Below are 57,671 nucleotides of genomic sequence, written 5' to 3'. Positions count from 1 at the left end.
TACTTGAGGGAATCTTATGAGCAGTGGCATAGCAAACCACCTGAAAGTTTTGCCATGCTTTACGTCTCTGGTTGGCCTCTACGTCTGGTGAATGAGAATAGATAAATGATTGTGTTGGAAGCCTTTTGTTGATTGATATTGTCATAGAGACAAAACCATTCGAGGCTTTGAACATGGTATACTGGTTGGTAGGTGCTTTCTGGTTGATTTTACTTACAATCATCCTCGTGCTTGCCATTGGTCAGCGCAGGCAGCGTTGGTAAGCACGTTTGCGAGATGGTTAATTTGTGTTAAATTAAGAGAAGAGCACAAAAGGTATAACAGCCATTCGGCGGGTGTTTACGTGCTGGAACTTACCACGCCAGATGGCCCTGTACGGCAAAAGCTAATTGTGCGGTAAGTGAAAAACTGAACACTATCAGGTAGTTAAAAAGCCTCCTTTCTGTCTCGGCAAGGAGGCTTTTTTAATGAGTGGTTTTTCATGGATTTTTTACCGTATATATATAGCATAATTGTGGCAAACGCTGGCAAAAACGCAGAAAAATCGGTACTTTTGTAGGATAGCACAACCGCTAAACTTACGCCCGAAACATGAGCGAAACGAAAGAGAAAAGAGCCGACGATCAGTACTCTGCCGATAGCATTCAGGTACTGGAAGGGTTGGAGGCCGTGCGCAAGCGCCCCTCTATGTACATCGGCGACACCGGTATCAAAGGCCTGCACCACTTGGTATGGGAAGTAGTCGATAACTCCATCGACGAAGCCCTTGCCGGCCACTGTGACCAGATCGAAGTAACCATCAACGAAAACAATTCCGTCACAGTCCGTGACAACGGCCGGGGTATCCCCGTCGACTTTCACGCCAAAGAAGGCCGGTCTGCTTTGGAAGTAGTGCTTACCGTGCTGCACGCCGGTGGCAAGTTCGATAAAGACTCCTACAAAGTATCCGGCGGCTTGCACGGCGTGGGCGTGAGCTGCGTAAACGCACTCAGCCAGGATCTGAAAGTAACCGTGCGCCGCAACGGCCACATTTACGAGCAGGAGTACAAGATTGGGGTGCCACAATATGCCGTAAAGCAGATTGGCGACACCGAGGAGCATGGTACGGAGGTAGAGTTTCTGCCCGACAACAGCATCTTCACGGAAACCGTCTACAAGTACGAAACGGTAGCCAACCGCCTGCGCGAGCTGTCCTACCTCAACAAAGGCATCCGCATCACGCTCACCGACCGGCGCGATAAAAACGACGATGGTAGCTTCCTCGGCGAGGAGTTCTACTCGCAAGGTGGCCTCAGCGAGTTCGTGCAATACCTCGACGCGGGCCGCATGGTGCTCATGCCCAACCCGATTCACGTTATCAGTGAGAAAGGCGGCACACCCGTGGAAGTGGCTTTGCAGTACAACGACTCGTACCAGGAACACATCTTCAGCTACGTCAACAACATCAACACCATCGAGGGCGGCACGCACGTAGCGGGCTTCCGTTCGGCCCTCACCCGTACCCTGAAGGCTTACGCCGATAAGTCAGGGATGCTGGAGAAGGCCAAGGTGGAGATTCAGGGCGACGACTTCCGCGAAGGCCTTACCGCCGTTATTTCGGTGAAGGTGCAGGAGCCGCAGTTTGAGGGTCAGACCAAAACCAAGCTCGGTAACTCCGACGTGAGTGGTGCCGTGAATACGGTGGTGGGCGAGATTCTCAACCAGTATCTCGAAGAGAACCCCAAGGAAGCCCGCATCATCATTGAGAAGGTGATTCTGGCGGCTCGGGCGCGTATTGCGGCCCGCAAAGCCCGCGAGATGGTGCAGCGCAAAACCGTGCTTGGCTCCAACTCCCTGCCGGGTAAGCTCGCCGACTGCTCGGAATCCGACCCCGAAATCTGCGAATTGTATCTGGTGGAAGGTGACTCGGCTGGTGGTACGGCTAAGCAAGGCCGCAACCGCGCGTTCCAGGCTATTCTGCCGCTGCGTGGTAAGATCCTGAACGTGGAGAAGGCGCAGGAGCACCGCATCTACGAAAACGAGGAAATCCGGAACATGATTACGGCCCTCGGCGTGAGCTTCGAGAAGAAAACCGACGAGGACGACGGCAGCACCACCCGCTCGCTGAACCTCGACAAGCTCCGCTACCACAAGGTCATCATCATGACTGACGCCGACATCGACGGCTCGCACATCCGGACCTTGATCTTGACGTTCTTCTTCCGCTACATGCGCGAGCTAGTCGACAAAGGCTACATCTTCATTGCCCTGCCACCACTTTACCTGGTGAAGCGCGGCAAGGAAGAACGGTATTGCTGGACTGAAGACGAGCGCATGGCTGCCCAAGACGAAATGGGCCGCGGCAAACCCGAAACGGTGAACGTGCAGCGCTACAAAGGTCTTGGCGAGATGAACGCCGAGCAGCTCTGGACCACCACCATGCAGCCGGCTACCCGCTCCCTGAAGCGTGTGGACGTGGAATCGGCCGCCGAAGCCGACCACCTGTTCGCCATGCTGATGGGCGATGAGGTACCGCCCCGCCGCGACTTCATCGAGAAAAACGCCAAATACGCCAAGCTAGACGTATAAGCAATTGGACAAGGCCCGCTGCAAAGCGGGCCTTTTTTGTTATCACGCACGTTGAGAAAGTTTAGCTTCTTAGTCCGGCAACCGCTAGCGCACAAGTGCAGGTAAACTTGGTAAAGCTCATCATCAGAAGTAGATCATAGATTTTATGCGTCAGAATATCAGTTCCGGGGCGCCGTGGGAGCCAATAGTGGGTTACTCGCGGGCCGTGCGGGTGGGCAACGTGGTAGAGGTGGCTGGCACCACGACACAAGACGGCGACGTGGTAACGGGCGCCGATGTCTACACGCAAACCAAGCGGATTCTGGAAAAGATAGCGGCAGCCTTACAGGAAGCTGGCGCGGCACTGACCGATGTCGTGCGGACTCGGATTTACGTAACGGATATTTCGCAGTGGGAAAGTGTTGGGCGCGCGCACGGAGAGGTATTCGGGGCTACCCGGCCGGCGTCGAGCATGGTGGAAGTCCGGGCCTTGATTGATGCGCGGCTGCTGGTGGAAATAGAAGCTACCGCCATTATTTCTTAACCTGTGAAATGCCCTTTCCGGGCTGGAAACCCGTATCTTACCCCGTTTTTCTGTCCTGCCTTAGTATTATGAAGCTATTCAAATCTGCCGACCTCATCCGTAAAAGCAAATACATCAGCCGCGACCTAAGCTGGCTGCGCTTCAACTACCGGGTGCTTGACCAAGCCAAAGACCCGGGTCGGACGCTGTTTGACCGGCTGCGGTTTCTGAGCATCACGTCGTCTAACCTCGACGAATTTTTCATGATTCGGGTGGGGTCGTTGTATAATTACCTCGACTACGGCAAAGAGCGGGTAGACTACTCGGGGCTGCGCGAGCTGCCGTTTCGGCGCAAGCTGCTCGACTTCGCGCACCGCTTCGTAAACGACCAGTCGCTCACGTATAGCAACGAGTTGAAGCCGCAGTTCGAGAAGAATGGCTTCAATGTGCTCAAGATGGAGGAGCTAACCGAGGTGGAGTTGAAGAAGGTTGATGGGTATTTCAAAAACACCATCTTCCCGCTGCTCACGCCCATGGTGTACGACTCGTACCACGGTTTCCCGCTGATGATGAACCAGATGCTGATTCTCGGGGTGGTAACGCGCACCGGCACCGGCGACCTGGAAACCGAGAAAGGGCAGGAACGCCTCACGTTCGTGCAGATTCCGCAGAACCTGTCGCGCTTCTTCGAGCTGAGCCGCAAAGACAAAGTCATCTTTGTGCCCATCGAGGAGATAGTGCGGGCTAATTTGCCGAAGCTGTTCCGCAACGTGAGCATTGAATCGGCCGACTTGTTCCGCATCACCCGCAACGGCGACTTCACGCTGGAAGAATCAGAAGATATTGATACCGATTTCATTAAAGAGCTTCAGCAGGGGCTGAAAACCCGCAAGCGGGGGCGGGTAGTGCGGCTGGAAGTGGAGCCGAATGCCTCGGCTTTGCTGATGGCAGTGCTGAAAGAGCGCTGGAGAATTGATAACGGCAACGTGTTCGTTATCAATTCGCTGGTTGATTTGAAAGGGCTTCTGCAAATTCTAAAGCACCCCAACTTCCGCAGCCGGGGCTCACGGCTGCCCGCACCGGTAGCGCCATTGAGTTTACCCGAGGGAGCCGACGAGAATTTGTTTGAGTACCTCAAGCACCACGATGTGCTGCTGCACCACCCTTATAACAGCATCGAGCCGATGGTGCGGCTTTTGGAGCAGGCGGCTGAGGACCCGCAAGTGCTTGGTATAAAGCAAACTATATATCGGCTGGCCGAAGATTCCAGGGTGTCGGCGGCGCTGCTGAAGGCGGCCGAGAACGGCAAGCACGTGTCGGTGCTGTTTGAAATTAAGGCTCGGTTTGACGAGGAGCGCAACATTCGGGAGGGGGCGCGCCTGGAAAAGGCCGGTTGCTTCGTCATCTATGGCGTGTCGAAGTACAAGACGCACACCAAGATGCTGATGATTATCCGCAAGGAAGGCGAAAAGGTGACGCGCTACATGCACATCGGGTCGGGCAACTACAACGAGCAAACCAGCAAGCTGTACACCGACGTGAGCTTGCTCACCACCAACGACGTGTACGGCCACGACGTGTCGGAATTCTTCAACGTCATCACCGGCCATTCCCAACCCGACGATTACGAATACCTCATTACGGCGCCCAAAGACATGCGCCAGCAGCTCATCCACTTGGTTCGGGAGGAAGTGAAGCACGCCAAAAAGGGGTTGCCGAGCGGTATCGTGATGAAGATGAACTCCTTGGAAGACAAAGAGCTGATCGACGAGTTCTACAAGGCCTCGAAGGCGGGCGTCCCCATTCGCTTTATCGTGCGCGGTATCTGCTGCCTGCGGCCCGGTCGTCCGGGCCTGAGCGAGAATATCGAGGTGCGCAGCATCGTCGGCGACTTGCTGGAGCACTCGCGCCTGTTCTACTTCCATCAGGCCGGCAATCCGAAAGTGTACGCCGGCTCGGCCGACGTGATGGTGCGGTCTTTCGACCGGCGCATCGAGGCACTATTCCTGATTGCGAATCCGCAACTCAAGCGCGAAGCCATCAGCATTCTGATGCTCAACCTGCTTGACAACCAGAATTCCTACACCATGCGGGAAGACGGCGCCTATATCCGCCGTCAGCCCGCGCCCGGCGAGCCCAACGTCAACGTGCACCGCGACTTCTACCGCCGCGACGAGGAACGCTTAGCCGCCGCGACCCCTGAAGGCCTGCTAGTCTTGCTTAACCAGCAAACCGTGCGGACCAAGGAAGAGGAAGAAAGCGCCGTTGTGGTGGGCAGTGAGCCTACGGCAGTGGAAATTGAGTGCGAAGTAGAAGGAATTGAAGCCGACTTCGCAGGCGAAGAAGCAACCGAGCAAGAGCCGGTTGCTTATCCCGTCGCCGTTGGTGATGGGGAAGACAGCGGCCTCAACGTACCGAATGTGTAAGCCAGTGGTGAAGTTGTGAGATGGTGAGTTTGACGTTCTAGCGGCGCAATTTGCGCAAGTGGCGTGAACAGAACGTCAAACTCACCATCTCACAACTTCACAAACTCATCCCTTACTCCACCTCTGTAGGGCGGGTTTCGGGAGTTGGGAAGGGGATGGTCCGGGAGTGGTCCTGGCGGGAGCGAATTTCGTCGAAGTGCTCTTCGAAGAGCGTTTGGAGCATGCCGTCTTTCAAGCCGATGTCGGGCACGATCATCTGATGCACGTTGGCCCACTCCATGGCGGAGAGGTAGATGTGGCCGGCGGGTACAATGACGTCGGCGCGGTCGGGGTTGAGCATGGCCACGTTCACCCGTTCGTCCATGGTCATGCTGGTGAGGTTGTGCAGCACGGTGGCAATGCGGCGGCGCGTAACGGGCTTGTCGAGCTGCGTTTGGGCGATACTGTAGAGCTTGTTGATGTTGCCGCCCGTGCCAATGGCCCGCGTGACGTGGTAGCGGCGGGCGTTTTCCTTCACCCACTCTTCCATACGCTGCCAAAGGTCGTTTTGGGCGCCGGTTGAGGCCAGGCCACTTTCCTCTTGTTGCATCCGCCGGATAGAGCCGATTTCAAACGACTGCGAGGCTACTTTGCGCCGGTCGTGGTAGATGTTGAATTCGGTGCTGCCCCCGCCCACGTCGATGTGCAGGTAGTGCTTTTTGTCTTCGAGCAGGTGTTCGATGACGCGGTTGATGTAGGCGGCTTCGGCTTGGCCATCAATTACTTGCACCGTCATGCCGAGTTCCTGCTGGATGCGGGCGGCTACTTCGGCGCCGTTGGTGGCGGTGCGCATAGCCGAGGTGGCGCACACGAGGTAGTGGTTGGGGGCCACGTCGTGGACCTCCATTAGCAACTTAAGAGCGTGCAGAAACTTGATGAACTTGTCTTGTTTCTTATCAGAGATGGTGCCAGTGGCAAACACATCTTCGCCGAGCCGCAGCGGGTAGCGCACATACTCCACGCGCTTGAGGCGGTACCGGTCGCCGTAGTGGAGGACTGCTGAAATCTGGCAACGGACGGCGTTAGAGCCTATATCAATTGCGGCCAGTTTCAGTAGCGGATACTCCATTAGTGGTGCGGGTGAGGTGAAAAATCGGGTCAAAGATAGCCGTTTGCGGAAGGCAGACCATCTTTTCTTGAAATTTTCCCATCTGCGGCGCTTCCTCAAGACGCGTTGCGTACTGCTTTGCCCACGGGAGCCTCGCCTTCCAGCCATGCTTTAAACGCACCAGCTTTGTCGCGGCTGATTAAGGTTTCTTGCTGTGGCTCAGGATGTAAGTCCAACTTTAGCTTGCCGTTGAAGTACGGGTGCAGGCGACGTACGGCGCTCAGGTGCGTGAGTAGTTGCCGGCTGGCCCGGAAGAACTGCTGCGGGTCGAGGAGGCGCTCTAGCTGCTCTAAGGTGTAGTCTACCACGAAGCGACGGCCGTCGCGGCCAACGAGGTACACCAGCTCGTTGCGCATCTGGAAATAGGCACGACTTCCAGGGGTAAGGGCTGTTCGCCGCTGGCCACCAAGAAACGGGTTTTGTAGGGTCGGCCGGTCAGGGGTAGGCTGTCGAGCAGGCGTTCGAGGCGCTGGCTGTTTTCTACGGCAGAGAAGGCCGCGCGCAGGTCGTGGTACTTGGCTAGTGCAGCTTGCAAATCAACGAGCTTGATGGGCTTGAGTAGGTAATCGACGCTGCGCACCCGAAAGGCTTTGATAGCGTACTCGTCGTAGCTGGTAGTGAAGATGATGGGGCTGGTGAGGCCAACTTGGTCGAAAATCTCGAAGCTCAGGCCATCGGCCAGTTGAATATCGCTCAAAATAAGGTCGGGGGCGGGGTTTTGCCGAAACCACTGGCGGCCCGTAGCCACACTGCGCACTACATCGAGCACCACGGCCCTGGGGTCGGCCTGCCGTAGCAACCGTTGCAGCCGCTCTACCGCAGGGTACTCGTCTTCGATAAGCAGAATTTTCATGTATCAAGAAGCTAGGAGAAAGAAGCTAGCAGCTAGTAGGACTGATAAATACGAGGATTTAACTCCTAGTTCCTCACTTCTAGCTCCTGAAGAAGCGGTACTCGGACGGTGAACAGGCCGTTTTCGCGGAGCACTTCTACGGGGCGCTCGGAGAGGAGGCGGTAGCGGCTGATGATGTTGCGTAGGCCAACTTTGGTGGATTGCTCGAGGCTGGTTTTGGGCTGCACGTTGTTCATCACGCTGAAATAGCCTTCGGTGCTGCCGCCGGCGCGCAGCATCACGCGGAGCGGGTTTTCCGGAGAAATAACGTTGTGCTTGATGGCGTTTTCGACTAGCATTTGCAGGCTCAGAGGGGCCACGTTGGCGGCGTAAGCGGCCGGGGCTATGTCGCGCTCCACTTGCAGGTCGTCGCGGAAGCGGGTCAGAGGTTTTGAGAGGACAGCAGTTAAGGAAAGGGCGTGGAGCTTGTGGAGAGCGAGGACCTGCTAAGGCGTGTAATGCAGCATTGGGCTTGCGTGGCACGGTCCTGCTTGCTCTGACGTCCGCAGGTGGCGCCTCAAGCCAGGGACCGGCGGCGCAGGCGAAGCCTTTGGCGGGCTGACGTTGCCCACGCCGTTGCAGCAACTGGCCTTCGAGCAGCCCAATGTGGCGGTGATGCAGTTTCCGTTCGTGTGGCTGCCGATTTTTGTGGTGCCGGTGGTGGCCTTTACGCACGTGGTGGCTCTGCGCCGGTTGCTGACCTCGGTGCCGGCCCTGAAGGTGCCGGCGTAGGAGTTGCGTTACCGTTCACGTGGTTAACCTCACCCCCTAGCCCCCTCTTCTCCTTGGGGAGAGGGGAAATAGTTTTCTAGCTCTAGCTGCCCCATCCCCCCGGCCCCCTTCTTCTCTTGGAGAAGGGGGAGCCAGACGGCTTACTGCCTAGATTAGAGCTACTCCTAGTACTAGTTCCCCTCTTCCCCTGGAGAGGGGCTAGGGGTGAGGTCCCGTTGCTACTGGTCGATGCGGAAACCGAGGCCGAACTGGACCAAGCCGCTTTCCTCGGGCGACACCTAGTAGGACACCGACAATGTCAGCTGTCCGGTGACGGGGCCAGATGGCTGCACACGCAGGTGATTATAGCGGATACCATGTGGATGGAAACTGAGTTTGCTATTCTGCGTCCATACTGCTTGGAAGCACGCGGGCCGTCCAGCCATAACGAGCCTCAATGGTATCGTGGTCGAACAAAAAGACCGAGAACCGAAAAGGTTGCTTCAAGCGGACTTTTAACTTCTGCAACAGGTCTCCGCGCCACTTTAGCTCGGCGTCCAGACGCTTTTGCTCATTAGGTGGCAGCTGTTTGTAAAGATTACGTTTCTGAGTAGGAAGTGGATCGGCGGCAATTAGCAGCGTAGCATATATCTCTACGTCGGGATTACGGAAAGCATCAGCTAACCCCTCCAACTCTTGTTGTCGCCCATGTAAGCCCACATACAGTCCCGCCAGAGTATCTAGGAAATTGCTCATGACCTCTACGCCCAACTCACCCGAAGTTACCCGCTTACGGTTCTCGACCTCGTGGCCGCGAAATTCTTTAACCTCGATCAGCCACAGCCGCCGCTGGTCTGGCGTAGCAGCTACGAAGTCTACCGCCGTCAGGTCGGCGCCGATGGGTTTGATAAATTTTTGATAGAAACTGCCCGGCTTATCATACTTAATAACGGCCCAGCCGTCTGGAAAAGATAATTGCAGGTTTCCCTCCTCAAAAAGCTGCGCCATCTTATTCCGACTGATTCAGCACGTCTAGGAACTCTCCGGACTGAATAATTTCCTCCTCCAGCGCCACGATATCCGGTAGTTTCTCGAAGTCGTCCACGGCTACTACTTCCGTGGGTCCATCTGGCTTGGTGTTCAGGCCGAAGTAGCGAATAGGGAGTGCTGACTGGTCTTTGGCGCGGCTAAGAATATGAAATTGCTTAAGCAAAAATAGGCTGTGTGTGGCCAGAATAATCCGGAAGCCGGCCCTAGCCAAATTTGCTAGCAATTCAGCTAATTGGCGCAGCAAAGCAGGGTTAAGATTGGATTCAGGTTCGTCCCAGAACAGCGTGGTACGCGGGGTAAGGCTACCGTTGCTGAGCAGCTTTTGCAGCGTGCCAAACTTGCGCAACCCCTCGGCCACCATATTCATTTCTAGGCGGGCCGACTGGTTGGCGGAGTTCAGATAGTAGCGTCCGCTCTCTTCTTCCACTTCGCCGCCGAGTATATTTGTTAGAGTCTCAAGGGCAGCGGCGGCGGCAGGTTCCGGCTGCCGCAGTGGCAGACCGCGCAACTGTCGCAGAAGGTCGATATATGTTTCATCGATAGGAAGCTTCAGTTGGTCAGAAGCAGGCAGCATCCAGCTCAACGTTACAACTTCTTTGGCAGGAATAAAGACAGATGGAAATAACAGGCCCTTTTGTGCCGCATTTATAGCAGAAAAAGGAGGTGATGATTCCATGCTACTCCCATGCGAGTAGATTAGAAAGGTCCCATGTGAATCTTCGTCTTCGTTTATTTCAAAAAGTATTTCCGTCTCGAGAATATTACTTCCCCCACGCATAAGTCCGGTGATTTTCTCAGGTGCTGGACGAAATACATTAATAAGCTTGCGTCGCAAACCGTTGTCGTCCGCTTCAGCAATTTCGTTGTCTACAGATTGAGGGCCATTGATAGGCGGAGCAATACTTCTTAACCGTCTTTCAAGTTGTCGTAACACAGCATACCCTACTTTCAATACATGACTTTTGCCCGCGCCGTTAGTCCCGATAATCACATTGAGTCCGGGACTAAAGCGAAAATCAGCCTCGGCAAATACAGTGAAGTCTTTGAGTTGTAGACGCGAAAGCATGACAGTAGTGCAAGAGTGGTGAGGAGGGCGTAGCGTTCCTAATATGATACTACCCGTAGCTATTTATCCACAAGATATCTGAACGGGCGTAGCGGACTATAAACGTAAGCAGCCTTACAAGTGTAGCACGCAAAACCTTTGAAGTTGTGCAATGAAACAGAGTAAAGGCTCTAGAAGCCCTGCTACTGATCAATCCGGAAGCCGAGGCCGAATTGGATCAGGCCGCTTTCTTCGGGTGATACCTGGTAGGACACTGATAACGCCAGCTGGTCGGTGACAGGGGCCAGGTAGAAGCCGGCGCCGTAGCCGTCGTGCCAGCCGCCGGGCGAGTTGCCTTTGTAGTACACCCGGCCTTTGTCGTAAAACCCGAATATCCCGTAGGAAAAGGGCAGGAAGTTGTTTTTCACCTGGCCAAGCGCTAAGCGCAGCTCGGAGTTAAAAAACACGCTGGCGTCGCCGGTGAAACGGTTGCGGACGTAGCCGCGCAGGTTTTCGCGCTGCCCTAAGTAGGCGAGCTTGTAGAACGGAATTTCCTCGGTGTCGCCATAGGTTTTGGCGCCGCCGCCTTTGAGCACCAGCGTCACCGGAATCAGCAGGCGGGCGGTGCCGTAGTATTCGGCGAAGCCTTGGGTGAGGCCGTAGGTGCTTTTGTCGTTGTTGAGCTGGAAGTAGGTGTCGTGCTGGGCCCGCAGCCGAACGCCCCGGCGGGCAAATTGCTGCCGGTCGCGCAAGTCCAGGTCCACCAGCGCATTCAGCCCCGCCAGCCGTTGCACGGAGGTGTTCGGCACGGGCACATCGGGTTGCGTTGGATTATCGATTAGCTGACCCAAGTAGGTGTTGCGGGCGAAGTTGGTTTCGTACTGCTCGTAGCCGGCGCCCAAGCGTAGCAGGCTACGCTGAAAGAACACCCGCTCGGTGAACACATTGCCCCGGTAGCCGCTGTAGCGGGCTTTGTAGTAGTTGTTGTCGTAGAGGTTGTCGTCTTTGGTGGTGTTGTTGCCGAGGCCAAAGAAGTTGTAGAACTGAAAGAAGTTGCCGTATTCAGCGCGGGCCCCAATGTCGAACAGCCCAATAGCGTGGCGGTGGCGCATATTCAGGGCCACCTCGAAGTTGCCGTTGGTGGAACCCTGCACATCGAAGCCATACAGGTTTTTGAAGCCCGGCTTGCGGAAGCCCTGGCGTACAATATCGAAGCCGATACCAGCGCCAAACCCGTCGCTTTGGTTGTAAATGAGCGTGGCGCGGGGCTTGTAGCCGTCGTAGTTGAACGCTTCCTGGTCGTAGTCGTTTACGGTGGGCTTGGCGGAAGTCCGGTTGTCGCTTTCCGAGCCTAGCTTGAGGTCGGTGTCGGGCACGTCGTACACTTTAGTGAGCGTCCGCAGCCCACTTACCTGCGAGTTGTCGGTAATCTGGTCTTTGCCCTCGCCGCCGATGATGCGTACCAGCACGCTGTTTTTGGCGGCGCCGGTTACCGTGAAAATGTCTTTGCCATCGAGCCCGTACAAGCTTACTTCGGCGGTTTCCTTGGGTTTGAAGGTGCGCTCGAACAGCGGTGCGCCGTCGGGCTGGTCGCCTTCTTTGGCTTTGTCGAACATGCGCACCCGCACATTGCCATCGGCTTGGCGGTCCACCTGGAATACTTCGGCTTTGTTGGAGCCCACCACATCCACACGCTTGGCCAGCAGTAGATAGTAGTCGTCCAGCGCTTTAGGTAGCTCCTGAATGCGGGCTTTCAGCTTGCGGTTCAGGTCGTTGCCCGACAGCGGCATCATTTCTTTAGGCAGCTGCGCCGTGGCCTGGTCGATGGCCGCGGGCGTAATCTTCGTCTGCATGTACTTCCCGATTTCCTGCCATTGCTCCCGCGTCAGGCTTTGGAGCAGAAACCGGTCGAGGTTGCGGGCGGGCCAGTTCAAACTTTCCAGGTCATTGAATTCGCTCTGGAAATCTTCGATGCTCGGCACGGCCCATTCGCGGTTGGCGAGGTAGGTCAGCAGGCCGTTCCAGAGGGTAAAAGCCTGGTCCCGGTCGCGCGGAATAGGCTTGTACACGGTGTTCTTGCCTTGCTTGTAGCCGGCCCATTTCCAGTTGTCTTCGTGCTTGCCGAAGTCGGCCACCAGCATATCGAAGGCGCGGGCCTTGCCGAAGGCTACGGCATCAATACGGTTGTCGTGGTCTTTGTAGAGCTGACGGAAAAAGCTGAACGAGCGGCGCACCTCGTCGGCCCCACCGAAGCCGGGCAGGTTGGGCTTGGGGTCAACGGGCCGGTCTTCGAGCGTGCCAAACAAGCCGGCGTATTCCTGCCGGTATGGCCCAAGCTGCTGGTTATCGGGCAGCACGAACAAGCGCGGCCGGGCGTGCAGAATATCAGTCTGATCGAGCAGAGAACCTGCCACCAACGCTGAATAGGGGTGGGCCGTGGGCGTGATGCCGCGCAGCACGTTGGCCGCCACCGAATTGCGCAGCTCGGGCGGCAGAATCTTGGTTACATCCTTATCAACCGACCGAAACACGTACTCCGACGAGTCGGCGGCAATCAGCTTAAGCGAGGTGGTCTGGCGTCCGCCGCCGCGCCCGAAAGGCCGTAAACCACCTTTTTCGGTGTTTAAATCCAGCGTAGACACCGAAACCGGCTGCGTCCAGGACGAGCGGTAGAGCGGACCCAGGAAAAACCGTGCTCCACCCGTGCCGGCATACTGCTTGCCCGCCGCCAGCGTTTGCACGGGCGGGGTGGCCGCGTCGGGCTTCACTTCGACCACGCCTTTGGGTGCCGTGGGGCACTCCGGAATAAAGCTGTTCACGGGCACGTTGGGCAGCCGGGGCTGCTGGCAGGCCGACTGAAACAGGGTGGCCGCATACGCTTCTCTGGCAGCCGTGTCCGCACCATCGAAGGCGTAGAAAAAGGCCTTTACCGTGCCATCGGCGTAGTATTCCAGCTTCGAAAAGCCTTCTTCCGATTTATTGAACTGCGAGCTGGCGTTGGCTCCTACGTGCTGCTTCTCGCTGAAAGAACCGGATACCAAGTGGTAGTTTTCTTCGACGCGGGTGAGCTGCAAGCTGTAATCGTGCGCTGCCGCGTACACCGCGCCGGGGTTGTCGCGCAGGGTGTTCAGCATCTCTTTGCGAAACCCCTGATACGCCGGATTGGCCATGTCGCGCGGGGTGCCCACATTCTGCCGGTATGCCGCGTAGATGCTGCCCACCACCGGCGGCAACAAGTGGCGGCTCAGCGGCTGGCTGCCGCCGTACACGCCGTTGCTGACCACCGGCTGGTGGCCGACCAGCAGCACGTTCTTGCCTTTGGTATCGTCGAGTACATCCTGTAGCTGCTCCCGAAACTCTTCCTGCGTGAGGGTTTTACAATCGGTATCGGGGGCTTCGGGCCGGTCGAAAGGGTGCGTAAACCAAGGCGTGTTCAAGGCTACCAGCCGCACGTTGGGAGCCACATCGATTACTTCCGGGCCGGGGCAGCCGCCGGTGGGGGCGAAGGCATTCTGGTCGGGCAGATGCTTTTCAATATACTCTTCGAGGCGACGCACTCGCTTCAACCCATCGGGGCCGGAGTTGGCCCAATCCCGGTCGCCGGGCACAAAGTAAATCTTGCCGTTTGGTAGGCCTTGTACCAAGGCCAAAAGGGCATCAATACGAGCCGTTTCAGTTACTCGGCTGGAATCCTGCTTGCTGCCTAGTCCTTTCGGCCCCACTATATCACCAAGATGAACTACCGTGAATGTACCTGTTTGCTGCTCCAGCGTTTTGCGGAGGACTTGGAGGTGGGCGGTGGGCAAGTCGGCGGTGGCAGTGTTGCCAAGCAGGTAAACCGTATGGGTTGCCGGGGCGGAAGTCTGGCCCAGAACGGGGGAGGTTGCGGCCAGGCTAAAAGCTGCCAGCAACAGACAGCGCAGATGTGAATGCATAAGAAGTAGGCTAGAGGCCTGCAAAAGCAGGAGTCAGCAAGAATTTAACCCAGATTTAATTTGAGTTTTTTTCATTTAACCTGCTCTATCCTCTAAAGGTTGGCTTTTGCGCTTGACCACCTTGGTGAGCAGCAGGAATAGCAGGCAGGGCAGCCCCACCCAAACCACCTCGCTGGCAAGTACCCGCAGGGCACATTGCCCCGCAAAATTTCGGATGCCAATAGGAGACACTTGAATGGGCCGAAACGGAAAAAAATACCGCTGTGGGTCGAAGGGGCTGAAAAAAGCCACTCCCAAACCGCCCGTCGTCATGGCATCAAGCACGCCGTGCGAAGCCGTAGCCAGGAACAGCAGCAGCCATAGCCGCGCCAGTCCTGGTGCTTGAGTCACACGGCGCCAGCTATGTAAGCCAACTAATACCGAGGCAACTATGGCCGCCGCCAGTAGGGAATGCGTCAGGCCCCGGTGGCCCCACAGCCCGGCATAAGGCACCTGAAACTTGAAGCCCACCACGTCGGCATCGGGTAAAAACGCGCAGGCGGCCGCCAACACCCACCACCGCCAGTGCCGTCGCTCTGGCAGCAGCAGTACACCTAGGGTCGCACCTAGCGCAGTATGTCCGAAAACTGAAGCCATGAAACTACAATAAGGATACAGTGGCTGTAGCGTGAAGCCTGTGCTTTGCGCATCGACGAACTGCTGAAGTAGCAATGATGCCGTGCAACGACGCGCGAAGCGCAGGCTTTGCGCTATAGCCTACAAGCTACCCTGCAATTCTGCCGCCACCCGCGGGACGCCGGTACTGGCAGGTTCCGTGATGAAATGCAGGTTGGGCCGGCCCACCAGTGGCGGCTGATGCGGATCGATAACGTAGATAGGGCAGGAGCTGGGCGCGTAGTGCACCAAGTTGGCTGCCGGGTACACTTGCAACGAGGTGCCCACCACCAGAAAAATATCGGCGGTAGCTGCTTCGTCCATGGCCAGTTCCATCAGCGGTACCTGCTCACCAAACCACACAATATTCGGCCGGAGCTGGTGCCCTTTTTCGCACAGTTCCCCCAACTCAATCCGATCCGACTCCATCGGGTACACCAGTTCTTCATGCAAGGAGCTGCGCGACTCGAACAGCTTGCCGTGCAAGTGAATCACGCGCGACGAACCAGCCCGCTCGTGCAAGTCGTCCACATTCTGCGTTAGGATCACCACTTCAAATTGCTGCTCCAGTTCTACCAGGGCCCGGTGGCCCGCATTAGGCTGTGCGGCCCGCGCCGCCGCCCGCCGCTGGTTATAAAAGTCAAGCACCAGTTCCGTATTCCGGGCCCATCCTTCCGGCGAGGCCACATCTTCCACCCGATGCCCTTCCCAAAGTCCATCCGAACCTCGAAAAGTAGCCAGTCCGCTTTCCGCACTTATGCCCGCGCCCGTAAGGGCCACCAGTTTTTTTCTCATAGTATAATGTAGCAAGATCTTCAGCTTGTGCCGAGAGTTGAATCATACAAAACTGCCTTTATGAAGGCATATTTGCAATGGCGTGGAACTGTCGATAGAGTAGAGGGTTAGATAGTTCTGAATTTTCAGAACCGCCGCAATTCTTCGCGCCTAAATACCCATTCTGGCGTAGTAAATCGGGCATTTTCAGGATCTACGGCAAACCATGCACCCCTCGATATATCGGTGTTGCGGAGCACGTGTATCTGCTGCGCGGGCATGTAGCTTTGGGCTAGCAGCACGTAGCGTCGACCGGTACTGAGGTGCTCGGCTACATCCAGCACGAGCACGGCGTGGCCCGGCGAGCCACCCCGGATAAATACGTCGCCGGGCTGCACATCGGTGAGGGGCATAGGCGTTAGCTCCCGCGCCAAGGACAACGTGCCAGCGTAGGTGAAAATTTGGTCGAGGTAGCGGCGAAATACTGCATGCGTAGGTTGCTCTACGGCTTTGGAAGCAGCCACTACTTCGCCACTGTTCACGCGGAATCCCTGGCCGCCGTACCAATCTGCAAACCGGATGTCGTCGCCGCTGGTGAGGTGGAAATGCACTTGATCGGGCTTTCTGGAAAACTCGTATTCACCTCGTAGGCGGATAACAGCATCCGCGCATTGCTGCAAATCACGGGTGCCTACATCGATATTCAGCACTGCCGCATGTACAGTCTGTGGGTCTTTCAGTTTGCCATCATAGAGATGCACCGCCGTGCCGGCTGGCAGTAGCGGCAAATAGCGTAGCCAATGGCCGAAGGAGCCCGTCCTCACCGTCATGCGTTGGCAGCCCGGCGGTACTGCGAACCGAGCGGCTAAGCTTCGCTTCACGTTATAGGTGCCTATTGGTAGCCACGGGTACCGGTTTGGAGCGGCATCAGGCAGCGCGAGGGCGGCTATTGGGCTGTTTTCTGGTTCGGTTGTGGGCATTGCTTGGCCACAGGCTAGCGCAACAGCCGCTAAAGCAGTTAAAAATATTAAACGCGCTATCATAAAGCTATACGCTAAAATTACTTTGGGTCGGCTCCAGCAACCTGAACCTGAAGCAACAACGGCCGGACCCGCGCTTTTAGCACTTCGCAACCAGTAGTTAAGTAAAGCTGACAGAACGCGGCGAATTATCCGCGCCTGAATCTCAGGTATGCATTAGTATTAAAACAAACCAGCCTGCCAAATGGGTGGCAGGCTGGTTGTTATCCAACAAGTAACAGCTCTACTTGGCCTTGGCCGTAGCTTTTTTGGCGGTAGTACTAGGTGCTTTCTTGGCTGCTGGCTTTTTAGCCGCAGGCTTCTTGGCGGCAGCCGTTGGCTTTTTCTTGGCTGGCTTATCAGCGGCATCGGCTGCATCAGCTTCGGGGGCGGCTTTCTTGGCGAAGCGGCCCCCTTTGGCGGGCTTGTCAGGAGTGGCGGCGGCCAGTTCCAAACAACGCTCCAGCGTGAGGCCAGCGGGTTCTTCGCCTTTCGGAATTTTTACGTTCTTTTTGCCCGCCACGATGTAAGGGCCGAAACGACCATTCAAAACCTGCACATCCGGATTTTCGGGGAAGGCCTTGATGAGGCGTTCCGCATCGGTTTTGCGCTTGTTTTCAATCAACTCGATGGCCTCGGTAGCCGTGATGGTGTGCGGGTCCTGCTCCTTGGTGAGCGAGTAGAACTTGCTGTCGTGGCGGATGTAGGGGCCGAATCGACCCAAGGCTGCGGTCATATCCTTGTCCTCGAACTGCCCGACGATGCGCGGCAGCTTAAACAGGTCCAGCGCCTCTTCCAGGGTGATGTTCTCGATGAACTGGCCTTTGCGTAAGCTGGCATACACAGCCTTTTCGTCTTCCGGAGCGCCTTCCTTCGGCTCGATCTGCACGTACGGGCCATAGCGACCCAAGCGAGCCGTAAGCTTCTGGCCGGTTTCGGGGTGAATGCCAATAACGCGGGTGCTGCCTAAGGTGCTGCGCTCGATGTCCTGGCCGCGCTCCACGGTGGCGTGGAAAGTGCCGTAGAAGCCAGCCAGCATATCGGTCCACAACTCGTGGCCGTTGGCTATCTGGTCGAATTCATCTTCTACTTTCGCCGTAAACTGGAAGTCGACAATGACGGGAAAGTGCTCCACGAGGAAGTCGTTGACCACCATGGCCGTATCAGTGGGGAAAAGCTTGGCTTTATCTGCCCCGAAGGTTTCGGTTTTCACTTCCGTCTTCACCGTGTCGCCGTCCAGGGAAAGCACGTTGAACTTGCGCTCCTTGCCTTCGCGGGAATCCTTCTCTACGTAGCCGCGCTTTTGAATGGTGCTGATGGTGGGCGCATACGTGGAAGGCCGGCCAATGCCCATTTCCTCTAGTTTCTTCACCAGCGAAGCCTCGGTGTAGCGAGCCGGCGGCGACGTAAAGCGCTCCAATGCCCGCAGCAGTTGCAAAGGCAACTGCTGGCCCACGCTCAGCGGCGGCAAGCCACGCGAAAACGACGAGTCGGTACTAGTAGTTTCGTCTAGTTCTTCCTCGTCCTTGCTCTCTGCGTAGGCTTTCAGGAAGCCCTCGAAGGTGATAACCTCGCCCGTCGCAGTCAGTAAAACGCCTGGCTGCGTGCTAATAGCAATGGTAGCTACCGTCCGCTCAATCACGGCATCGGCCATCTGCGAGCCCATAGCTCGCTTGCGAATCAGGTCGTAGAGGCGCTGCTCCTGCGAGTCGGCGCCGGCTTTTACCAGCGAGAAGTCGGTGGGGCGAATAGCTTCGTGGGCTTCCTGCGCTGAGGCCGATTTGGTTTTGTACACCCGAGTTTGGGCGTACTCTGGACCGTAAGCACTGCTGATTTCCACGCGGGCGGCGTCTAGGGCGTCCTGTGAGAGGTTCACCGAGTCGGTCCGCATGTAGCTGATCTTGCCGGCTTCATAGAGCTTCTGCGCCACGCTCATGGTCTGCGCTACCGAGAAGCCCAACTTGCGCGAGGCTTCTTGTTGCAAGGTGGACGTAGTGAATGGCGGGGCCGGGCTGCGCTTGCCGGGCTTCTTCTCTAGATTTTCAATCCGATAATCGGCTCCTACGCAGCGCGCTAAGAAGGTTTCTGCTTCTTCGCGAGTTTTGAAGCGTGTGGGCAGTTCGGCTTCCAGCACTGCTCCGCGGCCTGCGTCGAAGCGAGCCGTAATGCGGTAGGCTGATGATATTTTGAACTGGTTGATTTCCCGCTCGCGCTCTACCACAATGCGGACGGCCACGCTCTGCACGCGGCCCGCCGAGAGGCCAGCTTTCACCTTTTTCCAGAGCACCGGGCTTAGCTCAAAGCCCACCAACCGGTCGAGGACGCGGCGGGCTTGCTGCGCATTTACTAGGTTCAGGTCGATTTCCCGCGGGCTAGCAATGGCGTTGAGGATGGCGTTCTTGGTGATTTCGCGGAACACGATGCGGCGCGTTTTGTCGGTGCCGCTTAGGTTCAGCGTTTCGGCCAGGTGCCAGGAAATGGCTTCTCCCTCTCGGTCGTCGTCACTCGCTAGCCATACCGTTTCCGCTTCCTTCGCCAGCTTCTTGAGCTGCGCGATTATCTCGCGCTTGTCGGCCGACACCACGTAGGTGGGCTTAAAGCCGTTGGCAATGTCAATGGCGTTATTATCCTTGGGCAAATCGCGGACGTGGCCGAAGGAACTCTTAACGATATAGTCCTTACCCAAGTACCCTTCTATGGTCTTGGCTTTGGCAGGTGACTCGACGATGACTAGGTTTTTGACCATTGGGTGGGTAAAAATGCTGCGGTAGAGAACCAGCTAAATAGTAAGAATTAGATAGAAAACGCGGCGACGAGCAAGAATGTTGAATTTTGCCGCAAAGATGATGGAATAATCTGGTGTGCCAGTGCTTGTCGCACAATAACTCTGCCACACCCCTTTCAGTTACGGCATGAAGCCAACAGCAGATTTAACCTAACTGGTTCACGAAATCTTTTCAAACTATAGTTGCTATACGTAAATGCTGTGCGGCGGAATGGGTGTATTCGTTACCTTTGCCAAGTAGAACAAAAGCCATTTTAGGCGTGTTCTTGTTTGCTTCGCCCACTTTTCACGGGCCTCGCTACTCCTACTTTATGGCATCAGGTAAGACTACTACCCCCTCCACCCGCCGCACCACTCCCGCGGCTACCCCCGACTCCGCTATTGAGCCCGGCCAACTCGCCGAGGTTGCATCGAACGGGGAAAGCACGCGCAAACGCGGCACCAGCCGCACCAGCCGTAGCAACGAGGCCGTCCAAAACCCCAACTACGTCAACGACCAGCTCACCCGGGTGCTTTTTGCCCTCGATGCCTTTAAGAAAGGTGACGTATCGGTGCGGCTGACCAAACAAACCGACGATATCTTCGCGGAAATAGCCGAAGCCTACAACTCCATGGTAGAGATGATAGGCGGGGTAGGTGGAGAAGTTTCGCGCATCTCGAAAGTGGCCGGCGTAGAAGGCAACCTGAAGGCCCGCGCCTCCGCCGACAATGCCGCCGGCTTCTGGCGCGACATGATCAACAACATCAACGGCCTCGTCGATAGTATTGCCGTGCCGGTGCTGGAAGTGGGCAAGGTGCTCAAGAATATCAGCAAAGGCAACCTCGACGAAACCTTTCAGATTCCGGTATCCGGCGACTTCAAGGTGATGGCCGAAACCATCAACAAGACCATCGACAACCTCAACCTGTTTGCTGGCGAAGTAACCCGCGTGGCGCAGGAAGTAGGTACGGAAGGGAAGCTCGGCGGCCAAGCCTCGGTGCCGAACGTAGGCGGCGTGTGGAAAGACCTCACCGACAACGTGAACACCATGGCCTCGAACCTGACCTCTCAGGTTCGCGACATCGCCAATGTGGCCAGCGCCGTAGCCAAAGGCGACCTGACGCAGAAGATGACGGTGGATGTAAAAGGCGAAATTCTGGAGCTGAAGAACATCCTCAACCAGATGGTGGACTCGCTCAACATCTTCGGCGACGAAGTAACCCGCGTGGCCTTGGAAGTAGGCACCGAAGGCAAGCTCGGCGGCCAGGCCTCCGTACCAAACGTAGCCGGCGTGTGGAAAGACCTCACCGACAACGTAAACTATATGGCTTCCAACCTGACGAGTCAGGTGCGGGATATTGCCAACGTAGCCAGCGCGGTAGCCAAAGGTGACCTAAGCCAGAAGATGACGGTAGATGTGAAAGGCGAGTTGCTCGATTTGAAGCAGAACCTCAACCAGATGGTGGATTCGTTGAATCTGTTTGCCGGCGAAGTAACCCGCGTAGCCCTGGAAGTAGGCACCGAAGGTAAGCTTGGGGGCCAAGCCTCGGTGCCGAACGTGGCGGGCGTGTGGAAGGAGCTGACTGATAATGTAAACTTCATGGCCTCCAACCTGACTCTGCAGGTACGAGACATTGCCAACGTCGCTACGGCGGTTGCCAAAGGCGACCTGACGCAGAAAATCACCGTGGAGTTGAAAGGTGAACTGCTCGATTTGAAGCAGAACCTGAACCAAATGGTGGACTCGCTGAATCTGTTTGCCGGCGAAGTAACCCGCGTGGCGCTGGAGGTGGGCACTGAGGGTAAGCTTGGGGGCCAGGCGTCGGTGCCCAACGTGGCGGGCGTGTGGAAAGAGCTAACCGACAACGTAAACTTCATGGCTTCGAACCTGACGAGTCAGGTGCGTGACATTGCCAACGTAGCTACTGCCGTAGCGCGTGGTGACTTGAGCCAGAAGATGACGGTGGACGTGAAGGGCGAAATTCTGGAGCTGAAGAACATCCTCAACCAGATGGTGGATTCGCTCAACATCTTCGGCGACGAAGTAACCCGCGTGGCCCGCGAAGTAGGTACGGAAGGGAAGCTCGGCGGCCAAGCCGCCGTGCCTCGTGTAAGTGGCACCTGGAAAGACCTGACCGACAACGTAAACTTCATGGCCTCGAACCTGACCTCTCAGGTTCGCGACATCGCCAACGTCGCCAGCGCCGTAGCCAAAGGCGACCTGACGCAGAAGATGACGGTGGATGTGAAAGGCGAAATTTTCGACCTGAAGAACATCCTTAATCAGATGGTAGATTCGCTCAACATCTTCGCTGGTGAGGTAACCCGCGTGGCCCGCGAAGTGGGTACCGAAGGTATCCTCGGTGGCCAGGCGTCGGTGCCCAACGTTATGGGAACCTGGAAAGACCTGACCGATAACGTAAACACCATGGCTTCGAACCTGACCTCTCAGGTACGAGATATTGCCAACGTAGCTACCGCCGTTGCCAAAGGCGACTTGAGTCAGAAAGTAACTGTAAATGTGAAAGGTGAGTTGCTGCAGTTAAAGGAAAACCTTAACCAGATGGTGGACTCGCTGAACACGTTCGGCGACGAAGTAACCCGGGTAGCCCGCGAAGTAGGCACCGAGGGTAAGCTCGGCGGCCAGGCCGATGTACCAAACGTGCGCGGTACTTGGAAAGACCTCACCGACAACGTAAACTTCATGGCCGCCTCGCTCACCAGCCAGGTGCGCGACATTGCCAACGTAACCACCGCCGTAGCCCGCGGCGACCTAAGCCAGAAGGTGTCGGTAGATGTAAAAGGCGAGCTGCTCGACCTCAAAGACAACATCAACCGGATGGTGGACTCGCTCAACATCTTCGCCGGCGAAGTAACCCGCGTGGCGCAGGAAGTAGGCACCGAAGGTCGCCTTGGCGGCCAGGCGCAGGTGCCCAACGTGAGCGGCGTGTGGAAAGACCTGACCGACAACGTAAATACCATGGCTGCCAACCTCACCACGCAGGTGCGGGGCATCGGCAAGGTAGTAACCGGCGTATCGCAGGGCGATTTGACGCAGAAACTGACCTTGGAAGCCAAAGGCGAAGTAGCCGAGCTGGCCGACACCATCAACCGCATGGTGGACGACCTGAACCGCTTGGCGCAGGAAGTAAGCCGCGTGGCCAAAGTGGCCGGGGTGGAAGGCAAACTAACCGAACGCGCTACGGTAGGTGGCGTGAGCGGCTCGTGGAAGGAAATCGTGGATACGCTCAACGACCTGCTTGAATCCATTGCCTCGCCGGTACTGGAAGTGAGCCGCGTAGTACGGGCTATATCAGAAGGTGACCTTACGCAACAGGTTGAAATCCAGACGGCCGGCGACATCCAAGCCATGGCCGACGCCCTCAACCTGGCTGTCGACAACCTCAACGACCTGCTGGCAGAAATCAACGAGTCGTCGCAGGTAGTGGGGACGTCGTCGGAGGAAATGGCGGCGAAAGGCGAGGAGATGAGCCGGGTAACCGTTGACGTGGCCCTGGCCATGCAGCAAATGGCCGAAGGTGCTCAAAACCAAGCCCTCAAGACCGACCAGGCTTTCAAGCTGATTGAAGAAATCATGCAGGCTACCAAGGAAACGGCCGGCAAGGCCGACGTGGGTATCAAAGCCGCTATTCTTGGGGAGCAAACCTCGCAGCTCGGTTTGAAAACGGTAGCCGAGGTGGTAAAGAATATGGAAGAAATTTCGGCGGCAGCAGCTCAAACGGCCCGTACCATCGAAGTGCTTTCCAACCGCTCACAGGACATCAGCAAGACGCTGGCCGTCATCACCGACATTGCCTCGCAAACCAACCTGCTGGCCCTCAACGCCGCCATCGAAGCGGCCCGCGCTGGTGAAGCCGGCCGCGGTTTTGCGGTGGTAGCCGAGGAAATCCGGAAACTGGCCGAAGGCTCACGCCGCTCGGCTTCGGAAATCGGGACGCTGGTCGACGACGTGAAAAAGGATACTACCAGCGCAGCTACGGCTATTTCCACCATGGAAGGCCGGGTATTGAAAGGGAAAAACGCTACGTTCGAGGCCAGCTCGGCCTTCAAGAACATTGCCACCAGCTCCGGCGAAACCCTCCGTACCTCCCGCGACATTCTCACGGCCACCGAGATTCAAAAAACCTCGATTGGCGACGTGGTGAAGTACGTGGAAGAAGTGGTAGCCATTGCCGAGCAAACCGCCACCGGTACCCAACAAGTGGCCGGCACGGCCAAAGGGTTGTCCAGTTCGATGTACGAGCTAACGGTATCGAGCCAGCGCCTGACCGACATTGCCGACGACTTGCAGTTAGGTCTCTCCAACTTCCAGCTGCTGGAGGAAATAGAGCCGGAGCCCGAACCGGAGCCTATTCGTGTGCGCCGCACTACGCGCCGCCCAGCGCCACCGCAGGCGGTTTCTGCCACTCCCGAGCGCGACCGGGCTCACACGCGCCGCGCCAATGCGGCCACGGATGCCGCCCACGCGCAAGCTGTGGCCGCCCGGCCATTGGTTGCCACTCGCCGCGGCGACGTGCGTGCCACCGCCGAAGCTCCGGCTCCGGTGCGGAAGTCAACCAACGCGGAGCAGGCGGAAGCTCAGCGGAGCCGCAAAGCCCGCCGCCGGACTGCAACCGAAGAAAAAGCTCCTGCGGCCGGCGTTAACGGTACGGCTAAGAAGCCAACAACAGCCCCCGCCCCCACAGATAAGCCCACTGCCAAAACTCGGTCGAAAGAGAAGGAAAAGGAGCAATAGCACGATGCCACGCGGCAAATAAATACAAAGCGTGGCATTGCTGCTAGTCTGACTTCTTGATTCTCACTTTTAGGTTTCCAGCTAAATGCCTGACGCAGCACAAACCAACGATAAGAAAACGGCCAAGCCTGACCCCATTATTCAACTAATCGTGTTCCGGCTTGGCGACGAGGAATACGGCCTGCGTATCGAGCAGGTGAAAGAGGTAACGATAACCCCCGAAGTGGCCCGTATGCCCAAAACACCGCCGTTCATCAAAGGCATAGCCAACCTGCGCGGCGACATTATTGCCATTGTTGACCTGGAAGAGCGTTTTGGGCTGCGGCCGGGGGGGCAGGAACTGCCTGCTACGTCGTACACGCTAGCTATCGAAGCCAAGGATTACACCATTGGCATTGTGGTGCGGGAAGTGCCGCAGCCATTGTCGATTCCGGTTTCCATCATTGAAAAAGCGCCGGAATTCATCCAAGACATCAACATCAACGACAAGTACATCGAAGGCATCGCCAAGGTAGACGGCCGCATCATCATCGTGCTCGACATGCTGAAGCTGCTCACGCCCTCCGAAATCATGCAGTTGCAGTCTTCTTAAACATCTTTGCCTGCTGGTCGCCGTACAACGTCCAGTTTCCATACCTTCTGCTCTCCCCTGGATTTTTGAAATACGTCTTATGAAAAACCGCATCCTCATCGTCGACGACTCTTTTTACATGCGCACGATGCTCAAGAATGTGCTTACTGATGCTGGCTATGAGGTAGTAGGCGAGGCCGCCAACGGCCAACAAGCCATCGAGATGGCCGCCGCCACCAAGCCCGACCTCATTACCCTCGACGTAATTCTGCCCGATAACACCGGCCTCGACGTGCTCAAAGGCATACGCGAAAACGACCCCGACGTGAAGGTGGTGATGTGCAGCGCCGTGGGTCAGGAGGTGATTGTGAATGAAGCCCTGGAAAGTGGGGCTTCCGCATATATCGTGAAGCCTTTTTCCGAGGAGAAGGTGTTGGAGATAGTGGGAGGAGCCCTAAGCGCTGAGTAGCACTTTGCTACAGAGTTGCTTACTACACAGCCGGCCGGTTTTCTGGTCGGTTGCGAGCCTGCTTGTATTGTTTCTTTCTCGTGCCTGATATTCTCGCTCCACAAACTGTTTTGCTTGGCAATCTGCCCACTGCCGGGCGGCTTGCACTAACGCGGCTGCTGCTGCAGCTAGGGCTACGCGTAACCAGTATCAGCGAAAAGCCGGCTGAGTTGATCACCCAAATCCGTCGTCTCCGGCCCGCTTTCCTGATTGCCGGCGAGTTGCAACTGCGTGGCATCGAAGTGGTTAGCCGCCATGTGGTGTTGCCCGTATTGCTTTACTGCGAAAGCCAGCCGCTGCCCGGTATGTTGCGGGAAGCTGGCCGGTGGGGCGTTTTCGACTTCATCTTAGCTGATGCTCCCGTAGCAGATTGGACCCGCGCCATTCTGCGCAAAGTCCAGGTAACAGTGCCGCGGCTTGCTGTCCCGCTCCGGCAAGTACGTAGCGCCGCTGCCGTGCCGGGGGTGCCAGGAGGCGTGGTGGTAATTGGGGGCTCGACGGGTAGTCCGGCCGCTGTCGAGCAATTAGTACGGGCGCTGCCAGCTACGTTAGCTTGTACGGTGCTGGTGGCAGTGCATCTGCCGGCTTCTTTTCACGGGTCATTCGTAAAGCGCTTGGCGCGAGCTACTTCACTGCCGGTTATGGCCGCTGGCGCGGGTACTCCGCTGGTGCCCGGCCACATTCTGGTGGCGCCAGGCGGGCGTAACCTTGTGGTAAGTAAGGCCTTGCATACCCCCTGGCAGTGCTGGCAAACTGATTTCTCTATGGAAGCCAGCCTTTCCGGTGATGAGCCCTCTATTGATATTCTCATGCGTTCGGTTGCCCATACGGTGGGTAGCAACGTGCTTGGGGTAGTGCTTACCGGCATGGGCCGCGACGGAGCCCTAGGAGCGCAGGCCATCCGGCAGCACGGCGGCACGGTGCTGGTACAGGACGAAGCCTCCTCGGTGGTTTTCTCGATGCCGAAATCAGTTATCGAGGCGGGGGCGGCCAATGCGGTGCTGCCGTTGGTGGAATTGCCCGCCGCCATTGTGTTGTACGCGGGAAAATTCCGGCGGGTGGTGGCCGGGGCGCGTCCTGCAAGTTTGTCTGTTCCTTCGTCGCGTTGGTTGATTGAGCTATGAAATCACGCGAGCAGGAATACCGGGAAATATTCATGGCCGAGGCGCTCGAGTACTACGACGCCATGAGCCAGCATATAAGTGAGTTAGAGCGCAACCCGCAAGACCAGCCCGCCCTCAACGAGCTGTTCCGGCTCATGCACAACCTGAAGTCCAATTCCCGGGCCATGGGCTTCACCGAAATCGGGGAGGTGGCGCACCACATGGAAACCATTTTCGGCTTGATTCGGGACAAGCAGCGCAACTTTGCCGGCAGCTTGAGCAAGGTGCTTTTCTCGGGGGTCGATACGCTTGGTAGCATGATTCGGGCCGTGGGCGAGGAAGCTGCCTTGCCCGACGTGACCCTGCTGCTCGACAACCTCAACCGTTTGGTGGAAGGCGAAGAGCCCGAACTGCCGGAAGAAGACCTCAGCGACGAAGAAGCTAACCGCAAGCTGGAGCTTTCCGACTTGGTGTACATCCAGATCAAGAAGCTCGACCACCTGCTCAATTTGGTAGGCGAGCTGATTATCGACCGGGACCGTATTCTCACGCTGAGCCAGGAAATTGGCAATCCGGCCCTCCAGAATACGGCCGCCCATCTGTTTCGCATCACCGATGAGCTGCAGTATTCGGTGATGGATGCGCGCCTGGTAAATGTCGGCTCCCTGCTCAACAAGTTTCCGCGGGTGGTGCGCGACGTAGCCACCGCCGAGCGCAAACAAGTGGAGCTAACCCTGAGCGGCCAGGACATTCAGATCGACCGCAACATCCTCCAGATCATTACCGACGCGCTGTTGCACTTGGTTCGCAACGCGGTGGGCCACGGCATCGAAACGCCCGAAGAGCGCATCAAAGCTGGCAAGTTGGCGGAAGGGCACTTGCAGCTTTCCGCCCAAACCGAGCGCGACGACGTGCTGATTCAGGTAATCGACGACGGCAAAGGCATCAATATCGAGCAGGTGCGCCGCAAAGCCGTGGAGCGGGGTTTGGTACCCAAACAGATTGCCAAAACCCTCGACGACGATGCAGTGCGGGCCTTCCTCTTTGAGCCCGGCTTCTCAATGGCCAAGGAAGTAACCGAGATTTCCGGTCGGGGCGTGGGGCTCGACGTGGTTAAGCTGGCTATCGACTCGTTAGGGGGGCAGCTGCGCGTCGATTCCAAGCTGGGGGAGGGTACCACATTCACGCTGGTATTGCCGACCTCTATCGCAGTGAAGGGCGCTTTGCTTTTCGAAATGGAGAAACGCAGCTACGCCATTCCCCTCATGCACACCGACTCGGTGGTGTCGTTGCTGCCGGAGCAGCTGCACATAGTGGGCGGCTTGCTGATGGCCCGCGTGCAGGGCGAAAACGTGCCCGTAGTTAGCCTGCAGCGGCTGCTGAACGGGGACGGACCCATGGCCGCTGTTTCCCGTGCCGATGTGCAGGGCCGGCAGGATATTATCATCATCGCTTACAACAATCGCAAACTCGGGCTTGTCGTTGATCGTTTTTTGCGTCAGCAAGATATTGTCATCAAACCGATGAGTAAACCGTTGGATACCATCGAATTGTTTGGGGGCGTTACGCTGCTCGGCAGCGGGCAGGTGTGCCTGGTGCTCGACGTACCCGCCTTAACTCGACTATTTCTTGCCCGGCGACCTTAAATTTACGTAATGCTGATTCCGCTGTAGTCACGCTACCGCAGCGACAGGCCAATTGAATGAATAATATGGACTTGCACATGACGGAACTGGAGCGCGACGTGGTCCGCGAAATTCTGAACATAGGACTGGCCCGCGCCGCCGATTCGTTTGCGGTGATTGCCCAAGAAAAGGTGCTTCTGGAAGTGCCTAGCCTCGATTTGGTGCCTGGTACCGGTATTTTGGACCTGGTACGTACCATCCAGGAAAACCATGTGCCAGTGCAGTCCGACATTCGTGGTGATTTCAACGGCACGACGCTGATGTTTTTCTCCGGGCTGCATATTCAGCGCCTGTCCAAGGTGTGTTTGCGCATGAATACGCCGGCCACTACCCGCATCGATGAGATGCAGGAGTCGCTGTTGTTGGAAATTAGCAACATAATCACCGGGGCCCTGGTAACGCAGCTAGCCAATATTCTGAAAGCCAGAATCTACGGAGCCCCGCCCGTTGCGCCCCGCGGCGACATTTCCGCCTCCCTGCACAACCTGCTACTAGCTCAGCCCTTGGTGCAGCCTCTGATATTCTCGGTTATTACGCAGTTTTCCGACAAAGACAACTCGGTGGAGCTGCCGCTGATGCTGTTCTTCGACCGGCCCACTTTCGAGAAGATTCTCGATATCATCCGCACCTACGACTTCCTAAACGGCCAACCCTCTTAGTGGTGAAATGGTGAATTTGTGAAATGGTGAGTTTGACGTTCTAACCGTGCCAGTGGGGCCGGAGAAACGTCAAACTCACCATTTCACAAATTCACCATTTCACACTCTCACCACTTCACTGTATTGCCTTATGGCTTCATCTAAGTCCTCTGCACTCGACCATAAACTAGCCAGCTTTGATCCTAATGCCTTAGGCGACTCGCAGGGCGGCGTGTACGGCTTGCCATTCACCGTGGAGGAAGCGCAGGTAGTTATAGTGCCCGTGCCGTGGGAAGTAACCGTTTCGTACCGGGCCGGCACCGCCGAAGGCCCCGATGCCATCCGGGAGGCCTCCCTGCAAGTGGATCTGTACGACCCGGATATGCCGGACGCCTGGCGCATGGGTCTGGCCATGGAAGATGCCGACGAAAAAGTGGCGCAGCAAAGTCAGCAACTGCGCAAGCAGGCGGCCGCCTACATCAAGTGGCTGGAAGCAGGCGAGCCCGCCGCTGAAGCTGCCACACACGCCGACGTGCCGGCTGCCATTACCAAGCAGGGGTTAAGCCTGTTGAACTACCTCAAGCAAAAAACCGGCGCCTACCTCGACGCCGGCAAGGGCGTAGTGCTGCTCGGCGGCGACCATAGCACCCCTCTCGGCTATCTGCACGCGCTGGCCGAGCGCCACGAGGAGTTTGGCATCCTGCAAATCGACGCGCACTGCGACTTGCGGCCCGCCTACGAAGGCTTCGAATACTCACACGCTTCCATCATGTACAATGCGCTGAAGCTGCCGCAGGTGAAGAAGCTGGTGCAAGTCGGCATTCGGGACCTGAGCCAGCAGGAAGCCGAAACCGTCGAGCAAAGCCAGGGCCGCATCGTGATGTTTCATAACCGCTTCCTGAGCGACGAGCGGTTTGCCAAGAAATCGTGGAAGAAGGTGTGCGGCAAAATCATTGCGCAGCTGCCAGCGAAGGTGTACCTGAGCTTTGATATCGACGGCCTCGACCCCAAGCTCTGCCCCGGTACCGGCACACCCGTGCCCGGCGGCTTGGAGTTCGAAGAAGCCCTCTACTTGATTCGAGAAGTAGTACGCTCGGGCCGTACCATCATCGGCTGCGACCTAAACGAAGTAGCCCCCGGCGACACCGAGTGGAATGCTATTGTGGGGGCGCGCCTGCTCTACAGCATGGCCAACTGGATGGGCGTCTCGCAAGGCCGCCTCACCGACAGAACCGCTGAAAAGTAGAATAACTTAGTGCCTAGTGCTTAGGTCGTTCATTTATCAGTAGTTGAACGGCCTAAGCACCAGGCACCAAGCAAACTATCCTTTTTACCTCATCCGCGTACATTCCCCAACTTTCTCCCTCACTTATTTCTCTCTACGCGCATGGGATTCATTCTCAAGTTTCTGCTCACCGCAGTTATCACCTATCTGCTGGCTGCTTTCCTACCTGGCTCCCACATCGGCGGCTTTGGTGACGCTATTCTGCTGGTTATCGTGTTAGCCGTCCTGAACGCCGTGCTAAAGCCAATTTTGAAGCTGCTTGGGCTGCCTATTACAGTGCTGACGCTCGGCCTGTTTCTGCTGGTCATCAACGCGGCCATCATCATGATTGCCGACGCGTTGCTGTCCGGCTTTTCGGTTGATGGCTTCCTGTCGGCTTTGCTGTTTAGCGTCGTGCTGTCAGTCGTAACGTCCGTTGTGGATGCGGTAGTAGATTAGAACAATCGTTTCTACACCAAAACGCCCCGGCTGCCTTGGCAGTCGGGGCGTTTTGGTGTTATGCGTAGAAGTTATTAAACTGAAGCAGCAGCCCGCTGTCGGCGGCGCTGCCGCCATGCGCGCAGACCCCACACGCCGAGCGCACCACCGAGCAGGAGTGGCCACGCCGTAACCAGTGCCAGCACCAGGCCCGTGAGCAATTCCCACCCGTCATAAAAAGACTGCACCAGCCGACTGCTAAACGAGATGACCGGCGCGTCGGGGGCGTTCAGAGTGATTTCCTGGAAGTAGTTTAGCGTGATGGTCGAGTAAGCCACTTGGTCGTTGAGGGTTTTGAGGCGGCCTTCCGTGGATTCTATATCGCCCCGCACTTGTGCTAGTTTCTCTTCTATCTCCAGAATATCAGACACTTTCTTGGCCTGCCCCAACAAGGCTATATACCGCTGCTCTAAGGCCCGTTTGGTGCCTAGCCGCGCCGATACGTCGGCGTGTTCGGCCGTCACGTCGTCGGTGCTGAGCGTTTTAGTTACCAAGGTGCCCAAGCCATTGAGGCTGCCTAGCATAGCCTGAAAGCGGCTCGGCACCACCCTGATTTTCATTTGGTGCTGTCGCTCGCCATCCTGCCGCGTTTCCGAAGCATCCGATACGTAGGCGCCGTACGTGCGGGTGAGGCTGTCCATACGGGCATTAGCTTGGTCCAGGTCGTCCACTTTCACCCGCACTTCGGCGTGGTAAATGAGCTTGCGCGTGGCAGCCGGCGCGGCCGTGGCAGTGATTGTTTGGGCGGGGCTGTCCTGACTGACTTCTTCCGAGACTATAGCTTGAGGCGCCCCTGCCGATTCCGCTTCCTGCAATGGCGGGGCATTCATCAACACATTCTGCTTTAGTATCTTATCCTCGGATGTGGCCTCCCGCTTCTGACTACAGGCTGCCAGCAAACACAACCACAACAAGAGCAACCACGGGGCTTTGCGCATGATACAGGACCTTAAAGTGTAGTTCGTTTCGCTCAAACCCCCTTCACCTGCACTCAACGGTTGGTTGAGGATATCTAGTATCTATCGCGGCTCTCCACCCGAATCGTCCCGAATTGCCCGAAAACAACCTTGCAAGCCGCTATCCGGGGTAAAATTTACTTGAAGGCTATGATCAATACCGATGGCTGGCGGGGCTATTATCAACGGCTTAATGGACGTGTGGGGTATAACTGTTGTTTCCGGGGCCATCATGGTCAGACAAGTTCATCCAAGGCGCATCCCAGAGCAACGGCATTGAGTCGTTGCCGAGCTTCAGCTTTGCCAAAGCCCAGTTGCACCAGTTTGTGGCGTGCCGAAAAACAACCTTCCTGTTGCGTTTAAACGTGTGTGCATTTCACTCTGATCAATATCAGGAAGACCTGTGCAAAGACCTCCTTAAATTGTTCCAACATAACCTGCTTCAGCACAGTTTGCTTCCTAAACCCCGATTTTTTACTCTGCTCTAACTATTCGCTACTGGGCTCGTTTGAGTTGGAGCACATTGCCCGCTCAAGTTTAATATGAATTCACCTGCTCATCCTTCTCTGCTGCTCCACGTGCCCGCCGACGAAGCGCCTACTGCCACCATCAACCGGGTACTAGAGCAAGTCGGAAAGTATCTGGATGCCGACCGTTGCTTTCTCTACGTCCGCGACCCGGCCATTGGGAAAGGCCGCATTGCTTTCTGCTGGCGCAAAAACGACGCGGTGCCTAATCCCATCCACGACTGGCAGGAGGATACAACTGACTTGCCGAAAGAAGACCCACTGTTTCGGGCCGCGTTAGCCACTCAACCTTCGGTGTTTGTGGAAGATGTGGAAGTGGCGACGCACGATGTGCTCAACCGCGAATTCGAGCATAAAACTTTCGGCCATCGTGCTCTGATCCACGCGCACATCACCGATAACAACCAACTATGGGGCATATTGCAGCCCTGCTTGTTCGGGCAGCCACGGCATTGGACTTCAAAGGAACGTGCCGCCATGGAAGCTATTCTGCCAGCTTTGGTGCCAGTTGTTAAGGCGTATATCGGCAGCGTAAAAATCCCCGCTAAAGCAAAAAAATAGGTGCTGCTTTTGCGGCAGCACCTATTTGAAATCTGAGGGAAAACTCGCTTACAAACGACGGATCTGCGCCCCCAAGACGTTCAAGCGTTTATCGATGTTTTGATAACCCCGGTCAATCTGCTCGACGTTTTCAATCACGCTACGGCCATCAGCCGACATAGCAGCAATCAATAGGGCAACCCCAGCCCGGATATCCGGCGAGGTCATGGTGATGCCGTGCAGCTGGGTGCGCTTGTTGAGGCCGATTACCGTGGCGCGGTGCGGGTCGCAGAGAATGATTTGCGCGCCCATGTCGATGAGCTTGTCCACGAAGAACAGGCGGCTCTCAAACATCTTTTGATGAATGAGCACCGTTCCCTTGGCCTGCGTGGCTACCACCAGCACAATGCTGAGCAAATCGGGGGTGAGGCCCGGCCAAGTATGGTCGGAAATGGTCAGAATACTGCCATCGAGGTAGGTGGTAATCTCGTAGCGGTCCTGTGCCGGAATGTAGATATCGTCGCCGCGGAATTCCAACTGGATACCCAACTTGCGGAAAGTGTCCGGGATAACTCCCAACTCCGAGATCTGACAATCTTTGATGGTGATTTCCGAACCCGTCATGGCTGCGAGGCCGATGAAAGAGCCAATTTCAATCATGTCGGGGAGCATGCGGTGGTCGGTGCCACCGAGACTTTCCACGCCCTCAATAGTGAGCAGGTTGGAGCCGATGCCGTTGATACGAGCGCCCATGCGTACCAGCATCTTGCAGAGCTGCTGCACGTAGGGCTCACAGGCCGCATTGTAAATGGTGGTAGTGCCTTCGGCCAGCACAGCCGCCATCAGAATGTTGGCCGTACCCGTTACCGAGGCCTCTTCCAGCAGCATGTGGGCACCGCGGAGCTTGCCTTCAGAATTGATGCGGTAGAAATCCAGGCCTTCGAGCGTGAGCTTGCCACCGAGCTTCTCCAATCCCACAAAGTGCGTATCCAGGGGCCGCCGGCCGATTTTGTCGCCGCCGGGCTTGGGCAGCTGGCACTTGCCGAAACGAGCCAACATAGGCCCAAGTATCATCACCGAACCACGCAATGCTCGGCCCTGCGCCACAAACTCGGGCGTATCCAGGTAGTCGAGGTGCACATCGTCGGCTTGAAAACGGTAGGTATCCGTAGCGAGCTTGCCCACTTTCACACCCATGTCGCGCAGCAGCTCAATCAGCTTGTTGACGTCGCGGATATCGGGAATATTGGAGATGGTGACGGGCTCTGAGGTGAGCAGCACCGCGCAGAGAATCTGTAGCGCTTCGTTTTTGGCGCCCTGCGGCACAATTTCTCCTTTAAGCGGATTCCCGCCAATTACTTCAAATGAGGCCATATAGATAGAAGTTAGGAGCTAGGAGGTAGGAGTCAGGAATTGAAGGCAGGGTGAGAATACTGTTTATGAGATTCTAACCTCTGCTTTTTGCTCCTGGCTCCTACCTCCTAGCTCCTTCAAAAAATTACTGCGGGGGTTGTTGGGGCTCCTGGCGGCCTTTCTTGCCGCCACGGCGCTGCTTGTCGCGCCGGTTGCCACTGCTGCTGTTGTTGCCACGGCGCTCCTGGCGCTCCTGGCGGGGCTGCGGCACAATGAAGGCTGCCCGGCCCGTACTGCTCGTAGCAGCAGCGGGAGCGGAGCCAACCGCAAACTCAAATAAGCCTTGGGCTTCCACCTGCGCCGGATCTAGGGTCAGCTGCCCGCCCGATAGATCTTTGAGATGCTTGAGGATAGTGACATCCTTGGCGTTTTCCTTGTTGTGCGAGCGGTACAAGAACTTCATCGTCCGCCCGATGGTGATGGTAGCCTGCTCGCGCTCCGAGGGGTCTTCCAGCGCTAGCGCCTTTTCCACCATCAACTCCACGCTGCGGCCGTAAGCTTTCAGCTTCGGACTTAGCTTGGGGTAGGGAATGGGCTTGGGGTGCTGGTTGAGCTGGCTCAGGCCTTGCAACTCGAACGGCGCGTCAATGTCGAGGTCTTCGTCGGCCATCTCGTAGAGGTGGTTCCAGACGCGCTGCTGCGCATCGGGCTGGTCGCGCAGGGCGGGTTGCAGCCGGAAGACAAGCTGCACAATTTGGGTGGCGCGGCGCGTACGCTCGGCCTTGTCTTCCACTTCGCGCAGGCCCTGAATGAGCTGGTAGGTTTGCTGACCGTATTCGCGTTGGAGCAGCTCGTGTTTATGTAAGGAAGGTAAGGGCATTGGAAATTAATGTAAGTCGGTAAATGTACGAAACCTCACCCCCCGGCCTCCTCTCCTTGGGGAGAGGGGGAGCCTAATGACCTTGCAAGGTTGAATTTGATGGTTTCGAGAGTCTGGTTGATATTAGTAAGGATTTGGTCGTTAGTGAAACGCAAAATGCGGAACCCCAACTCTTCAAGTACGTGGGTGCGGCCGGCATCGTACTCTGCTTGTCCGGTTTCAGTATGGATTTCCCCATCTGCTTCCACAATAAGCCACGCCCGCAAGCAAACGAAATCGACAATATAGCGGTCAAGAGCGTGTTGCCGCCGAAATTTATAACCAAGTTTGATTCCTCGTAAGGCTTGCCACAGCGCGTTTTCAGCCTCAGTCGGCTGCTTGCGGTTAGCGCGACTAAAGGCTTTCAACTGTTTCGCCCAGCGTTCGGCATCCGTGGTAAAAGCATGACGCTGTCCAATAGTCGACGATTCCTCACTCATGCTCGAAAATCTAGTATAGTACCACGTTAGGCTCCCCTCTCCCCAAGGAGAGGGGGTCGGGGGGTGAGGTTCACAGCACCCGCAATTTCGCAAAACTCAGCAATAACGTCTTCTCGCCAACTTCTTCGAACTCGATAATGGCTTTGGTGGAGCCCGAAACGGTTTCCAGCTTCGTTACGTGGCCGTAGCCAAACTTGGGGTGCTCCACGCGCTGCCCGGTTTGCAGGTTGCTGGTATCGGAAGGCTGGAAGTCGGCCGGGGGCGTATAGCCTTTGGCTACGGTCTTACGCGGCGGGGTGGGTATGAGGTTACTGCGTCGCTCAAATACGTGCCCAAACGGTGACTCGCCCGGCCCGGCAGGCGGGGTAGCCGCGAACTTGAAGTCCACAAATTGTGGGTCGATTTCGTCTAGGAACCGGCTTTTCTCGCAGCTGCGCAAGTTGCCCCACTGGTAGCGGGAGGTGGCGTAGCTTAGCGTCAGCTTCTTCTCGGCCCGCGTGATGGCCACGTAAAACAGCCGGCGCTCTTCCTCGAGGTCAGCCCGCGAGGTAATCATCATTTGGCTCGGAAACAGGTTTTCCTCCATGCCTACGATGTAGACGTTGCGGAACTCTAGGCCCTTGGCCGAGTGAATCGTCATCATCGTCACGGCTTCGCCTTCCTGCTGCGCGTCTTTGGTGTCGGCATCCGTCACGAGGGCAATGTCTTGCAGAAACGCGCCGAGTGTTTTATCTTCGCGCTCCGGATCCTCGGTGTAGGCCTTTACCCCGTTCAGCAATTCCTGGATGTTCTCGTAGCGAGACAGACCTTCGATACTCTTATCGGCGTACAGTTCCTCGATCATGCCCGAGTTCTTGGCAATGAACTTGGCGGCCTCAAATGCGTCTTCTTTGGCCGCTACGGCCGTGTACGCCTTGATCTTCTCGGCAAAGTCGACAATAGGATTGGCGGCGCGGGTGGGCAGAAACTGGTCGGCGTTGGCTACTACTTCCCAAATGGTGTGGTTGCTTTCCTCGGCAGCGTTGATGAGCTTGGCAATGGTGGTGTCGCCGATGCCGCGCTTGGGATAGTTGATAACGCGGCGCAGCGCCTGCTCGTCGTTGGGGTTCACCGTGAGGCGCAGATAGGCCACCAAGTCCTTGATTTCCTTGCGCTGGTAGAAACTCAGGCCACCCACAATTTTGTAGCGAATGTTGAGCTTGCGCAACGATTCTTCCATGGCCCGGCTTTGGGCGTTGGTGCGGTACAGAATGGCAAAATCGTCGTACGACAGATGATGACTCATCTTGTCCTCGAAGATGGAATTGGCCACTAGCTTGCCTTCCTCGTTGTCGGAGGAAGCCTTCAGTACCTCGATGAGTGGCCCTTCCTCGTTGTCGGAGAAAACGTCTTTGCGGAGCTGTGCCTGGTTGTTTTTGATAACCGAGTTGGCCGCCTTCACAATGGTTTTGGTGGAGCGGTAATTCTGCTCCAACTTGAACACCTGCAACTCCGGGTAGTCTTTCTCGAAATTCAGAATGTTTTGAATATCAGCGCCCCGGAAGGCGTAAATACTTTGTGCATCATCACCTACCACGCAGATGTTGCGCTCCTTGGCGGCCAGCTTACGCGCAATCAGGTACTGCGAGTAGTTGGTGTCCTGGTACTCGTCCACCATCACGTACTTATACAAGTTCTGGTACTTGTTCAGCACATCGGGGTGGTCTTTGAACAGGACGTTGGTTTGATAGAGCAGGTCATCGAAGTCCATGGCGCCAGCCTTGAAGCAGCGGTTGGCGTACTGCTGGTAAATCACGCCAATCTTGGGCCGCAGCGCCGCCTCATCGTCCTGCCGGATAACCGGGTCGTTGAGATATTGCTGCACGGAAATCAGCTTGTTCTTGGCCGCCGAAATTCGGCCGAGCACCATGCCGGGCTTGTAGAGCTTGTCATCCAGCTCCAACTCCTTCAGAATCTGGCCGATTAGCGTTTTGCTGTCCTGCGTGTCGTAGATGGTGAAGGAGCGGGGGAAACCTATCTTATCGGCCTCCGAGCGCAGAATGCGGGCAAAGATGCTGTGGAAGGTGCCCATCCAGAGGTTCTTGGCCGCCGCGCCGCCTACCACCTTCTCGATACGGGCGCGCATCTCTTTGGCGGCCTTGTTGGTAAAAGTCAGGGCAAGGATATTGAACGGGTCGACGCCCTGTTCGAGCAGGTTGGCAATGCGGTAGGTCAGCACCCGGGTTTTGCCCGAGCCCGCGCCGGCTATAATCATGCAAGGGCCGTCGATTTGCATCACGGCAGCCGCCTGCGAGGGATTTAGTAGAGAAAGATAATCCAGTGCCATTCAGAAAAGCTAAGCGTTTTGGCTTGTTAGCAAAGGTACGGCTTTCAGGGAGTGTAGCATAAGCGCTGGCCCGCGTTTGTTGGGTACTTTCAACCCGCAGAGGGTGCAGTGTTCTGGCGGCGCAAAGTATTGGGACTGTATCTTCGCCGCGTGAATTCCGCTGAATCTGCTGCCTCCGTCGCTACTTCTGCCGCAAAGTTTCCGTTGTCACTCTTATGCTTGTCGGCAAGTTGGGGTGGACTTGAACTGAACACCGTCCGCTTCGCCGACTGGATGCAGCGCCGGGGTTGGCCGGTGCAGGTTATTACGCTGGCCGATTCGCCTATTGCCGCGCGGGCGGCGGCCTTGCAGTTGCCCGTTGCCTTTCTTAGCAACCGTTGGAAGGCCCTGGACGTTCCCGCGGCGAGCCGTCTGGCCGGCATCCTGCGGGCATTCAACACCCGCGCCCTCCTTGTCAGCCGCAACGGCGACTTAGGTGTGGCGGTACTGTGCAAAACGGTTTATTTGCCCGCGCTGAAGCTGGTGTATCAGCAGCACATGCAGCTCGGCCCCCCAAAGCGTAGCCTCGTGCATACCTTGCGCTTTCGGGCCTTGGATGCGTGGCTCTCGCCGCTGCCGGGACTGGCGCGGCAGGTGCTGAAAAAAACGCATTTATCACCCCAAAAGCTGCACGTTGTGCCGTTGGGTATCGAGCTAGAGAAGTTTGCCGACCCCGCTTTAACGCGTGCCGTGGCCCGACAAAAGCTGAACCTGCACGTGCCGGCCGATGCCGTGCTGCTAGGCCTCATTGGTCGGTTTGATGATGGCAAGGGTCAGGATTTCCTGGTCGAAGAGCTGGCCATACTTCGTCGGCAGCACCCCAACCTGCACCTGCTGCTAGTGGGCGAATCGACCCGTAACGAGGGCAACGCCTACCGCGACGCGGTGCTGCGCCGGGTGCGGGAACTGGGTATAGAGGCAGTAGTTCACATCCGGGAGTTCACGCCGCAGCCCGAAATAGCCTACCGTGCCCTCGATATTTCCATCACCGGCTCCACCAGCGAAACCTATGGTATGGTCACCATCGAGGCTATGGCGGCCGGCCTGCCCGTAATCGCCACGGCCACCGGTGGCACCTTGGAAATCGTGGACGACGGGCGTACGGGCTTGCTGTTTCCGCTCCGCAACGCGGCAGCTTTCGAAGCGGCTATCGGGCGCTTGTTGCACGAACCCGAACTGATGCAACAGTTGGGGCAGCAGGCACAGGCGGAGGCGTTGGCCACGTATTCGCACCATCGGCAGTGTGAGTTGACGGAACGTGTGCTGTTACAGTTAGGTTAAGCGGTATCTTTGTGCGCATTATTTCTCGCAGTGTCACGCAGTGTAAAACCGCAGTGTTTCGCAGTGTGCTGACGTCTGAACACTGCGCCCACACTGCGAAACACTCTACATGATTATCATTCAAAATACCGTCATCTCCGATGACATTCGGGACAACTTTTTTGTCTGCAACCTGGAGGCCTGCAAGGGTGCCTGCTGCGTAGAAGGTGACTTGGGCGCGCCCTTGGAAGAAGATGAGCTGAAAATCCTCGAAGCCGAATACCAGCACATCAAGCCCTTCCTCACCGAAGCCGGCCAGCAAGCCATCGAGCAGCAAGGCCTCTACATCAAGGATTGGGAAGGCGACTACAGCACCACCACCATCAACGACCGGGAGTGCGCCTACGCTCTCTACGACGAGCGGGGTATTCTGAAATGCGGCATCGAGCAGGCTTATCTGGCCGGCGTCACCAGCTTCAAAAAGCCCGTCAGCTGCCATCTGTACCCTATTCGCATCACCAAGTACGAAGGCTTCGAGGCCCTCAACTACGACCGGTGGGGCATCTGCAACCCGGCCTGCTCATTCGGGGCCAACCTCGGCGTACTGGTCTACCAGTTTCTGAAAGACCCGCTGATCCGCAAGTATGGCGAAGACTGGTACGGTGAGCTGGTGACGGAAATAGAGAAACCGCAGAGCTAAAGAGCAGAAGGCACCGTTTCCGCCAGATGCATGAGCGATAATCCTACTTCTTCGTAGACCTCTGCCAGTGTCATATCGAGCTGGAGCGAAGCAAAGCGGAGTACATCCTGTGGCTGCCGTAGCGTAGTTAACTCCCAAGAACCTCGTTCGTTGAGCACGTAGCTTTCCACCAGCATACGCCGCTGCGAAATCAGAACGTATTGTTGGAGTGAGGGTAGCAGTTGGTACTGTTGCAGCTTCCAGCTTCGGTCGGGCAACTCGGTAGAGTCGGAAAGTACTTCGATAAGTAGAGTAGGATGCTGAACAACCCGTATTTCCTGCTGGTCTTCCGGGGCACAGGTCACCATCACGTCAGGGTAGGTGAAATGGTCGTCGGCGTTGATGCGAAGACGCACATTCTCATCAAATACTCGGCAGCTCCGGCCGCGCAAACCCAACCGTAGTGCAATCAGGCAATTCTGCTTGATGGTATTGTGCGCGAAAGTTGCCCCCTCCATTGCCTGCGGCCCATCCAGCGGAAATATTTCGCCATGATAGTACTCGTGTCGAAAGTCAGACATTTCTTCCAGCGCAAAGTACTCTTCTACGGTATAGCGGCGGGTGTAGTCGGGCTGAGTGGGCATAACAACTGATTTTAAAATCAAACGATCAGCGGATTTAGCACCACTAAATTTACAATACGCGTGAAGCTTGAATCCACCGTAAGTAGTTGCAGGCTGTGTGTAAGGGCAGTGGCGGCAATAATGGCGTCTGGAGTTTTCAACCGATACTGCTGGCGAAGCGCAATGGCTTCACTAAGTATTGTGTCTGTGATGGGTAATTTGCGGTAAGGTTGTAAAAGCAGCTTGAAAATAAAGCGCGTCGGCAGAAGTCAGGCTGTGGAAGCCCATTACTTCCAGGCGCGACAAAGCGGAAACTGCCACGCCTGAATGCTTGATCCAACTCCGCAGACCCGCATAAGCTGGTTCCGGACGAGCCGAATAAATAACGATGTTACTGTCGAGCAGATACATTAAGAGTGAAAAGGCAGCGGCCGGTCCTCTCGTTGCCAAGCTATTGGGTCCGGAATACTTAGTCCGTCACCGCTGAGGTGGTCTGATTAGGCTGGACAGTTTAGGGCAGTATTAGTAAGAAGTTGTTGGTGAGTATGATACGGGGTCTGGTAGTCGATACTGGAGTGCAGCCGGTCGTGATTGTAATAGTTGAAATAGTCGGCGACGCTGGCCTGGGCATCGGCCAGGTCAGCAAACACGGGCCACTCGCGCAGTTCGAGTACCTGCGTTTTGAGCCGGAACCAGAGGCTTTCGGCTTGGGCGTTGTCGTAGCACTCGCCGCGGCGGCTCTGCGAGCGTAGGGCCCCGTGCTGGTGGAGCAGTTCCCGGTAGGCGTTGCCACAGTACTGCCCGCCCCGGTCGGAGTGTACCAGCAGGCCGGGCGTGGCCGGTTGGGCTAGAAAAGCCCGTTGCAGGGCCGTTGTGCCGAGTTCCTCCGGCATCGAAGCCGCCACGTGCCAGCCCACCACGTGCTTGCTGGTCACATCCTGAAAGGCGCACAAGTAAGCCCACTGTCCCGAGGCCAGCGGCAAGTACGTGATGTCCGACACCCACACCCGATTGGCCTGCGCAGGGGTGGGCTGGTCGAGCAGGCGGTTGGGGGCACAGCGCAGGCTGTGGGTCGAGTCGGTCGTGCGCGGGGTGAAGGCTTTGGGTTGCAGCGCGTGCAGGCCGTGGCGGCGCATGGCCGCACGCAGGCGCAGGCGGCCTATCCGGGGCCCTTTTTGGCGCAGGGCCACCCGCAGTCGGCGGGTGCCATAGCGGCGTTTGTGGCGGCCAACGACCTTCACCAAAGCCGTTTCCCAGGTGGGCGTTTCGTCGCTCCCCACGGCCCGCACCTGGCTTTGCTGCCAGGCGTAAAAGCCGCTGGCCGGCACGCCCAGCACCTGGCATAGCCGTCGCACGGGGTAGTGACCACGCTCGGCGACGATGAAGCGGTAGCGGCTCATAGGGTCGGCGGAGTGGTCGAGAAGATGGCAATGGCTTTTTTAAAATGGCCAGTTCCTGCGCCTGCCGCCGAGTGGTGGCCCGCAACTGGCGCAGTTCCGCCGCCGTCGCTGCATCCAGACTGGTACCGGCCGCAACGGCGGCGGGCGTTTGCGCCGCTTTTTGCCAGTCATAAATTAGCTTTGCCCGGATGTTGAGGGCTCGGGCCGCGGCGGCAACCGAGCGGCTCTGTTCGGCCAGGCGTAGGGCCTCGGCACGGAAAGCGGCGTCATACTTGACGCGCTTATCGGTTTTGTCAGTGGGGTTCTTCGGCATGGCTTAGGGAAGATACCACCCTAGTCGGTCCCGCTCAACTAGACCACCTCATAGTTACAACAAACTCACCAGCTAATATATACAATAACATAAACGAGAGGTAAGAGAAAGATTCTCTTGATTTCTGGATCTTACCTATTATGCCAAGCAAAAATTAAAGCAATCAAAGAGGGAGCAAGTATAAAATACATGTGGTTCATAATATAGAAAAACGTCCTGTGATGGTCCTCTATACCCGCCTTAATAAAAACAAGACTAGTCAATCGACCAGTCTTGTTTTTCAATCGAACATTGAACTCTTATAACTCCGAGAAGTCAAACGACGTTTCCAGAAACTTGGTCGTGAAGTCACCGTCCTGGAAGTTCTTGTTGTCCATCAGAGCCAGGTGAAACGGGATAGTAGTTTTCACGCCTTCCACCACAAACTCACTTAAGGCCCGCTTCATTTTCACGATGCACTCCTGGCGGGTTTGGGCGACGGTGATGAGCTTGGCTATCATCGAATCGTAGTTCGAGGGGATGGTGTAGCCCGCATAAACGTGCGTATCCACCCGGACGCCGTGGCCGCCGGGAATGTGCAGCGTCGTGATTTTACCGGGGGAGGGGCGGAAGTCCTTAGTCGGGTCTTCAGCGTTGATGCGGCACTCCATGGCGTGCATCTTAGGATAGTAGTTGTCACCCGAAATCGGGATGCCCGCGGCTACTTTTATTTGTTCCTTGATGAGGTCGTAGTTCACGATTTCCTCGGTCACAGGATGCTCCACCTGAATACGAGTGTTCATCTCCATGAAGTAGAAATCCCGGTTTTTGTCTACCAGGAACTCGATGGTGCCCACGCCTTCGTAAGCAATGGCCGACGCTCCGGCCACGGCCGCCGCGCCCATTCGGTCGCGAAGGTCGTCGGTCATGAAGGGCGAAGGTGCTTCTTCGACCAGCTTCTGGTGGCGGCGCTGAATCGAGCAGTCACGCTCCGAGAGGTGACAAACGCGGCCGTATTGGTCGCCGCACACCTGAATTTCGATGTGGCGGGGCTCCTCTACGAATTTCTCCAGGTACACGCCATCATTGCCGAAGGCGGCTTTGGCTTCGGTGCGGGCGTCGTTCCAAGCCTTCTCGAAGTCTTCTTCGGTTGGAATGATACGCATGCCGCGCCCACCCCCGCCGGCAGTAGCTTTCAGGATAACCGGATACTTGATTTTGGCGGCTACCTTCTTGCCTTGCTCCACCGAATCGAGCAAGCCGACCGAACCGGGAATGCAGGGCACGCCGGCCTTGATCATAGTGGCTTTGGCCGAGGCCTTGTCGCCCATCTGGTTGATCATCTCGGGCGTAGCCCCAATGAACTTGATGCCGTTTTCCTGGCACACGCGCGAGAACTCCGCATTTTCGCTCAGGAAGCCGTAGCCCGGGTGGATGGCATCGGCATTGGTTATTTCCGCCGCCGCAATCAGGGTTGGGATGCTGAGGTACGACTGCGAAGATGGGGGTGGGCCTATGCACACAGCCTCGTCGGCAAAGCGCACGTGCAAACTTTCCTTGTCGGCGGTGGAATAAACGGCCACCGTTTTAATGCCCATTTCCTTGCAGGTCCGGATGATGCGCAGCGCAATTTCACCCCGGTTGGCAATCAGTATTTTCTTGAACACAGCTTAATTGAGTTATGAGTTATGAGTTATGAGTTATGAGTTATATGAATGTGCATAACTGCTTAACCAGTCACCTCATAACTCACAACTCATAACTCATAACTCAAAAGATTACATCGGCTCGATCAGGAACAGCGGCTGGTCGTACTCCACCGGCGAGGCGTTTTCGACCATAGCTTTCACCACGCGGCCCGATGCTTCAGCCTCTATTTCATTGAATAATTTCATGGCTTCGATGATGCAAATCACTTGGCCTTTTTCCACCAAATCACCCACTTGCACGAAAGCCGGAGTGTCAGGGCTGCTGCTGCGGTAGAACGTGCCAATCATGGGAGCTTTTAGCGGCACGTAGTTGTCGGCAGCCGGAGCCGCGGCAACTGGTAGTGCTGGAGCCGCCGTCGGAGTAGCAGGAACTGGGGCCGGAGCAGCAGGCGCGGCGGCCGGTGCGGGCGCTGCCGGAGCCGACATACTCACTACAGGCTTATAGCTAGGCTCGCGCTGTACAGAGATTTTAAACTCCTCCGTTTCAATGTTGACTTTGTTGAGGCCCGACTTCGCAATGAAGTCGATAAGTTCCTGTAATTCTTTGGCTTTCATAGAGGCGCTTGACTTGCTGGACTGCTTACTTGACTCTTTCGACATAGGAATAGTCGCTGGTCTTGACGCGAATTTTGGTGTCAGTATCAATGAACAGCGGCACCTGAATCCGGGCCCCCGTTTCGACAATGGCGGGCTTAAGCGTGTTGGTAGCCGTGTCGCCCTTCAGGCCGGGCTCCGTGTAAGTCACCATTAATTCCACGGTAGTTGGCAGCTCAGCCGTGAGAGGCTGCTCGGTTTCGGCGTGGAACAGGATAGTAGCTTCCTGGCCTTCCTTCATGAGGTCGGCGAAGGGCACCATGGCTTCCGGTAGCACCACTTGCTCGAAGGTGGCATTGTCCATGAAGGTATAGCCATAATCGTCCTTGAATAGGTACTGATGCGGACGTTGCTCAACGCGGGCCGTTTCCACTTTCACCCCGGCGTTGAACGTGTTGTCGAGTACTTTGCCGGTTTTGATGTTGCGGAGCTTGGTCCGTACGAAAGCGGGACCTTTGCCGGGCTTCACGTGCTGAAACTCTGTGATGACGTGCAGGTCGCCATTGTAGTTGAGCACGAGGCCGTTGCGGAAATCTGCGGTGGTAGCCATGTTAGGTGAGAGGGGGAATTAGAAACTGGCTATTGGCTTGCTCGACCCGGAACAGTGAGGTTAAGCAACCAATCTTCAGTTCTTCAATTTGTAAGTTTTCAGTTTAAAAGAAGTGCCGTCCCGGTAAAGTGGCGGGGCGGCACGTCGGGAGTGCAAGTATAGAGGTTTTCCGCAACCGAGCCGCCGTATTTACACGCCGACGGGACCAGGTTTAGGATCGTAAGCCCATTTGAGGTAGATGGAGCCCCATGTGAAACCGCCCCCGAAAGCAGCTAGAATCAGGTTGTCTCCTTGGCGCAACTGCGACTCGTAGTCGGCGAGGCAGAGCGGAATGGTGGCGTTGGTTGTATTGCCGTAGCGTTGGATGTTGAGCATCACCTTCTCCGGACCCACCCCCATGCGATGCGCCGTGGCATCAATGATGCGCTTGTTGGCTTGGTGCGGCACCAGCCAAGCGACATCATCGTTGGTGAGGTGGTTGCGCTCCATCACTTGGGCGGCTACATTGGCCATGTTGGTTACGGCAAACTTGAACACAGTGGCACCTTCCTGGTACACGTAGTGCTCCCGGTTGGCCACCGTTTCGGCGGATGGGGGGCGGCGGCTACCGCCGGCTTTCTGATACAAGTATTGTTCTCCTTTACCATCAGAGCACAAAACTTGGTCGCGTAGGCCGTAACCTTCGGTGCTAGGCTCTAGCAGTACGGCCCCGGCCCCATCGCCAAAAATGATGCAATTAGCCCGGTCGGTGTAGTCGACAATAGCCGACATCTTATCGGCCCCTACCACCACTACTTTTTTGTACGTGCCAGTTTGAATGTATTGCGCGCCGGTAGCAAGGGCAAACAAAAAACCCGAGCAAGCCGCCTGCATATCGAAGCTGAATGCCTTCGTGGTGCCGACGGCGGCCGAAATGATATTGGCTGTAGCTGGAAATACGAGGTCAGGTGTCGTGGTCGAGCAAATCAATAAGTCAATTTCGTCGGGCTGCGTACCTGTTTTGGCAAGTAGCTGCTGCACCGCCTTGATGCCCATTACCGAAGTGCCTTGATCTTCACCTTTTAAAATGCGTCGCTCCTTGATACCCGTTCGTGACGTAATCCACTCGTCGGTGGTGTCCACCATTTTTTCGAGTTCCTGATTCGTAAGCACGTAATCGGGCACGTAGGAGCCCACTCCGGTAATAGCGGCGGTAATTCTCATTGAAGAAAAATCGGAAAACGCGGCAAGAAAAAATCCGGCCGGGGCCGGACTTAGTCGCTAAGACTTGAAGGTATTTTTGATCTGGTCGGAGATGCCGGATTGGGCCATTTGATAGCCTTGCAACAGCATGTTGCAGATAGCTAATGGCGAACTCACGCCGTGCCCGATGATGGCGTTGTCGTTGATGCCCAAAATGGGGGAGCCCCCGACAGCTTCGTAGTTGAACTTGTCGAAAAAAGGGTCACGCATCTGCTTCTCAGCCATGATTTCGTAGATGGACTCGGCCATCTTCAACATCACGTTGCCGGTGTAGCCGTCGCACACAATCACATCGGCTTTCTCATTGAACAGGTCACGCCCCTCCAGATTGCCAATGAAATTAACGTGCGGGTTCACTTTCAGCAGCTGATACACGGCCTGCGTAAGTGTGGTGCCCTTGCCTTCTTCTTCGCCTAAGTTCATCAGCCCTACTTTAGGGTTGGAGATACCTAGCACGTATTGGGCGTACAGAGAACCTAGCTCACCGAATTGCTCTAGCATTTCGGGCTTGCATTCGGCATTGGCTCCTACATCAAGCAGAATGCCCATGCCGCCGTGCAGCTTCGGAACGAAGTTGGCAATGGCGGGCCGCAACACGCCGGGCACCGGCTTTACGCTGAACATGGCGCCCACCAGCATAGCACCCGTGTTACCGGCCGAGCAAAACGCATCGACCTCACCGGTGTGTAGGAGTCGGTAGCCCACGGCAATGCTGGAGTCCTGCTTCTGCTGGTACGCTTTAGCCGGATGTTCGCCCATCTCGATGATTTGAGAAGCGGATATCAACTCAAGACTAGCAGCTGCGTTGCCGTGCTGGTCTAAGAGAGGGCGGACGGCTGCTTCTTGGCCAATTAGCACAATCTGCGCTTTGCCGGCTAGTTCTTGCGCGGCCAGTACCGCACCATCGACTGCGGCCTGGGGCGCAAAATCGCCCCCCATAGCGTCCAGGGCTATCTTCATGTACGAGGTATCAAGGAGGAGTCTGGGAGAGGAACCTTACGTTACCTCCCGGCCACCTCGAAAGAGGAAAAGGACCGGGAGGCAAAGAAAGGGAAAAACGCAGCTGCGCGACTATTCTTCGTCGGTATCGGCGGCAGCGGCAGGAGCGGCAACTTTCGCGTAGCCTTTGATGGCCACTTTACCGTGCAGATATAGGTCGCCATCGACCACGTAGGCCTTATGACGGAGGTGCAGCTCGCCGGTGTTCTGGCAAAGGGTAACTGCCTTTGGGGTTAGCTTGTCGTGGGTGCGACGTTTGTCGCGGCGGGTTTTAGAGACTCGGCGTTTAGGATGTGCCATGAGAATGAAAAAGGGTTATTTGTTGATGTTACTTGTTGAGTGTGAAGCGACTCAGGCGCTTAGTTGAGGTTGCGCAACGCGTTCCAGCGCGGGTCAGTGCCCTCGTCGTCATCATCATCGTCGCCGGGTTGGCGGGTGGTGAAGATGAGTTTGGTTTCCGATTCAGGGTTTTCGTCGGGCTCGTTTTGAAAGCGCGGATGCAGCTTCTTCATCGGCAGCGCCAACCCAATGTAATCGAACATATGCTGGGCCAGGGGCAGCGTTTGCGTGTCCGGGGTGATTTGCAGCACATTCTCGTCCAGCTCGATTTCCCGGTCGCCGTAGCGCACCAGTAGCTGCTCGTGCACGTCTACGTCCTGGTCGTAATCATCCAGGCTTCGGTCGCAGACTAGCTGCACGGTGCCCGTGATATCGAAGTTGAGCGTGAGTAGGCGGTCGGTCTTGATCAGCGTAACATCCGCGTGGAGTTTGCCATCGGGGATGAGCTGCTGCTCGAACTGCTCGAAAAACTCACGATCCAACTCGAACGCAAAATGATGCGTTTTGTCGGCTAGCTTGGCAATGGCCAGGTCGTATTTAACGTTCTTCTTCACGGTCAATTTATGGCAGGGGGCAAAAGTAGAAAGATTTTGCCGTTTGGTAAAAGCAGGGGCTAAAGCAGGATTTGGCTTTAAGCGTTTTTCAAAATGAATTCCGGTGGAATTCCTAGCCGCTCGTAGAGGCGTTTGGCCAGATCGAGCGTAACACGGCGCTTGCCGCTGAGGATCTGTGAGAGGCGCCCGGCTGGCACTTCCAGCAATTGTGCCAGGTCTTTCTGTTTAAGGCGCATCTGCTGCCGCTTCAGCTCTATCATATCCGCCAAAGAAGTGGGCAGATTCGGGATAGGCAGCAAGCCAAGCTTGTCCTCGTAGTTATCAAGGGCAACTATCAACTCCCGAAACTCTGTTTCTAAAGCCTCGTTGCCTTCAAAACCAGCGGCTACCAGCGCATCCATGCGGCGCAGGGCCGTGCGGTAGTCAGATGGAGTTTGGAGCATCATAGAGAAGCGAAAGAAACAAAATGAGTTTTCAGTATGACTTAGCGGCTGCAAAGTTACGTTAGAGTTTTAAAACCGCAAAGTAAATTTCGTTTTTGAAAAGATTGTTTCGATTCCGCGAAAGTGAAAGTAGTATCTGATACCCTCTATAGCGCTAGCTAATAACTGCTGTTACCTAAGCGGGTTGTTTGGCCGTTTGCCTCATCCTCTAGCTCCTCTGCTTTTCATTCCGCGCATCAAGCGGCGTAGGAATGAGGCAAATACCGAGGGCAGCGTAAGCTGCGTAACAACACCTAAATAACGGAGCAGTGCTAAGCGCACAATAAATAAAGCCACTGTTCAAGGTATGAACAATGGCTTTGCATAGTGCGGGTTATTTATCTGATAATGAGGGTATAATCGGTAAGCATGAAACGTTGTCTACGTCTCTGGCTTGCAACTTGACCAGCCTCTCTATCAATGTAATAAAGCTTGGCATTCAAGCCGCAACAGAACTACTCGTGCCGGCCACCGCGTAGAGGCGCACCAGGTACTAAGGGCTGGATAGCGGCTAGTGCGGCGCGCTGGCTTACTAGGTTGCAGGCTAGGTAGAGGGCTTCGCGGAACGATGTTTCGTCGGCTTTATACTGGCCGGCTATGCCGTAAGCAGTACCATGGTCGGGGGAAGTGCGAATAACGTTTAGGCCGGCGGTGAAGTTTACGCCCCGCTCGAAGGCAATGCTTTTGAATGGAATCAGGCCTTGGTCATGGTAGAGGGAAAGGGTGGCGTCGAACTGGCGGTACTGGCGGGTACCGAAATAGCCGTCGGCGGGGTAAGGACCGAACACCAGGTTTCCTTCTTGGAGCAATTGCTGAATAACGGGCGTTACAACCTCCTGCTCCTCGGTACCGAGCAGGCCGTTTTCGCCGGCGTGGGGATTAAGGCCGAGCACAGCTACGCGCGGCTTCTCAATGCCGAAATCCTGCTTCAAAGACCTCAGCAAAATGCGCAGCTTGGTAAGCAACAACTCTTTGGTGATGCGGCCCGGCACGTCTTTCAACGCTACGTGGCCAGTGGCAGTAGCTACGCGCAATTCTTCGCTGGTAAGCAGCATCAGACTTTCGGAGGCACCGAAGAAGCTAGTTAGAAACTCGGTGTGGCCGGGATAGCGGAAATCATCGGCTTGGGTGTTTTCCTTGCTGATGGGGGCGGTAACGAGGGCGTCGAGCAAGCCCGCTTTCAGGTCGCGGGAGGCGGCCAGCAAACTCAGGCGGGCGGCAGTGCCGCTGGCGGTGGTAGGCTGGCCGGGAGAAAGCACGAAATCTTCTTCCCAACAAGTCACCGCGTTCAGCTTGCCGGGCGCAATATCGGCGGCCTGGCGTACCTGCCGGAAAGTGAGCGATTCTGCGTCGTTGGCTACCGGGAAATCATCGAAGAGTACGGTGGCCGTGCCGTATACAACGGGCGTGCAGAACCTAAGCAGCCGCGCATCGAGAAAGGTTTTGTAGATGATTTCCGGCCCGATGCCGGCTAAGTCGCCGACGGATATGCCAATGCGTGGGAGCATGGAAGGTAATTAGGTGATGAGGTAAGTAAGTGAGGCGGGAAAGCCTTATACCTTGGTTTTCAAAAACTCATACGTGAGGCGGACGGCGGTGCCGGTGCCGCCTTTGCCGCGGTAGGAATCGGGGGCGGTGAGGTAGGCGGGGCCGGCAATGTCGAAGTGCACCCATGGGTAGCCTTCGGTGAAGCGCTCCAGGAACTTACCGGCGGAAATAGCACCGGCTTCGCCTTTGCCGATGTTGTTGATGTCGGCAATGTCGGACTTGATGTGGTCGGCGTACTCGTCCCACAGCGGAAACTCTACTAACCGCTCGTGGGTACGGTGGCCGGCTTGTTTCAACTCCTGCATCCACTCGTCGCCGGCGGTGCCCATACACACAATGCCTTCCTTGCCAATGGCACGGGCCGCCGCGCCCGTGAGGGTGGCAAAGTCCAGTACTAGCTCGGGGTTGTATTTCTTGGCGAAGGCCAGCGCATCAGCCAGGAGCAGGCGGCCTTCGGCGTCGGTGTTCAGTACTTCCACGGTCATGCCGCTGAACATGGTAATGACGTCGCCGGGGGCGAAGGCGAGGCCGCCGGGACGGTTGTCGGTGGCGGGCACCAGGCCGATGACGTGCAGTGGCACTTGGTTTTTGGCTAGCGCGTAGAGCACACCCGTGACGGTCGCCCCGCCGGCCATGTCGAGCTTCATCATGTCCATGCTGTTGGGCGTGGGCTTCAAACTCAAGCCGCCGGTATCGAACACCACGCCCTTGCCAACCAGCACGTAGGGCTTGGCGTTGGTGGCGTTGGCGGGCTTGTATTCCATGATGGTAAACGTGGGCGGTTCGGGGCTGCCCTGGTTTACGGCCAAGAGTCCCCCCATGCGCAGGGCCTCAATGCGGACCAGATCCAGAATTTCGGTGTGGTAGCCAACTTCTTCACCAGCGGCAGCCATGCTTTCAGCAAACTGCGTGGCGTTGAGCTTGTTGAGCGGCGCGTTTACCAGGTCGCGGGCCAGGAACACGCCTTGCAGCACGCCCACCAACTCTTGCACCTGTTCGGCGGTAATGCCGGCGCTGATGAGGGTCAGTTTCTGGAGGTCAGGCGCTTGCCGGGTTTTTTCGTCGGTTTTGTAGCCTTCAAATTGATAGGCGGTTAGCGCCAGGCCTTCGGTTAAAGGAAGGGCGCTAGTGTCGGTCAAGTCGTTGAGATACAGCTCGCGCACTTTGTCGGCTTTCAGGCGCGCGTGTAGTTGGTGGCCACTTTTGCGTAGCGCCTCGGCGGCGAGGTGCGGTGTGCTTTTGGCGGGGTCGGGGGCTACGACGTAGTAATGGTGGTGCGAGTACTGGTTGAGGTGAATCAGCTTGGAATCGGCGGCCAACTGCTCGGCTACGTAGCGGCGGGCGGCTTCGGGCAAGTCGGCGGCGGCGGAAATGGGTAGCTCGGTGGTGCCGGCTGGTAGAATAAAAACGGTATCCGCTATAGAGGGAAAATCGGCGGCGTAGGCAAGTTCAAGCGACATGAGAAGCAAAAAAAGCGGTGAAAGCCGAAGGAAACGTCTGCTACGCCGGTATTAGCAGCGTAGGCGTACCTTTGGGCGTGAAGGTAGGGACATTTAACAGGGAACATTTAACATTTAATAAGAGCAGAAATAACTGGAGCAACGAAGAGTTCGACCAGCTATTAACTAAAGCTTATTTCAGAATGTAATGGACCTAAGAGGTAAGAAAAGGAAACTGGAGCCCTGCTCTGTGCTAGTCCTGGCTAATAAGTTCTCATAGTTTGTGGCCAGCTGTTGCCTATTGAGTGTTCAATGTTAATTGTTAAATGTTACTTGTCCCATGGATTCCGTTAAAGCCAAAAAACACCTAGGTCAGCACTTCCTAGCCGACACCAATATTGCCCGCAAAATAGTGGAGGCCTTGCAGTTGCCCGACGGCGTAACGGAAGTGCTGGAAATAGGGCCAGGTATGGGCGTACTGACGGGAACGTTGCTGGAAAACCCGAGCTACCGCACATCGGTCGTGGAAATCGACCGGGATTCGGTGGCTTATCTACAAAAGCACTTCCCGGTTTTGGCCGACCGAATTCATAGCCAGGATTTCCTGAAGATGGACTTGGGCAAGCTCTACGATCAGCAGCCCATCAGCATCATCGGCAACTTTCCTTACAACATCAGCAGCCAAATCTACTTTCAAGTGTTGGCCCACCGCCAGCAGGTGCGCGAGGTGGTAGGCATGATCCAGAAGGAAGTAGCCGACCGGCTGGCCGAAGGACCGGGCTCGAAAACCTACGGCATTTTGAGCGTGCTGCTGCAAGCCTACTATACAATAGAGTACCTGTTCACGGTGCCGCCGCACGTGTTCAATCCGCCACCCAAAGTGCAGTCGGCCGTTATCCGCCTCACCCGCAACGCCACCGAGCGCCTGGATTGCAATGAGACGCTATTCTTTAAAGTAGTGAAGCAGGCCTTTGCCACGCGGCGCAAAACGCTGCGCAACGCCCTCAAGCCCTTCGGTATGCCAGCCGAAGCCACTACGGACGCCATCTTCGACAAACGCGCCGAGCAGTTGGGAGTGGCCGATTTTGTGGGCTTGACGAAATGGGTCGAGGCCCATAGTAGTTGAAGCCCTGGCATCAATTCCCGCAGAGGACGCAGTAGAAGAAGCCAAGCGGTCAATTCAGAATTCTCAATTCATAATTCTTAATTAAAAAATGTCCCTCTGTCTCGTCATCGACGAAATGCACCCTAGCCTGCCAGAGTACATGCAGGAAATCGGCGTGACGCTGCATTACCGCCCCGACCTAAAAGCTGCTGACGTACCCGCTGCCCTGGCGGCGCATCCCTACGATGGGCTGATGGTCCGTTCGAAGCTGCGCGTAACGGCGGAATTGCTGGCGCACGGTCCACAGTTGCGCTATGTAGCCAGGGCCGGGGCCGGGGTCGATAATATTGACGAGGAAGCCATGGCAGCGGCGGGCGTTACGCTACTGAACGCGCCCGAAGGCAACCGCGACGCAGTAGGGGAATATGCGGTAGGGCTGCTGCTGGCTTTGTTCCGCAACATTGTGCGCGCCGACCAAGAGGTACGGGCCGGGTTGTGGCGGCGGGAAGCCAACCGCGGCGAGGAAATAGGCGGCAAAACGATTGGCCTATTGGGCTACGGGCACATGGGCCGGGCCTTTGCGCGCCGGCTGTCGGCGTTTAACTGCACCGTGCTGGCCTACGACCACGACCCCGCCGTGCTTCCCGATGCATACGCCACGCTGGTTGGCCTGGCCGAACTGCAAGATCGGGCCGAGGTATTCAGCTTACACATTCCGTACTCGGCCGCAAATCATCATTTCGTAAACGAAACATTGCTGCAGGGTTTCCGCCAGCCAATCTGGCTGCTCAACACGGCCCGCGGCGAAGTCCTCGACCATAAGGCGCTGGTGCAGAGCCTGCAGAACGGCCAGGTGCGCGGCGCGGCGCTGGATGTATTGGATAACGAGAAGCTGGTTACTCTGACCCCGGAACAGCAGACACGCTTCAATTACCTGATGAGTACCCCAAACGTAGTATTGTCGCCGCATATAGGCGGTTGGACTTTCCAGTCGTACCGGCGGATAAACGAAGTGCTGGCGGCAAAGCTGCAAGAGTTTCTGAAAGTGGGCCGCTAATCTCTGGTTACGCGAAGTTCCACTTTGTCACCCGTTAAACGAATCAGGTGCTAAGCTCCGCAGTAAGATGCGAAGTGGAGCTTCGTGTTGCAGATAGTAGGTTTCTGGCAAGCGAGTTAGCGAGTGCTCGTGCTTATTGCCAGCTTATCGTAGCCAGAAACTAGCAACCAGAAACCAGAAACTATGTATATTTGCTGAAACCAGGTTTGGGAGAACGGTCGGCACCGCTGACCGTTCTCCTTGTTTTTTAGCTTACCATCAACTACCCATGGCCACCATAAATTACTATACCGCCGAGGGTCTGCAAAAACTCAAAGACGAGTTGCAGGACCTTAAAATTCGCGGCCGGGCCAAAGCCGCCGAAGATCTGCGCGAAGCCCGCGACAAAGGCGACTTAAGCGAAAACGCCGAATACGACGCGGCCAAGGACGCCCAAGGTCTGTTAGAGCTCAAAATTTCGAAGCTGGAAGAAGTGGTTGGCAATGCCCGCCTCCTTGATGAGACCAACCTTGACGTGACCAAAGTGCTCATTATGAGCAAAGTGAAACTTAAGAACTTGAAGAATAACATGGTGCTCGACTACACGCTGGTAGCCGAGGAAGAAGCCAACTTAGCCGCCGGTAAAATCTCCGTAAAGTCGCCCATCGGGAAAGGACTGCTCGGTAAGTCGGCCGGCGATACGGCCGAAATAACGGTGCCAGCCGGTAAGCTTCAGTTCGAGATTCTGGAAATCAGCCGGTAGAAGGAGCTAGGAGTTAGAAGCCAGGAGAAAGAATGCAACCCGGTGGCTGGATGCTACCGGGTTTTTGTTTGTAGTTTCTTTCAGCAATTTTGCTTTAGACTGCGTAAGCGCGGAGGAGCTTGTTTATGCATTGAAACTACGCTCCTAACTCCTGTCTCCTAACTTCTAGCTCCTTCAAAATGGCTTCCATTTTCTCCCGTATTGTGGCTGGCGAGCTGCCGGCGTATAAGGTTGCGGAGGACGACCAGCACCTGGCGTTTCTCGACATCACGCCCCTGGTGGAAGGCCACACCCTCGTGATTCCGAAGCGGGAAGTGGATTACATTTTCGATCTGCCGGCCAAGGAACTGGCGGCGCTGCACCTGTTTGCGCAACGGGTAGCCAAGGGAGTTGCCGCGGCCGTGCCGTGCAAGCGCATTGGCGTCGCCGTTATTGGGCTGGAAGTGCCGCACGCGCACATCCACCTGATTCCGATGAACAAGGTGTCGGACCTGAACTTTGCCAACCCTAAAATAAAAGTGGCGGAAGACCGTATGAAAGAGCTGGCCGCCGCCATTGCCGCGCAAATACCGGCGGCCAACGGCGCCGCCTCACAAAAGCCAGCCACAGAGGACTCGAAAGGCAGCCGCGAAACCAGCAAAGCCAACGAGCCTGCTGCCTCCAATGGTGTGACGCAGCAGTTGCAGCAGCTTACGCAGGGGCTCGTATTCATCAGTGAATCCGATGCGCCACTGGAGCCGGTAAGCTACCCTACTCCGGCCGGTGAACTGACCGATGCTGCCCTGCTAAAGCTGCTCGGCGAGCCAGCCGATACCAAAGTGGAAACTAAGGAGCTGACTTTGTTCCTGCGCAACCACACCGCCGACCAAGGTGTGCTCGGCGACCCCGCCCAAGCCAACCGATACAAGGCGCTGCAAATGTTCCTGAAGCAGGAGTTGCAGGACACGAAAGTGTACCGCGTCGGCACCGGTCCGCAGATTAAATCCTATGCATTAGGGAAGACCGAGGATGGCAAGCTAGCCGGCTTCAAAACGATATTGACGGAGACGTAAGAATGTTAAGTATAAGATAGGATGACGTTTGCGGAATATCAAATTTATGTTCCGGTAGGTATCTACTTGCTAGTTCCTGCTCTTGGAGTCGCCTTCTATATATACTTGAGGCAGTATGTTATCAGTGAAGTAACCGACCGTGTTACGTTGCTGAAGCTGAAAATTCTCTTTATGACCTACGGAGGATTGCTGTTGCTGGTACTTACCACATTGTTCTGGCAATGGTCGGGGATGGCCTCACTCGGAACCGCTTATTTGGTTTTAGGCGCCCCGGTGCTAATGTCCTACTTCGCGTTGAGCATGTCCCGAAAGCCTCAACTGAGTAGATGTGAGCGTTGGATATTCAACGCTAGCTTATCCTACCTGGCAGTTATGCTGATAACTGTGATTGGGCTTTATGCAGTAAGCTAAAAGATTTGACAGCCTTCTTTCTCCCTCCCATTCATTTGCATTGCTTTCACTGATTTAGAAGCCATAAGATGCGCAGCAGAGATGTTCTGTGGCTTCCTATGGCTTCCGCACTACCTCACCCGCCTTACACGGTCAAGTTACTTGGCTACAAGAGAGTTCTGCTGAAAATGAGATTCATAAAAACTGTTGCTCTACTGTTTGCTTTGCTAGAGGCACAGAATCTAGCTGCCCAATCTACCGCGCTGCTCAAGTCACTCCAGAAACCCCTGGACAAAGTCAGCGCGGCCGAGTACAAGGCGCACGTGCAGTACCTGGCCGACGATAAGCTGCAAGGCCGCCTGCCGGGCACGGCGGGCTACCAGATGGCCGTAGACTATGTGGTGGCGCAATACAAGAAGCTCGGGGTGCTGCCCGCCGGCGAAAACGGCACCTACCTGCAAACGGTGCGTCTGCGCCGGGCCTTCACCGAGCCGGGCGCCACCCTACGCTTGCAAGCCCCACAAGGCGCAGAGCAGGCGTTAGCCTACGGCTCCGACTTCACGTTCTATCCTAATCCGGCCGAGGCGAGCACGACGGTGGCCGCGCCCTTGGTGTTTGCCGGATTCGGCATCAGCGCCCCCGAACTTGGGTACGACGACTATGCCGGCCTCGACGCTACCGGCAAGATTGTGGTGGTGACGCGGGAGGAGCCCAAGCAGTTTCCGGATGCCGTGCGCCTCTATAATACCGACATGCTTACGGTGCTGCAAACGGCCATCCGACACGGTGCAGTAGGCGTGTTGCTAGCCGCCGTCAAACCCGCTGCCCACCTGCCCGACCCCCCAAAAGGAGTAGTTAGCGTGTTGAGCACGGATGGCAAAGCAATTGTGTCGCGGACTTATGGCGGCGCACAGCTGCGCGTGCTAGGCACCGTAAGTGCCGCCACGCTGCACCAGCTCTTCAGCGGCGCGGCCACCGATACCACCCGCGCCTTGGCTGCTTTGCGGGCCGGCAAACCCGCCTCGGTGGCGCTGCGGCCTCGCCTTACGGCCACGCAACGCAGCCGCTACCAGGACGTGGACAGTTACAACGTAGTAGGCAAGATTCAAGGCTCCGACCCCAAGTTGCGCAACGAATACGTGGTGCACACTGCCCACCTCGACCACCTCGGAGTAGGCGCGGCCGTAGAAGGCGACTCCATCTACAATGGTGCCCACGACAATGCTACCGGCGTGGCGAGTCTGCTGGAAATTGCCAGAGTATATAGCTGCCTGCAGGAAAAGCCCCGTCGCTCGGTGCTTATCACTATGGTAACGGGCGAAGAAATGGGTTTGCTCGGCTCCGCCTATTTCGCCCGCAACCCCACGGTGCCCAAAAGCCAGATTGTAGCCGACATCAATACCGACATGCCCACTATTATTGCGCCGCTGCTGTCGGTGGTGGCATTGGGGGCCGAAAACTCAACCCTAGCTGCCCCGGTAGCCGAAGCCACGAAAACGCTCAGCCTAACGGTAGAAGCCGACCCCGAGCCCGCGCAAAACCGCTTCACCCGCTCCGACCAGTACAGCTTCGTAACCCAAGGCATTCCGGCTTTGCACATCAAATACGGCAACAAAACCGCCGACGGCCAGAACAACCTCAACTTGCAAGTGCAGAAGTGGCGCGCCCGCTACTACCACAAGCCCCAAGACGGCATGGACGGCCAGTTCGATTTTGAAGCCGGCCGGAAGTACGCGCAGCTAAACTTCCTGATTGGCTACCTAGTCGCCAATAACCCCGCACGCCCAACCTGGAACACTGGTAATTTTTTTGGGGAGCGGTTTGCGAAGAAGTAGATTATGAAGCCGCGCCTCTACCTTGCTATTGATGGGGTGCTGCTCACTAAACGGCATACACGCAAGCCATCGGGTGAACTGACCTTGTCAACGCGTAGAACCACGCCCTTTAATTTTTAAAATTAAAATGTCAACTAAAACAACGAGCCGTCACTATTTGGATTGCCGC

General features: G+C 56.3%; 50 protein-coding genes and 1 pseudogene. 20 read left to right on the top strand and 31 right to left on the bottom strand.

The annotated features are described in order from the left end of the window. Positions 1-591: 591 nt before the first annotated feature. From gyrB to ppk1, 3 genes are all read left to right on the top strand, one after another. The gene (gene gyrB, locus VF639_RS14835) at positions 592-2,568 is read left to right on the top strand and encodes a DNA topoisomerase (ATP-hydrolyzing) subunit B (RefSeq protein WP_331146703.1); all 1,977 of its coding nucleotides are present in this window, start codon (positions 592-594) and stop codon (positions 2,566-2,568) included. A gap of 145 nt (positions 2,569-2,713) precedes the next feature. Then, a complete protein-coding gene (locus tag VF639_RS14830; protein WP_331146702.1) occupies positions 2,714-3,091 on the top strand; it encodes a RidA family protein in 378 nt (125 codons plus the stop codon). Between the two features lie 68 nt (positions 3,092-3,159). Continuing rightward, positions 3,160-5,496, top strand: coding sequence for a polyphosphate kinase 1 (gene ppk1, locus VF639_RS14825; protein ID WP_331146701.1), 2,337 nt, complete (start codon positions 3,160-3,162; stop codon positions 5,494-5,496). A 112-nt stretch (positions 5,497-5,608) separates the two neighbouring features. On the opposite strand, the gene VF639_RS14820 is transcribed toward ppk1, so the two are convergent. From VF639_RS14820 to VF639_RS14805, 4 genes are all read right to left on the bottom strand, one after another. Next, a complete protein-coding gene (locus VF639_RS14820) occupies positions 5,609-6,604 on the bottom strand; it encodes a Ppx/GppA phosphatase family protein (protein ID WP_331146700.1) in 996 nt (331 codons plus the stop codon). A 95-nt stretch (positions 6,605-6,699) separates the two neighbouring features. Beyond that, positions 6,700-6,999: a LytTR family DNA-binding domain-containing protein gene (locus VF639_RS14815; RefSeq protein WP_331146699.1), complete on the bottom strand. Its 300-nt coding sequence runs from the start codon at positions 6,997-6,999 to the stop codon at positions 6,700-6,702. Next, a complete protein-coding gene (locus VF639_RS14810; protein WP_331146698.1) occupies positions 6,945-7,496 on the bottom strand; it encodes a LytR/AlgR family response regulator transcription factor in 552 nt (183 codons plus the stop codon). The genes VF639_RS14815 and VF639_RS14810 overlap by 55 nt, the downstream gene beginning before the upstream one ends. A gap of 65 nt (positions 7,497-7,561) precedes the next feature. Continuing rightward, a complete protein-coding gene (locus tag VF639_RS14805) occupies positions 7,562-7,894 on the bottom strand; it encodes a LytS family sensor histidine kinase (RefSeq protein WP_331146697.1) in 333 nt (110 codons plus the stop codon). Positions 7,895-8,099: 205 nt separating this feature from the next. Here VF639_RS14805 and VF639_RS14800 point away from each other — a divergent pair, with 205 nt between their 5' ends. Next, on the top strand, positions 8,100-8,267 hold the full coding sequence (locus VF639_RS14800; RefSeq protein ID WP_331146696.1) for a hypothetical protein: 168 nt from the start codon (positions 8,100-8,102) through the stop codon (positions 8,265-8,267). A 378-nt stretch (positions 8,268-8,645) separates the two neighbouring features. Here VF639_RS14800 and VF639_RS14795 read toward each other — a convergent pair whose 3' ends face one another. From VF639_RS14795 to topA, 7 genes are all read right to left on the bottom strand, one after another. Further along, on the bottom strand, positions 8,646-9,254 hold the full coding sequence (locus VF639_RS14795) for a hypothetical protein (protein WP_331146695.1): 609 nt from the start codon (positions 9,252-9,254) through the stop codon (positions 8,646-8,648). A 1-nt stretch (position 9,255) separates the two neighbouring features. Then, complete coding sequence (locus VF639_RS14790; RefSeq protein WP_331146694.1) at positions 9,256-10,362, bottom strand: AAA family ATPase; 1,107 nt, start codon at positions 10,360-10,362, stop codon at positions 9,256-9,258. Between the two features lie 182 nt (positions 10,363-10,544). Beyond that, positions 10,545-14,276, bottom strand: coding sequence for a hypothetical protein (locus tag VF639_RS14785; RefSeq protein ID WP_331146693.1), 3,732 nt, complete (start codon positions 14,274-14,276; stop codon positions 10,545-10,547). 75 nt (positions 14,277-14,351) lie between these two features. Continuing rightward, on the bottom strand, positions 14,352-14,912 hold the full coding sequence (locus VF639_RS14780) for a metal-dependent hydrolase (protein ID WP_331146692.1): 561 nt from the start codon (positions 14,910-14,912) through the stop codon (positions 14,352-14,354). A gap of 120 nt (positions 14,913-15,032) precedes the next feature. Continuing rightward, the gene (locus tag VF639_RS14775) at positions 15,033-15,725 is read right to left on the bottom strand and encodes an SIR2 family NAD-dependent protein deacylase (RefSeq protein ID WP_331146691.1); all 693 of its coding nucleotides are present in this window, start codon (positions 15,723-15,725) and stop codon (positions 15,033-15,035) included. 125 nt (positions 15,726-15,850) lie between these two features. After that, positions 15,851-16,684 (bottom strand): DUF4846 domain-containing protein, encoded by an 834-nt coding sequence (locus tag VF639_RS14770; protein WP_331146690.1) that lies wholly within the window; start codon positions 16,682-16,684, stop codon positions 15,851-15,853. A 283-nt stretch (positions 16,685-16,967) separates the two neighbouring features. After that, positions 16,968-19,469, bottom strand: coding sequence for a type I DNA topoisomerase (topA, locus tag VF639_RS14765; RefSeq protein ID WP_331146689.1), 2,502 nt, complete (start codon positions 19,467-19,469; stop codon positions 16,968-16,970). A 350-nt stretch (positions 19,470-19,819) separates the two neighbouring features. Between topA and VF639_RS14760 the strand changes: the two genes are divergently transcribed. The 8 genes from VF639_RS14760 (at position 19,820) to VF639_RS14725 (ending at position 30,472) form a co-directional block, all read left to right on the top strand. Then, a complete protein-coding gene (locus VF639_RS14760; RefSeq protein WP_331146688.1) occupies positions 19,820-24,244 on the top strand; it encodes a HAMP domain-containing protein in 4,425 nt (1,474 codons plus the stop codon). 85 nt (positions 24,245-24,329) lie between these two features. After that, a complete protein-coding gene (locus VF639_RS14755) occupies positions 24,330-24,836 on the top strand; it encodes a chemotaxis protein CheW (RefSeq protein WP_331146687.1) in 507 nt (168 codons plus the stop codon). A gap of 79 nt (positions 24,837-24,915) precedes the next feature. Beyond that, positions 24,916-25,284, top strand: coding sequence for a response regulator (locus tag VF639_RS14750; RefSeq protein WP_245124572.1), 369 nt, complete (start codon positions 24,916-24,918; stop codon positions 25,282-25,284). Between the two features lie 80 nt (positions 25,285-25,364). Continuing rightward, on the top strand, positions 25,365-26,447 hold the full coding sequence (locus VF639_RS14745) for a CheB methylesterase domain-containing protein (protein ID WP_331146686.1): 1,083 nt from the start codon (positions 25,365-25,367) through the stop codon (positions 26,445-26,447). Continuing rightward, positions 26,444-28,072 (top strand): chemotaxis protein CheA, encoded by a 1,629-nt coding sequence (locus VF639_RS14740; protein WP_331146685.1) that lies wholly within the window; start codon positions 26,444-26,446, stop codon positions 28,070-28,072. Before VF639_RS14745 ends, VF639_RS14740 begins: the two co-directional genes overlap by 4 nt. A 77-nt stretch (positions 28,073-28,149) precedes the next feature. Next, positions 28,150-28,770 (top strand): chemotaxis protein CheC, encoded by a 621-nt coding sequence (locus VF639_RS14735; protein ID WP_331146684.1) that lies wholly within the window; start codon positions 28,150-28,152, stop codon positions 28,768-28,770. Positions 28,771-28,900: 130 nt separating this feature from the next. Next, entirely contained in the window at positions 28,901-29,995 is a 1,095-nt protein-coding gene (locus VF639_RS14730; protein WP_331146683.1) for an agmatinase family protein, read from the top strand. A 141-nt stretch (positions 29,996-30,136) separates the two neighbouring features. Beyond that, positions 30,137-30,472: a phage holin family protein gene (locus tag VF639_RS14725; protein ID WP_331146682.1), complete on the top strand. Its 336-nt coding sequence runs from the start codon at positions 30,137-30,139 to the stop codon at positions 30,470-30,472. 74 nt (positions 30,473-30,546) lie between these two features. Here the strand turns inward: VF639_RS14725 and VF639_RS14720 are convergent, their stop codons facing one another. Beyond that, positions 30,547-31,449 carry a DUF4349 domain-containing protein gene (locus VF639_RS14720; protein ID WP_331146681.1) on the bottom strand — a complete coding sequence of 301 codons (903 nt, stop codon included), beginning with the start codon at positions 31,447-31,449 and terminating at the stop codon, positions 30,547-30,549. 560 nt (positions 31,450-32,009) lie between these two features. On the opposite strand from VF639_RS14720, the gene VF639_RS14715 reads away from it, so the two are divergent. Beyond that, a complete protein-coding gene (locus VF639_RS14715; RefSeq protein WP_331146680.1) occupies positions 32,010-32,555 on the top strand; it encodes a GAF domain-containing protein in 546 nt (181 codons plus the stop codon). Positions 32,556-32,603: 48 nt separating this feature from the next. Here the strand turns inward: VF639_RS14715 and murA are convergent, their stop codons facing one another. The 4 genes from murA to VF639_RS14695 all read right to left on the bottom strand — a co-directional run bounded on the left by murA (position 32,604) and on the right by VF639_RS14695 (position 37,566). Further along, positions 32,604-33,908 carry a UDP-N-acetylglucosamine 1-carboxyvinyltransferase gene (murA, locus tag VF639_RS14710; RefSeq protein WP_331146679.1) on the bottom strand — a complete coding sequence of 435 codons (1,305 nt, stop codon included), beginning with the start codon at positions 33,906-33,908 and terminating at the stop codon, positions 32,604-32,606. A gap of 124 nt (positions 33,909-34,032) precedes the next feature. Then, the gene (locus tag VF639_RS14705; RefSeq protein WP_331146678.1) at positions 34,033-34,767 is read right to left on the bottom strand and encodes a DUF4290 domain-containing protein; all 735 of its coding nucleotides are present in this window, start codon (positions 34,765-34,767) and stop codon (positions 34,033-34,035) included. Positions 34,768-34,802: 35 nt separating this feature from the next. After that, positions 34,803-35,246, bottom strand: a complete 444-nt coding sequence (locus tag VF639_RS14700) for an endonuclease domain-containing protein (protein WP_331146677.1) — start codon at positions 35,244-35,246, stop codon at positions 34,803-34,805. Between the two features lie 70 nt (positions 35,247-35,316). Then, positions 35,317-37,566, bottom strand: coding sequence for an ATP-dependent helicase (locus tag VF639_RS14695; RefSeq protein WP_414654727.1), 2,250 nt, complete (start codon positions 37,564-37,566; stop codon positions 35,317-35,319). Positions 37,567-37,722: 156 nt separating this feature from the next. On the opposite strand from VF639_RS14695, the gene VF639_RS14690 reads away from it, so the two are divergent. Both VF639_RS14690 and VF639_RS14685 read left to right on the top strand, forming a co-directional pair. Next, entirely contained in the window at positions 37,723-38,892 is a 1,170-nt protein-coding gene (locus VF639_RS14690) for a glycosyltransferase family 4 protein (RefSeq protein ID WP_331146675.1), read from the top strand. Between the two features lie 109 nt (positions 38,893-39,001). Next, positions 39,002-39,571 (top strand): DUF3109 family protein, encoded by a 570-nt coding sequence (locus VF639_RS14685; protein WP_331146674.1) that lies wholly within the window; start codon positions 39,002-39,004, stop codon positions 39,569-39,571. On the opposite strand, the gene VF639_RS14680 is transcribed toward VF639_RS14685, so the two are convergent. From VF639_RS14680 to VF639_RS14620, 15 genes and pseudogenes are all read right to left on the bottom strand, one after another. Next, on the bottom strand, positions 39,568-40,194 hold the full coding sequence (locus VF639_RS14680; protein WP_331146673.1) for a Uma2 family endonuclease: 627 nt from the start codon (positions 40,192-40,194) through the stop codon (positions 39,568-39,570). The genes VF639_RS14685 and VF639_RS14680 overlap by 4 nt on opposite strands. A gap of 17 nt (positions 40,195-40,211) precedes the next feature. Beyond that, a complete protein-coding gene (locus tag VF639_RS25385) occupies positions 40,212-40,358 on the bottom strand; it encodes a PIN domain-containing protein (protein WP_414654726.1) in 147 nt (48 codons plus the stop codon). 7 nt (positions 40,359-40,365) lie between these two features. Beyond that, the gene (locus VF639_RS14675; RefSeq protein ID WP_331146672.1) at positions 40,366-40,584 is read right to left on the bottom strand and encodes a PIN domain-containing protein; all 219 of its coding nucleotides are present in this window, start codon (positions 40,582-40,584) and stop codon (positions 40,366-40,368) included. A gap of 86 nt (positions 40,585-40,670) precedes the next feature. After that, entirely contained in the window at positions 40,671-41,573 is a 903-nt protein-coding gene (locus VF639_RS14670) for an IS3 family transposase (protein WP_331146671.1), read from the bottom strand. 85 nt (positions 41,574-41,658) lie between these two features. Further along, positions 41,659-41,886, bottom strand: a pseudogene (locus VF639_RS25380) (transposase); the annotation flags it as partial. A gap of 299 nt (positions 41,887-42,185) precedes the next feature. After that, a complete protein-coding gene (gene accC / locus VF639_RS14665) occupies positions 42,186-43,532 on the bottom strand; it encodes an acetyl-CoA carboxylase biotin carboxylase subunit (RefSeq protein ID WP_331146670.1) in 1,347 nt (448 codons plus the stop codon). A gap of 111 nt (positions 43,533-43,643) precedes the next feature. Continuing rightward, the gene (accB, locus tag VF639_RS14660; RefSeq protein ID WP_331146669.1) at positions 43,644-44,129 is read right to left on the bottom strand and encodes an acetyl-CoA carboxylase biotin carboxyl carrier protein; all 486 of its coding nucleotides are present in this window, start codon (positions 44,127-44,129) and stop codon (positions 43,644-43,646) included. A gap of 25 nt (positions 44,130-44,154) precedes the next feature. Then, positions 44,155-44,718 carry an elongation factor P gene (efp, locus tag VF639_RS14655; protein WP_331146668.1) on the bottom strand — a complete coding sequence of 188 codons (564 nt, stop codon included), beginning with the start codon at positions 44,716-44,718 and terminating at the stop codon, positions 44,155-44,157. A gap of 189 nt (positions 44,719-44,907) precedes the next feature. Beyond that, on the bottom strand, positions 44,908-45,921 hold the full coding sequence (locus VF639_RS14650; protein WP_331146667.1) for a beta-ketoacyl-ACP synthase III: 1,014 nt from the start codon (positions 45,919-45,921) through the stop codon (positions 44,908-44,910). Between the two features lie 57 nt (positions 45,922-45,978). Continuing rightward, positions 45,979-46,920: a phosphate acyltransferase PlsX gene (gene plsX / locus VF639_RS14645; protein ID WP_331146666.1), complete on the bottom strand. Its 942-nt coding sequence runs from the start codon at positions 46,918-46,920 to the stop codon at positions 45,979-45,981. Between the two features lie 111 nt (positions 46,921-47,031). Continuing rightward, on the bottom strand, positions 47,032-47,259 hold the full coding sequence (gene rpmF / locus VF639_RS14640) for a 50S ribosomal protein L32 (protein ID WP_331146665.1): 228 nt from the start codon (positions 47,257-47,259) through the stop codon (positions 47,032-47,034). A gap of 59 nt (positions 47,260-47,318) precedes the next feature. Continuing rightward, positions 47,319-47,852, bottom strand: a complete 534-nt coding sequence (locus tag VF639_RS14635) for a YceD family protein (RefSeq protein ID WP_331146664.1) — start codon at positions 47,850-47,852, stop codon at positions 47,319-47,321. 77 nt (positions 47,853-47,929) lie between these two features. Next, entirely contained in the window at positions 47,930-48,298 is a 369-nt protein-coding gene (locus VF639_RS14630) for a helix-turn-helix domain-containing protein (RefSeq protein ID WP_331146663.1), read from the bottom strand. Between the two features lie 491 nt (positions 48,299-48,789). Then, positions 48,790-49,842: a 4-hydroxythreonine-4-phosphate dehydrogenase PdxA gene (gene pdxA, locus VF639_RS14625; protein WP_331146662.1), complete on the bottom strand. Its 1,053-nt coding sequence runs from the start codon at positions 49,840-49,842 to the stop codon at positions 48,790-48,792. Between the two features lie 45 nt (positions 49,843-49,887). Further along, positions 49,888-51,342 carry a leucyl aminopeptidase family protein gene (locus VF639_RS14620; protein WP_331146661.1) on the bottom strand — a complete coding sequence of 485 codons (1,455 nt, stop codon included), beginning with the start codon at positions 51,340-51,342 and terminating at the stop codon, positions 49,888-49,890. A 319-nt stretch (positions 51,343-51,661) separates the two neighbouring features. On the opposite strand from VF639_RS14620, the gene rsmA reads away from it, so the two are divergent. From rsmA to VF639_RS14595, 5 genes are all read left to right on the top strand, one after another. Continuing rightward, positions 51,662-52,447 (top strand): 16S rRNA (adenine(1518)-N(6)/adenine(1519)-N(6))-dimethyltransferase RsmA, encoded by a 786-nt coding sequence (gene rsmA / locus VF639_RS14615; protein ID WP_331146660.1) that lies wholly within the window; start codon positions 51,662-51,664, stop codon positions 52,445-52,447. An 88-nt stretch (positions 52,448-52,535) separates the two neighbouring features. Continuing rightward, a complete protein-coding gene (locus VF639_RS14610) occupies positions 52,536-53,483 on the top strand; it encodes an NAD(P)-dependent oxidoreductase (RefSeq protein ID WP_331146659.1) in 948 nt (315 codons plus the stop codon). A gap of 268 nt (positions 53,484-53,751) precedes the next feature. After that, the gene (greA, locus tag VF639_RS14605) at positions 53,752-54,225 is read left to right on the top strand and encodes a transcription elongation factor GreA (RefSeq protein ID WP_331146658.1); all 474 of its coding nucleotides are present in this window, start codon (positions 53,752-53,754) and stop codon (positions 54,223-54,225) included. A 179-nt stretch (positions 54,226-54,404) separates the two neighbouring features. Then, positions 54,405-55,277 carry a nuclease A inhibitor family protein gene (locus VF639_RS14600; RefSeq protein ID WP_331146657.1) on the top strand — a complete coding sequence of 291 codons (873 nt, stop codon included), beginning with the start codon at positions 54,405-54,407 and terminating at the stop codon, positions 55,275-55,277. A gap of 578 nt (positions 55,278-55,855) precedes the next feature. Beyond that, a complete protein-coding gene (locus tag VF639_RS14595) occupies positions 55,856-57,502 on the top strand; it encodes a M28 family peptidase (RefSeq protein ID WP_331146656.1) in 1,647 nt (548 codons plus the stop codon). The last annotated feature ends 169 nt before the right edge of the window (positions 57,503-57,671 follow it).

The organism is Hymenobacter sp. (assembly GCF_036387835.1).
In the GTDB taxonomy this organism is placed as follows: domain Bacteria; phylum Bacteroidota; class Bacteroidia; order Cytophagales; family Hymenobacteraceae; genus Hymenobacter.
Note: the sequence above shows the minus strand (reverse complement) of the source record. Positions and strands in the feature narration are given on the sequence as shown.

Excerpts from the sequence above, each read along its gene's own strand:
- gyrB (WP_331146703.1), top strand. The coding sequence starts at position 592 with ATGAGCGAAACGAAAGAGAAAAGAGCCGACGATCAGTACTCTGCCGAT.
- VF639_RS14830 (WP_331146702.1), top strand. The coding sequence starts at position 2,714 with ATGCGTCAGAATATCAGTTCCGGGGCGCCGTGGGAGCCAATAGTGGGT.
- ppk1 (WP_331146701.1), top strand. The coding sequence starts at position 3,160 with ATGAAGCTATTCAAATCTGCCGACCTCATCCGTAAAAGCAAATACATC.
- VF639_RS14820 (WP_331146700.1), bottom strand. The coding sequence starts at position 6,604 with ATGGAGTATCCGCTACTGAAACTGGCCGCAATTGATATAGGCTCTAAC.
- VF639_RS14815 (WP_331146699.1), bottom strand. The coding sequence starts at position 6,999 with ATGCGCAACGAGCTGGTGTACCTCGTTGGCCGCGACGGCCGTCGCTTC.
- VF639_RS14810 (WP_331146698.1), bottom strand. The coding sequence starts at position 7,496 with ATGAAAATTCTGCTTATCGAAGACGAGTACCCTGCGGTAGAGCGGCTG.
- VF639_RS14795 (WP_331146695.1), bottom strand. The coding sequence starts at position 9,254 with ATGGCGCAGCTTTTTGAGGAGGGAAACCTGCAATTATCTTTTCCAGAC.
- VF639_RS14790 (WP_331146694.1), bottom strand. The coding sequence starts at position 10,362 with ATGCTTTCGCGTCTACAACTCAAAGACTTCACTGTATTTGCCGAGGCT.
- VF639_RS14785 (WP_331146693.1), bottom strand. The coding sequence starts at position 14,276 with ATGCATTCACATCTGCGCTGTCTGTTGCTGGCAGCTTTTAGCCTGGCC.
- VF639_RS14780 (WP_331146692.1), bottom strand. The coding sequence starts at position 14,912 with ATGGCTTCAGTTTTCGGACATACTGCGCTAGGTGCGACCCTAGGTGTA.
- VF639_RS14775 (WP_331146691.1), bottom strand. The coding sequence starts at position 15,725 with ATGAGAAAAAAACTGGTGGCCCTTACGGGCGCGGGCATAAGTGCGGAA.
- VF639_RS14770 (WP_331146690.1), bottom strand. The coding sequence starts at position 16,684 with ATGCCCACAACCGAACCAGAAAACAGCCCAATAGCCGCCCTCGCGCTG.
- topA (WP_331146689.1), bottom strand. The coding sequence starts at position 19,469 with ATGGTCAAAAACCTAGTCATCGTCGAGTCACCTGCCAAAGCCAAGACC.
- VF639_RS14760 (WP_331146688.1), top strand. The coding sequence starts at position 19,820 with ATGGCATCAGGTAAGACTACTACCCCCTCCACCCGCCGCACCACTCCC.
- VF639_RS14755 (WP_331146687.1), top strand. The coding sequence starts at position 24,330 with ATGCCTGACGCAGCACAAACCAACGATAAGAAAACGGCCAAGCCTGAC.
- VF639_RS14750 (WP_245124572.1), top strand. The coding sequence starts at position 24,916 with ATGAAAAACCGCATCCTCATCGTCGACGACTCTTTTTACATGCGCACG.
- VF639_RS14740 (WP_331146685.1), top strand. The coding sequence starts at position 26,444 with ATGAAATCACGCGAGCAGGAATACCGGGAAATATTCATGGCCGAGGCG.
- VF639_RS14735 (WP_331146684.1), top strand. The coding sequence starts at position 28,150 with ATGACGGAACTGGAGCGCGACGTGGTCCGCGAAATTCTGAACATAGGA.
- VF639_RS14730 (WP_331146683.1), top strand. The coding sequence starts at position 28,901 with ATGGCTTCATCTAAGTCCTCTGCACTCGACCATAAACTAGCCAGCTTT.
- VF639_RS14725 (WP_331146682.1), top strand. The coding sequence starts at position 30,137 with ATGGGATTCATTCTCAAGTTTCTGCTCACCGCAGTTATCACCTATCTG.
- VF639_RS14720 (WP_331146681.1), bottom strand. The coding sequence starts at position 31,449 with ATGCGCAAAGCCCCGTGGTTGCTCTTGTTGTGGTTGTGTTTGCTGGCA.
- VF639_RS14715 (WP_331146680.1), top strand. The coding sequence starts at position 32,010 with ATGAATTCACCTGCTCATCCTTCTCTGCTGCTCCACGTGCCCGCCGAC.
- murA (WP_331146679.1), bottom strand. The coding sequence starts at position 33,908 with ATGGCCTCATTTGAAGTAATTGGCGGGAATCCGCTTAAAGGAGAAATT.
- VF639_RS14705 (WP_331146678.1), bottom strand. The coding sequence starts at position 34,767 with ATGCCCTTACCTTCCTTACATAAACACGAGCTGCTCCAACGCGAATAC.
- VF639_RS14700 (WP_331146677.1), bottom strand. The coding sequence starts at position 35,246 with ATGAGTGAGGAATCGTCGACTATTGGACAGCGTCATGCTTTTACCACG.
- VF639_RS14685 (WP_331146674.1), top strand. The coding sequence starts at position 39,002 with ATGATTATCATTCAAAATACCGTCATCTCCGATGACATTCGGGACAAC.
- VF639_RS14680 (WP_331146673.1), bottom strand. The coding sequence starts at position 40,194 with ATGCCCACTCAGCCCGACTACACCCGCCGCTATACCGTAGAAGAGTAC.
- VF639_RS14675 (WP_331146672.1), bottom strand. The coding sequence starts at position 40,584 with ATGTATCTGCTCGACAGTAACATCGTTATTTATTCGGCTCGTCCGGAA.
- VF639_RS14670 (WP_331146671.1), bottom strand. The coding sequence starts at position 41,573 with ATGAGCCGCTACCGCTTCATCGTCGCCGAGCGTGGTCACTACCCCGTG.
- accB (WP_331146669.1), bottom strand. The coding sequence starts at position 44,129 with ATGAAAGCCAAAGAATTACAGGAACTTATCGACTTCATTGCGAAGTCG.
- efp (WP_331146668.1), bottom strand. The coding sequence starts at position 44,718 with ATGGCTACCACCGCAGATTTCCGCAACGGCCTCGTGCTCAACTACAAT.
- VF639_RS14650 (WP_331146667.1), bottom strand. The coding sequence starts at position 45,921 with ATGAGAATTACCGCCGCTATTACCGGAGTGGGCTCCTACGTGCCCGAT.
- plsX (WP_331146666.1), bottom strand. The coding sequence starts at position 46,920 with ATGAAGATAGCCCTGGACGCTATGGGGGGCGATTTTGCGCCCCAGGCC.
- rpmF (WP_331146665.1), bottom strand. The coding sequence starts at position 47,259 with ATGGCACATCCTAAACGCCGAGTCTCTAAAACCCGCCGCGACAAACGT.
- VF639_RS14630 (WP_331146663.1), bottom strand. The coding sequence starts at position 48,298 with ATGATGCTCCAAACTCCATCTGACTACCGCACGGCCCTGCGCCGCATG.
- pdxA (WP_331146662.1), bottom strand. The coding sequence starts at position 49,842 with ATGCTCCCACGCATTGGCATATCCGTCGGCGACTTAGCCGGCATCGGG.
- VF639_RS14620 (WP_331146661.1), bottom strand. The coding sequence starts at position 51,342 with ATGTCGCTTGAACTTGCCTACGCCGCCGATTTTCCCTCTATAGCGGAT.
- rsmA (WP_331146660.1), top strand. The coding sequence starts at position 51,662 with ATGGATTCCGTTAAAGCCAAAAAACACCTAGGTCAGCACTTCCTAGCC.
- VF639_RS14610 (WP_331146659.1), top strand. The coding sequence starts at position 52,536 with ATGTCCCTCTGTCTCGTCATCGACGAAATGCACCCTAGCCTGCCAGAG.
- greA (WP_331146658.1), top strand. The coding sequence starts at position 53,752 with ATGGCCACCATAAATTACTATACCGCCGAGGGTCTGCAAAAACTCAAA.
- VF639_RS14600 (WP_331146657.1), top strand. The coding sequence starts at position 54,405 with ATGGCTTCCATTTTCTCCCGTATTGTGGCTGGCGAGCTGCCGGCGTAT.
- VF639_RS14595 (WP_331146656.1), top strand. The coding sequence starts at position 55,856 with ATGAGATTCATAAAAACTGTTGCTCTACTGTTTGCTTTGCTAGAGGCA.